This window comes from Streptomyces flavotricini (assembly GCF_020639365.1).
Lineage (GTDB): Bacteria > Actinomycetota > Actinomycetes > Streptomycetales > Streptomycetaceae > Streptomyces > Streptomyces flavotricini.
Genome location: NZ_JAINUL010000001.1, coordinates 6,764,910 through 6,821,892 on the forward strand (window position 1 = coordinate 6,764,910; position 56,983 = coordinate 6,821,892).

The 56,983-nt window shown below is 71.1% G+C and carries 52 protein-coding genes and 1 pseudogene (1 of these 53 running past the window's edge); 34 read left to right on the top strand and 19 right to left on the bottom strand.

Going from position 1 to position 56,983, the window contains the following annotated elements; all coding sequences use genetic code 11:
• Positions 1 to 636, bottom strand: a pseudogene (locus K7B10_RS41365) (DNA helicase RecD); the annotation flags it as partial.
• Entirely contained in the window at positions 633 to 1,628 is a 996-nt protein-coding gene (locus tag K7B10_RS30845) for an aldo/keto reductase (RefSeq protein ID WP_229341085.1), read from the bottom strand. The pseudogene K7B10_RS41365 and the gene K7B10_RS30845, both read right to left, overlap by 4 nt.
• A 109-nt stretch (positions 1,629 to 1,737) precedes the next feature.
• On the opposite strand from K7B10_RS30845, the gene K7B10_RS30850 reads away from it, so the two are divergent.
• The gene (locus tag K7B10_RS30850; RefSeq protein WP_030860312.1) at positions 1,738 to 2,787 is read left to right on the top strand and encodes an LLM class F420-dependent oxidoreductase; all 1,050 of its coding nucleotides are present in this window, start codon (positions 1,738 to 1,740) and stop codon (positions 2,785 to 2,787) included.
• Positions 2,788 to 2,973: 186 nt separating this feature from the next.
• The gene (locus K7B10_RS30855) at positions 2,974 to 3,762 is read left to right on the top strand and encodes a ferritin-like domain-containing protein (RefSeq protein ID WP_229341087.1); all 789 of its coding nucleotides are present in this window, start codon (positions 2,974 to 2,976) and stop codon (positions 3,760 to 3,762) included.
• 13 nt (positions 3,763 to 3,775) lie between these two features.
• On the opposite strand, the gene K7B10_RS30860 is transcribed toward K7B10_RS30855, so the two are convergent.
• On the bottom strand, positions 3,776 to 4,768 hold the full coding sequence (locus tag K7B10_RS30860) for a magnesium and cobalt transport protein CorA (protein WP_229341089.1): 993 nt from the start codon (positions 4,766 to 4,768) through the stop codon (positions 3,776 to 3,778).
• Between the two features lie 55 nt (positions 4,769 to 4,823).
• On the opposite strand from K7B10_RS30860, the gene K7B10_RS30865 reads away from it, so the two are divergent.
• From K7B10_RS30865 to mshC, 4 genes are all read left to right on the top strand, one after another.
• Positions 4,824 to 5,558 (top strand): histidine phosphatase family protein, encoded by a 735-nt coding sequence (locus K7B10_RS30865; protein WP_229341091.1) that lies wholly within the window; start codon positions 4,824 to 4,826, stop codon positions 5,556 to 5,558.
• An 85-nt stretch (positions 5,559 to 5,643) separates the two neighbouring features.
• Positions 5,644 to 6,234, top strand: coding sequence for a DUF3090 domain-containing protein (locus K7B10_RS30870; RefSeq protein ID WP_030157160.1), 591 nt, complete (start codon positions 5,644 to 5,646; stop codon positions 6,232 to 6,234).
• Positions 6,198 to 7,094 (top strand): SCO1664 family protein, encoded by an 897-nt coding sequence (locus tag K7B10_RS30875; protein WP_229345547.1) that lies wholly within the window; start codon positions 6,198 to 6,200, stop codon positions 7,092 to 7,094. Before K7B10_RS30870 ends, K7B10_RS30875 begins: the two co-directional genes overlap by 37 nt.
• A gap of 121 nt (positions 7,095 to 7,215) precedes the next feature.
• Positions 7,216 to 8,445: a cysteine--1-D-myo-inosityl 2-amino-2-deoxy-alpha-D-glucopyranoside ligase gene (gene mshC / locus K7B10_RS30880; protein WP_229341098.1), complete on the top strand. Its 1,230-nt coding sequence runs from the start codon at positions 7,216 to 7,218 to the stop codon at positions 8,443 to 8,445.
• 64 nt (positions 8,446 to 8,509) lie between these two features.
• Here the strand turns inward: mshC and K7B10_RS30885 are convergent, their stop codons facing one another.
• From K7B10_RS30885 to K7B10_RS30905, 5 genes are all read right to left on the bottom strand, one after another.
• On the bottom strand, positions 8,510 to 9,490 hold the full coding sequence (locus K7B10_RS30885; RefSeq protein ID WP_229341101.1) for a PAC2 family protein: 981 nt from the start codon (positions 9,488 to 9,490) through the stop codon (positions 8,510 to 8,512).
• A 127-nt stretch (positions 9,491 to 9,617) separates the two neighbouring features.
• Positions 9,618 to 11,225 (bottom strand): glycerol-3-phosphate dehydrogenase/oxidase, encoded by a 1,608-nt coding sequence (locus tag K7B10_RS30890; RefSeq protein WP_229341103.1) that lies wholly within the window; start codon positions 11,223 to 11,225, stop codon positions 9,618 to 9,620.
• A gap of 37 nt (positions 11,226 to 11,262) precedes the next feature.
• The gene (glpK, locus tag K7B10_RS30895; protein WP_229341114.1) at positions 11,263 to 12,789 is read right to left on the bottom strand and encodes a glycerol kinase GlpK; all 1,527 of its coding nucleotides are present in this window, start codon (positions 12,787 to 12,789) and stop codon (positions 11,263 to 11,265) included.
• Between the two features lie 73 nt (positions 12,790 to 12,862).
• Positions 12,863 to 13,645 carry an MIP/aquaporin family protein gene (locus K7B10_RS30900; RefSeq protein WP_229341116.1) on the bottom strand — a complete coding sequence of 261 codons (783 nt, stop codon included), beginning with the start codon at positions 13,643 to 13,645 and terminating at the stop codon, positions 12,863 to 12,865.
• A gap of 316 nt (positions 13,646 to 13,961) precedes the next feature.
• Positions 13,962 to 14,729, bottom strand: a complete 768-nt coding sequence (locus K7B10_RS30905) for an IclR family transcriptional regulator (RefSeq protein ID WP_229341117.1) — start codon at positions 14,727 to 14,729, stop codon at positions 13,962 to 13,964.
• Between the two features lie 252 nt (positions 14,730 to 14,981).
• On the opposite strand from K7B10_RS30905, the gene metH reads away from it, so the two are divergent.
• The 4 genes from metH to K7B10_RS30925 all read left to right on the top strand — a co-directional run bounded on the left by metH (position 14,982) and on the right by K7B10_RS30925 (position 23,092).
• Entirely contained in the window at positions 14,982 to 18,518 is a 3,537-nt protein-coding gene (gene metH, locus K7B10_RS30910; RefSeq protein WP_229341124.1) for a methionine synthase, read from the top strand.
• 114 nt (positions 18,519 to 18,632) lie between these two features.
• On the top strand, positions 18,633 to 19,334 hold the full coding sequence (locus K7B10_RS30915) for an HAD family hydrolase (protein WP_229341126.1): 702 nt from the start codon (positions 18,633 to 18,635) through the stop codon (positions 19,332 to 19,334).
• Positions 19,335 to 19,814: 480 nt separating this feature from the next.
• Entirely contained in the window at positions 19,815 to 21,419 is a 1,605-nt protein-coding gene (locus K7B10_RS30920) for an ABC transporter substrate-binding protein (protein WP_229341128.1), read from the top strand.
• An 83-nt stretch (positions 21,420 to 21,502) separates the two neighbouring features.
• A complete protein-coding gene (locus tag K7B10_RS30925; RefSeq protein ID WP_443735053.1) occupies positions 21,503 to 23,092 on the top strand; it encodes an ABC transporter substrate-binding protein in 1,590 nt (529 codons plus the stop codon).
• A 75-nt stretch (positions 23,093 to 23,167) separates the two neighbouring features.
• On the opposite strand, the gene K7B10_RS30930 is transcribed toward K7B10_RS30925, so the two are convergent.
• Together K7B10_RS30930 and K7B10_RS30935 are read right to left on the bottom strand one after the other, a co-directional pair.
• The gene (locus tag K7B10_RS30930; protein ID WP_229341132.1) at positions 23,168 to 23,842 is read right to left on the bottom strand and encodes a response regulator; all 675 of its coding nucleotides are present in this window, start codon (positions 23,840 to 23,842) and stop codon (positions 23,168 to 23,170) included.
• A gap of 66 nt (positions 23,843 to 23,908) precedes the next feature.
• On the bottom strand, positions 23,909 to 24,814 hold the full coding sequence (locus tag K7B10_RS30935) for a RecB family exonuclease (RefSeq protein ID WP_229341134.1): 906 nt from the start codon (positions 24,812 to 24,814) through the stop codon (positions 23,909 to 23,911).
• A gap of 187 nt (positions 24,815 to 25,001) precedes the next feature.
• Here K7B10_RS30935 and K7B10_RS30940 point away from each other — a divergent pair, with 187 nt between their 5' ends.
• From K7B10_RS30940 to K7B10_RS30950, 3 genes are all read left to right on the top strand, one after another.
• On the top strand, positions 25,002 to 26,201 hold the full coding sequence (locus K7B10_RS30940; RefSeq protein ID WP_372481490.1) for a site-2 protease family protein: 1,200 nt from the start codon (positions 25,002 to 25,004) through the stop codon (positions 26,199 to 26,201).
• Positions 26,202 to 26,219: 18 nt separating this feature from the next.
• Entirely contained in the window at positions 26,220 to 27,116 is an 897-nt protein-coding gene (locus tag K7B10_RS30945) for a tRNA (adenine-N1)-methyltransferase (protein ID WP_030157179.1), read from the top strand.
• 211 nt (positions 27,117 to 27,327) lie between these two features.
• Positions 27,328 to 27,930 (top strand): hypothetical protein, encoded by a 603-nt coding sequence (locus K7B10_RS30950; RefSeq protein WP_229341138.1) that lies wholly within the window; start codon positions 27,328 to 27,330, stop codon positions 27,928 to 27,930.
• A 4-nt stretch (positions 27,931 to 27,934) separates the two neighbouring features.
• Here K7B10_RS30950 and K7B10_RS30955 read toward each other — a convergent pair whose 3' ends face one another.
• The gene (locus tag K7B10_RS30955) at positions 27,935 to 28,255 is read right to left on the bottom strand and encodes a ferredoxin (protein ID WP_030860269.1); all 321 of its coding nucleotides are present in this window, start codon (positions 28,253 to 28,255) and stop codon (positions 27,935 to 27,937) included.
• Between the two features lie 264 nt (positions 28,256 to 28,519).
• Here K7B10_RS30955 and arc point away from each other — a divergent pair, with 264 nt between their 5' ends.
• The 6 genes from arc (at position 28,520) to prcA (ending at position 34,660) form a co-directional block, all read left to right on the top strand.
• The gene (gene arc, locus K7B10_RS30960; RefSeq protein WP_030860268.1) at positions 28,520 to 30,286 is read left to right on the top strand and encodes a proteasome ATPase; all 1,767 of its coding nucleotides are present in this window, start codon (positions 28,520 to 28,522) and stop codon (positions 30,284 to 30,286) included.
• A 248-nt stretch (positions 30,287 to 30,534) separates the two neighbouring features.
• Positions 30,535 to 32,046, top strand: a complete 1,512-nt coding sequence (gene dop / locus K7B10_RS30965; protein ID WP_229341147.1) for a depupylase/deamidase Dop — start codon at positions 30,535 to 30,537, stop codon at positions 32,044 to 32,046.
• Between the two features lie 173 nt (positions 32,047 to 32,219).
• Positions 32,220 to 32,432, top strand: a complete 213-nt coding sequence (locus K7B10_RS30970) for a ubiquitin-like protein Pup (protein ID WP_030233608.1) — start codon at positions 32,220 to 32,222, stop codon at positions 32,430 to 32,432.
• A 118-nt stretch (positions 32,433 to 32,550) separates the two neighbouring features.
• Entirely contained in the window at positions 32,551 to 33,063 is a 513-nt protein-coding gene (locus K7B10_RS30975; RefSeq protein ID WP_229341149.1) for an endonuclease VII domain-containing protein, read from the top strand.
• Positions 33,015 to 33,854: a proteasome subunit beta gene (prcB, locus tag K7B10_RS30980; protein WP_229341158.1), complete on the top strand. Its 840-nt coding sequence runs from the start codon at positions 33,015 to 33,017 to the stop codon at positions 33,852 to 33,854. The genes K7B10_RS30975 and prcB overlap by 49 nt, the downstream gene beginning before the upstream one ends.
• Before the next feature lie 41 nt (positions 33,855 to 33,895).
• Positions 33,896 to 34,660 carry a proteasome subunit alpha gene (gene prcA / locus K7B10_RS30985; protein ID WP_229341164.1) on the top strand — a complete coding sequence of 255 codons (765 nt, stop codon included), beginning with the start codon at positions 33,896 to 33,898 and terminating at the stop codon, positions 34,658 to 34,660.
• Positions 34,661 to 34,714: 54 nt separating this feature from the next.
• On the opposite strand, the gene K7B10_RS30990 is transcribed toward prcA, so the two are convergent.
• On the bottom strand, positions 34,715 to 35,710 hold the full coding sequence (locus K7B10_RS30990) for a LacI family DNA-binding transcriptional regulator (protein WP_229341166.1): 996 nt from the start codon (positions 35,708 to 35,710) through the stop codon (positions 34,715 to 34,717).
• Positions 35,711 to 35,857: 147 nt separating this feature from the next.
• On the opposite strand from K7B10_RS30990, the gene K7B10_RS30995 reads away from it, so the two are divergent.
• The 12 genes from K7B10_RS30995 to K7B10_RS31050 all read left to right on the top strand — a co-directional run bounded on the left by K7B10_RS30995 (position 35,858) and on the right by K7B10_RS31050 (position 48,260).
• On the top strand, positions 35,858 to 37,156 hold the full coding sequence (locus tag K7B10_RS30995) for an MFS transporter (RefSeq protein ID WP_229341168.1): 1,299 nt from the start codon (positions 35,858 to 35,860) through the stop codon (positions 37,154 to 37,156).
• A 58-nt stretch (positions 37,157 to 37,214) separates the two neighbouring features.
• Positions 37,215 to 38,576: a Pup--protein ligase gene (pafA, locus tag K7B10_RS31000; RefSeq protein ID WP_030157196.1), complete on the top strand. Its 1,362-nt coding sequence runs from the start codon at positions 37,215 to 37,217 to the stop codon at positions 38,574 to 38,576.
• A gap of 104 nt (positions 38,577 to 38,680) precedes the next feature.
• Positions 38,681 to 39,619: an FKBP-type peptidyl-prolyl cis-trans isomerase gene (locus tag K7B10_RS31005; RefSeq protein ID WP_229341170.1), complete on the top strand. Its 939-nt coding sequence runs from the start codon at positions 38,681 to 38,683 to the stop codon at positions 39,617 to 39,619.
• Positions 39,620 to 39,661: 42 nt separating this feature from the next.
• Positions 39,662 to 40,039, top strand: coding sequence for an FKBP-type peptidyl-prolyl cis-trans isomerase (locus K7B10_RS31010; RefSeq protein WP_229341172.1), 378 nt, complete (start codon positions 39,662 to 39,664; stop codon positions 40,037 to 40,039).
• Between the two features lie 182 nt (positions 40,040 to 40,221).
• The gene (locus tag K7B10_RS31015) at positions 40,222 to 41,178 is read left to right on the top strand and encodes a helix-turn-helix transcriptional regulator (protein ID WP_229341180.1); all 957 of its coding nucleotides are present in this window, start codon (positions 40,222 to 40,224) and stop codon (positions 41,176 to 41,178) included.
• Positions 41,179 to 41,305: 127 nt separating this feature from the next.
• Positions 41,306 to 42,274, top strand: coding sequence for a helix-turn-helix transcriptional regulator (locus K7B10_RS31020; protein WP_030860247.1), 969 nt, complete (start codon positions 41,306 to 41,308; stop codon positions 42,272 to 42,274).
• 124 nt (positions 42,275 to 42,398) lie between these two features.
• Entirely contained in the window at positions 42,399 to 42,647 is a 249-nt protein-coding gene (locus tag K7B10_RS31025) for a hypothetical protein (RefSeq protein ID WP_229341182.1), read from the top strand.
• 26 nt (positions 42,648 to 42,673) lie between these two features.
• Entirely contained in the window at positions 42,674 to 42,874 is a 201-nt protein-coding gene (locus K7B10_RS31030; RefSeq protein ID WP_229341184.1) for a hypothetical protein, read from the top strand.
• 215 nt (positions 42,875 to 43,089) lie between these two features.
• Positions 43,090 to 43,386 (top strand): Sec-independent protein translocase subunit TatA, encoded by a 297-nt coding sequence (gene tatA / locus K7B10_RS31035; protein ID WP_229341186.1) that lies wholly within the window; start codon positions 43,090 to 43,092, stop codon positions 43,384 to 43,386.
• A 73-nt stretch (positions 43,387 to 43,459) separates the two neighbouring features.
• Entirely contained in the window at positions 43,460 to 44,416 is a 957-nt protein-coding gene (tatC, locus tag K7B10_RS31040; protein WP_229341193.1) for a twin-arginine translocase subunit TatC, read from the top strand.
• Between the two features lie 16 nt (positions 44,417 to 44,432).
• The gene (locus K7B10_RS31045) at positions 44,433 to 45,338 is read left to right on the top strand and encodes a diacylglycerol kinase (RefSeq protein ID WP_229341195.1); all 906 of its coding nucleotides are present in this window, start codon (positions 44,433 to 44,435) and stop codon (positions 45,336 to 45,338) included.
• Between the two features lie 81 nt (positions 45,339 to 45,419).
• Entirely contained in the window at positions 45,420 to 48,260 is a 2,841-nt protein-coding gene (locus tag K7B10_RS31050; protein ID WP_229341203.1) for a DEAD/DEAH box helicase, read from the top strand.
• Positions 48,261 to 48,264: 4 nt separating this feature from the next.
• Here the strand turns inward: K7B10_RS31050 and K7B10_RS31055 are convergent, their stop codons facing one another.
• The 4 genes from K7B10_RS31055 to K7B10_RS31070 form a co-directional block, all read right to left on the bottom strand.
• Positions 48,265 to 49,248 carry an RluA family pseudouridine synthase gene (locus tag K7B10_RS31055; RefSeq protein ID WP_229341205.1) on the bottom strand — a complete coding sequence of 328 codons (984 nt, stop codon included), beginning with the start codon at positions 49,246 to 49,248 and terminating at the stop codon, positions 48,265 to 48,267.
• An 18-nt stretch (positions 49,249 to 49,266) separates the two neighbouring features.
• Positions 49,267 to 50,811, bottom strand: coding sequence for a serine hydrolase (locus K7B10_RS31060; protein WP_229341207.1), 1,545 nt, complete (start codon positions 50,809 to 50,811; stop codon positions 49,267 to 49,269).
• Between the two features lie 61 nt (positions 50,812 to 50,872).
• Positions 50,873 to 51,706, bottom strand: coding sequence for a siderophore-interacting protein (locus tag K7B10_RS31065; RefSeq protein ID WP_229341209.1), 834 nt, complete (start codon positions 51,704 to 51,706; stop codon positions 50,873 to 50,875).
• A 49-nt stretch (positions 51,707 to 51,755) separates the two neighbouring features.
• Positions 51,756 to 52,661, bottom strand: coding sequence for a 5'-3' exonuclease (locus tag K7B10_RS31070; RefSeq protein ID WP_229345549.1), 906 nt, complete (start codon positions 52,659 to 52,661; stop codon positions 51,756 to 51,758).
• Positions 52,662 to 52,920: 259 nt separating this feature from the next.
• Between K7B10_RS31070 and K7B10_RS31075 the strand changes: the two genes are divergently transcribed.
• Together K7B10_RS31075 and K7B10_RS31080 are read left to right on the top strand one after the other, a co-directional pair.
• Positions 52,921 to 53,532, top strand: a complete 612-nt coding sequence (locus tag K7B10_RS31075) for a helix-turn-helix domain-containing protein (RefSeq protein ID WP_229341211.1) — start codon at positions 52,921 to 52,923, stop codon at positions 53,530 to 53,532.
• Positions 53,529 to 54,266 (top strand): helical backbone metal receptor, encoded by a 738-nt coding sequence (locus K7B10_RS31080; protein WP_229341213.1) that lies wholly within the window; start codon positions 53,529 to 53,531, stop codon positions 54,264 to 54,266. The genes K7B10_RS31075 and K7B10_RS31080 overlap by 4 nt, the downstream gene beginning before the upstream one ends.
• 10 nt (positions 54,267 to 54,276) lie before the next feature.
• Here K7B10_RS31080 and K7B10_RS31085 read toward each other — a convergent pair whose 3' ends face one another.
• On the bottom strand, positions 54,277 to 55,398 hold the full coding sequence (locus tag K7B10_RS31085) for a TDT family transporter (protein WP_372481491.1): 1,122 nt from the start codon (positions 55,396 to 55,398) through the stop codon (positions 54,277 to 54,279).
• Positions 55,399 to 55,468: 70 nt separating this feature from the next.
• On the opposite strand from K7B10_RS31085, the gene K7B10_RS31090 reads away from it, so the two are divergent.
• Complete coding sequence (locus tag K7B10_RS31090) at positions 55,469 to 56,392, top strand: LysR family transcriptional regulator (RefSeq protein WP_229341215.1); 924 nt, start codon at positions 55,469 to 55,471, stop codon at positions 56,390 to 56,392.
• A gap of 40 nt (positions 56,393 to 56,432) precedes the next feature.
• On the opposite strand, the gene K7B10_RS31095 is transcribed toward K7B10_RS31090, so the two are convergent.
• Positions 56,433 to 56,633 (bottom strand): DUF5988 family protein, encoded by a 201-nt coding sequence (locus tag K7B10_RS31095; protein ID WP_229341217.1) that lies wholly within the window; start codon positions 56,631 to 56,633, stop codon positions 56,433 to 56,435.
• Positions 56,634 to 56,685: 52 nt separating this feature from the next.
• Positions 56,686 to 56,983: the end of a gamma-glutamyl-gamma-aminobutyrate hydrolase family protein gene (locus K7B10_RS31100; protein ID WP_229341219.1), read on the bottom strand. It continues 407 nt past the right edge of the window; 298 of the gene's 705 nt are visible here — the last part of the coding sequence; its start codon lies beyond the right edge, outside the window — the gene reads right to left on this strand; its stop codon occupies positions 56,686 to 56,688.

The window sequence follows — 56,983 nt, forward strand, 5'->3', positions numbered from 1 at the left end:
GGCGGTCGGGGCCGGGACCGTGGCCGCGGGCCGGGGGGCCCGGGGGGCGGCGGGAGCCTCCGGGGCCCGGCGGGGGGCGGTGGGGGCCTCGTCGAAGTACACGGGGGAGGGCTTCTCCCCGCTCTCCACGGCCCGTACGGCGGCCAGCAGATCGGCGGCCTTCCCGCTGAGCTTGGCCCCGGCCTCCACGGGCCCCTGCCGCTCCGCCTTGCGGCGCGCGATGCGCTCCCGCTCCACCTTCTGCGCGGCCAACTCGGCGGCGGCCTCGCTGACCACCGGCTGCGCCGGCTCCGCGGCCGCCGGCTCCGTACCGCCGCCGTCCTGCGGCCCGTCGGACCCGGCACCGGCTTCGGAGTCGCCCTCGCCCGCGGCGTCCTCGGCCCCGGGGGCGCCGTCCGGTTCGCCGGGTGCGGCCGCCTCGGCTTCGGCCGTGACGCCGGTCCGCGCGGGGCCGTCCCCGGCCCCGCCCGTTCCCGGAACCGGGGGCTCCGCCCCCGGAGCCCCGCTCCCGGCTCCGCCGGAGCGAGCCGCGCCTTCGGCGCCTTCCGCGGTCCCGGCGGGCTCCGCCGTATCCGGGTCGGGGGTGGGCGGGGTGGCCGCGGAAGCGGCTTGCGCGGCTTGGCGGTCCGTGCTCACAGAGTGCTCCAGTCGTGGTCGGGGTAGCGGTGCACGGGCGCCGACACATCGTCCAGCGCCCGGCAGATCTCCTCCGGAAGAGTAAGCGGCTCCACCGACAACGCCTCGCTGAGCTGCGCGGACGTCCTTGCGCCCACGATCGGCGCGACCACCCCGGGCCGGTCCCGGATCCACGCCAGCGCCACCTGCAGCGGGGTCACCGCCAGCCCCTGGGCGGCCGTCGCCACCGCGTCCACGATGCCGCCCGCCGCCCCGTCCAGGTACGGGTCCACGAAGCCGGCCATGGTCGGGGAGGCGGCCCGGGAGTCCGCCGGGGTCGTGCCGTCCCGGTACTTGCCCGTCAGGACGCCGCGGCCCAGAGGGGAGGAGGGAAGCAGCCCGACCCCCAGGTCCAGGGCCGCGGGCAGGACCTCGCGCTCCACGCCCCGCTGGAGCAGCGAGTACTCCATCTGCGCCGATGCCAGTCGAGTCCGTGGTCCCGGCGCCGCCAGCTGCCACGTCGCCGCCTTCGCCAGCTGCCAGCCCGAGAAGCCCGCCACCCCCGCGTACCGGGCCCGGCCGCTGCTCACCGCCAGGTCCAGCGCATGGAGGGTCTCCTCCAGCGGGGTCAGCGGGTCGAACGCGTGCACCTGCCACAGGTCGACGTGGTCCGTGCCGAGCCGGGACAGCGAATCGTCCAGGGCGGCCAGGAGGTGCCCGCGCGAGCCGTCGACCCGGCGGTCGGCGGCCCGGACCGAGCCCGACTTCGTCGCGATCACCAGGTCACGGCGCGGGACCAGTCCGTCGATCAATTGCCCCAGCAGGTACTCCGCCTCACCGCCCCCGTACACGTCGGCGGTGTCGACGAGCGTCCCGCCCGCCTCCCAGAACGTCTTCAACTGCTCGGCAGCTCCCGACTCGTCCGGGCCCTCCGCAGAACGGCCCCAGGTCAGGGTGCCGAGGCCGATCCGGGACACGCGCAGTCCGGTGCGGCCGAGATGCCTCTGCTCCATGACCGCTGAGACTACTGGGGCACTGCCGCGGGAGGCCTTGGCGCGCTACAGTCCCCCGCAGACGTACGTTACTGATCGGTAAACCGGCAAGACCGTAAGGGGACGACACATGCGGCTCGGCATCAATCTCGGCTACTGGGGCGCTGGCATGGACGCCGACAACCTGGCCGTGGCCCAGGAGGCGGACCGTCTCGGCTACGACGTCTGCTGGGCGGCGGAGGCCTACGGCTCCGACGCCCCGACCGTGCTCGCCTGGGTCGCCGCCCAGACCGAGCGCATCGACGTCGGCTCCGCGATCCTCCAGATCCCGGCCCGCCAGCCCGCGATGACCGCCATGACGGCCGCCACCCTCGACTCCCTCACCAAGGGCCGCTTCCGGCTCGGCCTCGGCGTCTCCGGCCCCCAGGTCTCCGAGGGCTGGTACGGCGTCAAGTTCGACAAGCCGCTCGCACGCACCCGCGAGTACGTGGAGATCGTCCGCAAGGCCATGACCCGCGAGCGCCTCAGCTACGAGGGGGAGCACTGGACCCTCCCGCTGCCCGGCGGCCCCGGCAAGCCGATCAAGCTCACCGTGCACCCGGAGCGCGAGCACATCCCGCTCTACATCGCCGCCATCGGGCCCAAGAACCTGGAGCAGACCGGCGAGATCGCCGACGGCGCCCTGCTCATCTTCCCCGCCGCCGAGCACCTGGAAGCCACCGCGCTCACCCACATCCGGGCGGGCCGCGAGAAGGCCGGGCTGACCATGGAGGGCTTCGACGTCTGCCCGACGGTCCCGCTGGCCGTCGGCGAGGACGTGACCGCCCTGGCCGACATGTTCCGCCCGTACACCGCCCTGTACGTCGGCGGCATGGGCAGCCGGAAGCAGAACTTCTACAACCAGCTCGCCCAGCGCATGGGCTACGAGAAGGAAGCCGCCGAGATCCAGGACAAGTACCTGGCGGGCGACAAGACGGGCGCGGCCGCGGCCGTCCCGCACTCGCTGATCGACTCGACCACCCTGCTCGGCTCCGTCGAGCGGATCGCGGACGGGATGCGGGCCTACGCCGAGGCCGGGGTCACCACCCTCACGCTCGCCCCGGCCGGTTTCACGCTGGACGAGCGGATCACCGCCCTGCGGGCCGGTACGGAGGCCATGGAGCGCGCCGGCCTGGCGTAAAGCCCGGGAAAGGCCCCTGCGGCCGTGGTGGGGGCTCGGGGGTCTTCCCCGCCACGGCCGACACAGGCACAACGCGTGCGGCGCCCTCCGGGTTACGCCCGCGCCCCGCGCCTTCGCTTCGTTCATTCGGCCGAGCGGCGCCACCCCTCGGTTGCCGGGCACCCGGATCGGCCGTTGACTCGATGCATGCTCTCTGCCCGCAGCCTGTTCCAGGAGATCGTCGACAACGACGACTCGTTCCAGCTGTTCTGCTCCATCGCCGCCAGCGGGGAGTCCCAGGGCGGCTGGGAGAACGCCCGGATCGCGGCGCTGGTGCCCGACGGCATGCGCGACCTCGCGCCGAAGATCACCCGGCACGGCGCCGACGAGGACAAGCACGGCCGGATCTTCAACGCCCTGCTCCGCAAGCGCGGCCTGCCGCCCGTCCCCGTGCCGCCGGAGACCGACTACACCATGCTGCTGGAGCGCCGCGGCATCGGCCTCGCGCACGAGAAGCTGCGCCGCGACGAGCCGCTGACCGAGGGGGACATCGTCGTCTACCTCGCCCACAGCCGGGTCACCGAGCAGCGCGCCGCCGACCAGATGACCATGCTCGTCCGTCAGTTCGGGGACCACCCCGAGGTCGGCAAGGCCGTGCGCATGATCAGCCACGACGAGGACAACCACCTCGCCTACTGCCACGAGGAGCTGCTCCGCCTCGTCCGCGAGGGGCACGGCCGGACCATCCAGCGGGTGCTGCGCGACAGCGCCCTCGCCGAGATCTCCATCTACCGGGACGTGAGCCTCGCCGTCATGGACCACATGGGCCGGCTGCTGCGCTGGCCCGCGCCCAAGGCGGCCGCGCTGGCCGCCGGGATCCGGGCGGCGTACGCGTACGAGCGGTTCGCCGGCTGGCACCGGATGATCAGCCTGCGCATGCCCGAGCGGCGCGACGCGCTGGGCGGCGTACCGCTGAGCACGCCCGAGTACGCGTAGCCGCCGCTGCCGGCTACAGCCAGCCGCGGGTCTTGAACAGGCGGTGCAGACCCAGACAGGCGCCCACCATCACCAGGATCACGGCCGGATAGCCCCAGGGCTGCCGCAGCTCCCACATGTGGTCGAAGTTCATCCCGTAGATGCCCGCCACCATCGTCGGGACCGCGGCCATCGCCGCCCAGGCCGAGATCTTGCGCATGTCGTCGTTCTGCCGGACGCCCATCTGGGCCAGGTGCGCGGCCAGCGCGTCCGACAGCAGCCGGTCCAGGCCCTCGATGTACTCGCTCGCCTTGGTCAGGTGATCGGCGACGTCGCGGAAGAACGGCTGCGCGTGCTCGTGGACGAAGGGCACGTTCCCGAAGGCCAGCCGGTCCATCGGCTGGAGCAGCGGGCTCGTCGCCCGGCGGAACTCCAGCACCTGCCGCTTGAAGCCGTAGATCCGGGCGGCGGTGTTCTTGGTGTCCGTGGCCTGCGGGGCGAAGACCTCGGCCTCCACCTCCTCCAGGTCGCCCTGCAGCTCGGCCGCGACCTCGATGTAGTGGTCGACCACCGCGTCGGACACCGCGTACAGCACCGCCGTCGGGCCGTGCCGCAGGACCTCCGGCTCGTGCTCCAGCCGGTGGCGCACCGCGCTCAGCGCGGCCCCCTCGCCGTGCCGGACCGTGACCACGAAGGAGTCGCCGATGAAGAGCATCAGCTCGCCCGTGGTCACCGTGTCGGTGTCGTCGTCGTACATGACCGGCTTGAGGACGACGAACAGCGAGTCGTCGTACACCTCCAGCTTGGGGCGCTGGTGCGCGGTCAGCGCGTCCTCCACCGCCAGCCTGTGCAGCCGGAACTCCTTGCTGACGTGCTCGAACTCCTCCTCCGTCGGCTCGTACATGCCGACCCAGAGGAAGGCGTCTCCACTGGCCCGCGCCTCGTCGAGGGCGTCCGAGAGGTCCTCGGGCGCAGGAGAGCGGCGGCCGTCCCGGTACATGGCGCAGTCGACTATCACGGACCGCATTCTCCCCCGCCCGCACCCGGCCCGCACGCAACGGCCACGCCTTAGGCTGGGCGCCATGGCCACGCTGATCCTCGTACGACACGGGCGGTCCACCGCCAACACCGCAGGGCTGCTCGCCGGATGGACCCCGGGAGTGGCCCTTGACGAGCGCGGCGCCGAGCAGGCGGCCGCGCTGCCCGGGCGGCTCGCCGCGGTCCCGCTCGCCGCCGCCGTCACCAGCCCGCTCCAGCGCTGCAAGGAGACCCTCGCCCCGCTGCTCGCCGCGCGCCCGGAGCTGGCGCTGCACACCGACGACCGGATCGGCGAATGCCACTACGGGGACTGGTCCAACCGCAAGCTCTCGGAGCTCTCCGACGAACCCCTGATGAAGATCGTCCAGCAGCACCCCTCGGCCGCCGCCTTCCCCGGCGGGGAGTCGATGCGCGCCATGCAGGCGCGCGCCGTGGACGCCGTACGGGAGTGGAACGCGCGCGTCGAGGAGGAGCACGGGAGCGACGCCGTCTTCCTGATGTGCTCCCACGGGGACATCATCAAATCCCTCGTCGCGGACGCCCTGGGCATGCACCTGGACCTCTTCCAGCGCATCCACGTGGACCCCTGCTCGGTCACGGCCGTCCGCTACACGCCGACGCGCCCCTTCCTGCTCCGGCTCGGCGACACCGGGGACTTCGGCTCCCTCGCCCCGCGTCCCGCCCCGGCACCGGACGCCGCGGCGGACACGCGGACCTTCGAGAGCGCGACCGAGGACGGCGGGAACGCCGTCGTGGGGGGCGGTGCGGGCGCGGCGTGATCGAACGGCGCAGTAGGGTGGACTGGCTCAAATAATCGCCGCCCCGTGCAGCACCGCCACCGCCACCGAGACTTGGAGACTGGACGTGCCCCGTCAGGTGTTCCTCTACGACCCGCCGGACCGCTTCGTGGCGGGCACGGTCGGCCTGCCGGGACGCCGTACGTTCTTCCTGCAGGCCTCCTCCGGCCCCCGCGTCACCAGCGTCTCCCTGGAGAAGACCCAGGTCGCGGCGCTGGCCGAGCGGATGGACGAGCTGCTGGACGAGGTCGTACGGCGCACCGGGGGCAACGCCCCGGTCCCGGCCGTCGCCCCCGCCGAGGCCGCCGACACCGCACCGCTGGACGTCCCGGTCGACGAGGAGTTCCGCGTCGGCACCATGGCCCTGGCCTGGGACGGTGAGGAACAGCGGATGATCGTCGAGGCGCAGGCGCTGGTGGAGCTCGACGCCGACTCGGAGGAGGACCTCGCCGAGGCGGAGGAGCGACTGCTCCAGGACGAGGAGAACGGCCCGCCGATGCTGCGGGTCCGCCTCACCGGCGCCCAGGCCCGGGCCTTCGCCAAGCGGGCCCTGGACGTGGTCAACGCGGGCCGGCCGCCGTGCCCGCTCTGCAGCCTGCCGCTGGACCCCGAGGGGCACGTCTGCCCGCGCCAGAACGGCTACCGGCGCCAGGCGTGAGCGCCACGGGGGAACTTGAGGAGCTGCTCGCCCGGGGCGAGCTCAGGGTCGTCGGCCGGATCCGCGAGGCGTCCAACGCCGTGCTGCTGTGCTCGGTGGCGTACGGGGGCGTGAGCGCCGACTGCGTCTACAAGCCCGTCAAGGGCGAGCGCCCGCTGTGGGACTTCCCGGACGGGAACCTGGCCCAGCGCGAGGTCGCCGCCTACCTGGTCTCCGAGGCCACGGGATGGGGCCTGGTGCCGCCGACCGTGCTGCGCGACGGGCCGTACGGCGAGGGCATGGTCCAGCTGTGGATCGAGTCCGGGGCCGAAGGGAGCGCGAGCGGGGACGGGGATTCCGGAGACGCCGGGCCCCCGGCCGGGGAGAGCGGCGACGGCAGCGGCCTCCTCGCCCTCGTGGAGGGCGAGGAGGCGGGGGAGGGCTGGAAGCCGGTCGCCCTCGCCGACGTCGGGGAGGGCCGCACCGCCCTGCTCGTCCACGCCGACGACCCGCGGCTGCGCCGGCTCGCCGTCCTCGACGCCGTGATCAACAACGGCGACCGCAAGGGCGGCCACCTGCTGCCCGCACCCGGCGGGCGGCTCTACGGCATCGACCACGGCGTGACCTTCCACCGTGAGGACAAGCTGCGCACCCTGCTCTGGGGCTGGGCGGGCGAACCGCTGACCGACGAGGCGCGCGAGGTGCTCACCGCCCTGGCGGCCCGGCTGGCCGACGGGGAGCCGCTCGCCACCCGGCTGGCCGAACTGATCACCCCGGTCGAGCTGGCCGCCGTACGGGACCGCGTGGCCGATCTGCTGCGCACCGGAGTGCACCCGCGGCCGTCCGGGCAGTGGCCGGCCATCCCCTGGCCGCCGGTCTGAGCAGGCCGGTCCGGGCGGACGCCGCTCTGGCACAGATCCAGCGAGACCGCAAGACCGCCGATCAAGCCAACAGTGCAGGTCCGGTTCGTTTTCGGAACACGCGTCCGGTTAGGCTCGACGCATGCATGCCTGGCCCGCTTCTGAGGTCCCCGCCCTTCCTGGCAAGGGCCGCGACCTCCAGATCCACGACACCGCGACCCAGGGGACGATCACCCTCGCCCCCGGTCCCGTCGCCCGTATCTACGTCTGCGGCATCACCCCGTACGACGCGACCCACATCGGTCACGCGGCGACCTACAACGCGTTCGACCTCGTACAGCGCGTGTGGCTCGACACCAAGAGGCAGGTCCACTACGTCCAGAACGTGACGGACGTCGACGATCCGCTGCTCGAGCGGGCGCTGCGCGACGGCCAGGACTGGACCGAGCTCGCGGAGCGCGAGACGGCACTCTTCCGCGAGGACATGACCGCCCTGCGGATGCTGCCGCCGCAGCACTACATCGGCGCCGTCGAGGCCATACCGGGCATCGTGCCGCTGGTGGAGCGGCTGCGCGACGCCGGCGCCGCGTACGACCTGGACGGCGACATCTACTTCTCGGTGGAGTCCGACGCCAATTTCGGCGCCGTCTCCCACCTCGACGCCGAGGCGATGCGGCTGCTGTCCGCGGAGCGCGGCGGCGACCCGGAGCGCCCGGGGAAGAAGAACCCGCTGGACCCGATGCTGTGGATGGCCGCCCGTCCGGGCGAGCCGAGCTGGGACGGCGGTTCCCTGGGCCGCGGGCGGCCCGGCTGGCACATCGAGTGCGTCGCCATCGCCCTGGACCACCTGGGCATGGGCTTCGACATCCAGGGCGGCGGCTCCGACCTGGTGTTCCCGCACCACGAGATGGGCGCCTCGCACGCCCAGGTGCTGACGGGCGAGTTCCCGATGGCCAAGGCGTACGTGCACGCGGGCATGGTCGCGCTGCACGGCGAGAAGATGTCGAAGTCGAAGGGCAACCTGGTCTTCGTCTCCGCACTGCGGCGTGCCGGGGTGGACCCGGCGGCGATCCGCCTCGCGCTGCTCTCGCACCACTACCGGGCCGACTGGGAGTGGACGGACGAGGTCCTGGAGCAGGCGGTGGCCCGCCTGGGGCGCTGGCGCGCGGCCGTGTCCCGCCCCGACGGCCTCCCGGCCGACGCCCTGGTCGAGGAGGTCCGCGAGGCCCTGGCGAACGATCTGGACGCCCCCGCCGCGCTGGCCGCCGTGGACCGCTGGGTGGACGCCCAGAACGCCTCCGACGGGGACGACGAGTCCGCGCCGGGCCTGGTCTCGCGCACGGTCGACGCCCTCCTGGGCGTGGCCCTGTAACCCGCCGCGGCCGAAACCGCCGATGCCCCCCGACCGTCCGGTCGGGGGGCATCGTGCTGTCGGGCTACGCCTCCGGGGCGTCATCCTCGCCGGGCTCGCCGTCGGCCCCCGGCTCGGGGTCCGCCTTGCGCCTCGGCGGGCGGGTCAGGCCGCTGCTCGTATCGCGCAGGTACGAGCCGTCGCCCGGCTCGGCCGAGGGGGCCGCCGGGTCACGGCGGCGCAGGTACCGCTCGAACTCCCGGGCGATGGCGTCGCCCGAGGCCTCCGGCAGGTCCGCCGTGTCCCGCGCTTCCTCCAGCGTCTGGACGTACTCCGCCACCTCGCTGTCCTCCGCGGCCAGTTGGTCCACGCCGAGCTGCCACGCCCGCGCGTCCTCCGGGAGTTCGCCGAGAGGGATCCGGATGTCGATCAGATCCTCCAGCCGGTTCAGCAGGGCCAGCGTCGCCTTCGGGTTCGGCGGCTGCGAGACGTAGTGCGGCACCGCCGCCCACAGCGAGACCGCGGGGACGCCCGCGTGGGTGCAGGCCTCCTGCAGGATGCCCACGATCCCCGTCGGTCCCTCGTACTTGGTCTCCTCCAGGTCCATCGTCCGTGCCAGGTCCGCGTCCGAGGTGACCCCGCTGACCGGCACCGGCCGGGTGTGCGGGGTGTCCCCGAGCAGCGCGCCCAGGATCACGACCATCTCCACGCCCAGTTCGTGCGCGAAGCCCAGGATCTCGTTGCAGAACGACCGCCACCGCATGGACGGTTCGATGCCCCGCACGAGCACGAGGTCTCGCGGCTTCGCGCCGCCGATCCGCACCACCGACAGCCTCGTCGTCGGCCACGTGATCTTCCGCACCCCGTTGTCCAGCCACACCGTCGGCCGGTTGACCTGGAAGTCGTAGTAGTCCTCGGCGTCCAGCGCCGCGAAGACCTCGCCCTTCCACTCCCGGTCCAGGTGCGCGACCGCACCGGAGGCCGCGTCACCCGCGTCGTTCCAGCCCTCGAACGCGGCCACCATGACCGGGTCGATCAGCTCGGGCACGCCCTCAAGCTCGATCACCCAGGTCTCCTTCCGAAGTTCCCTTGCGTACGTGGGCCAGCCTAAGCCTTGAGGGGACACCGGCCACAGCCCACGACAGAGGGGCGGTTCCCCTCGGAACCGCCCCTCTTCCCCACCTGCGTACGAGCTATGCCTTGCGGCTCAGCATCTCTTCGACCCGCGCGCGCACGGAGTCGTCGTCCAGGCCGCGGACCGTCACCGTGGTGCGGCGGCGCAGCACGTCGTCGACCGTCTCGGCCCACTCGTTGTCCCGGGCGTAGGCGACCTGCGCCCAGATCTCCGGGCCGTCCGGGTGGATCCGCTCGGCCAGCGCCGGGTCCTCGTTCGCCAGGCGCGCGATGTCGAAGGCCAGCGAGCCGTAGTGCGAGGCCAGGTGGCGGGCGGTGAGCGGGTCCATCCGCGTCCCGGGCTCGCGGTCCACCAGAAGGCGGTGGGCGACGGCGTTCGGGTTGGCGACACCGGGCAGCGGCACCCGGCGTACGAGCGACTTCACCGGCTCCATGTCGTCGGTGAGCGGGCTGCCGGGCAGCTTGGCCAGCTTGTCCATGACCACGCGGCCGATGTGCCGGTACGTGGTCCACTTGCCGCCGGCCACCGACAGCATGCCGCCGGCGCCCTCGGAGACGACGGTCTCGCGCTTGGCCTTCTCGACGCCGCCGGGGCCGCCGGGCAGCACCCGCAGGCCGGCGAAGGCGTACGTCATGAGCGAGCGGTCCAGGTCGGCGTCCTTCACCGAGAAGGCCGCCTCGTCCAGGATCTGCTGGATGTCGGCCTCGGTGGCGCGCACGTCCGCCGGGTCGCCCTCGTACACCTCGTCGGTGGTGCCGAGCAGCAGCTGGTCCTCCCACGGGAGGGCGAAGGTGATGCGGTACTTGTCGATCGGGGTGGCCATGGCGGCCTTCCACGGCGACTTGCGCTTCATGACGATGTGCGCGCCCTTGGAGAGGCGGATCGACGGCATCGAGTGCTTGTCTTCCATGCGCCGCAGGTGGTCCACCCACGGGCCGGTGGCGTTGAGCACGACGCGCGCGTCGACGCCGAACTCGGTGCCGTCGAGGCGGTCCTTGAGTTCGGCACCGGTGACCCGGCCGCGCGTCATGCGCAGGCCGGTGACCTCGGCGTGGTTGAGGACGACGGCGCCCGACTCGACGGCCGCGCGGACCGTCATGACGGCGACGCGGGAGTCGTTCATCTGGTGGTCGTAGTAGACCGCGACGGCCTTGAGGTTGTCCGTCTTCAGACCCGGGTTGTCGGCGGCGGCACGGGCCGGGGATATGACCTTGCCCATGCCGTCGCCGAAGGCCGAGAGGGCGGAGTAGGCGAAGACGCCCGCGCCCAGCTTGGCCGCACCGACCGGTCCGCCCTTGTAGACCGGCAGGTAGAAGGTGAGCGGGTTGACCAGGTGCGGGGCCACGTCCTTGGCCAGCACCCGGCGCTCGTGGTGGTTCTCGGCGACCAGCTTGACCGCGCCGGTCTGCAGGTAGCGCAAGCCGCCGTGGACGAGCTTGGAGGAGGCGGAGGAGGTGGCGCCGGCGAAGTCGCCGGCGTCCACCATGGCGACCCGCAGACCCGACTGCGCGGCGTGCCAGGCCACCGAGGTGCCCAGGATTCCACCGCCGATGACCAGCAGGTCGTACGTGGCCTTGGCCAGCTGCTCACGGGTCTCGGCGCGGCTCGGGTTCGAGCCGGCGGTCGGGTGCGACCCCAGGGTGGGGACGCTCTGCAGGGTGCTCATATCTCTTAGCTCCTCGTCGATTGACTCAGCTGGTGCGTCAGCTGGCGTCTTCGTCGTCGATCCAGCCCATGGACCGCTCGACGGCCTTGAGCCAGTTCTTGTACTCGCGGTCCCGCTGTTCGGCGGGCATCCGCGGGGTCCACTCCGCCGCGCGGCGCCAGTTGGCGCGCAGGGCGTCGGTGTCGGGCCAGAAGCCGACGGCCAGGCCGGCGGCGTAGGCGGCGCCGAGGCAGGTGGTCTCCGCGACCATCGGACGGACCACGGGGGCGTCCACGAAGTCGGAGAGGGTCTGCATCAGCAGGTTGTTGGAGGTCATGCCGCCGTCGACCTTGAGGGCCGCGAGCTCGACGCCCGAGTCCTTGGTCATGGCGTCGGTGATCTCGCGGGTCTGCCAGGCGGTGGCCTCCAGGACGGCACGGGCGATGTGCGCCTTGGTGACGTACCGGGTGAGGCCGGCGATCACACCGCGGGCGTCGGAGCGCCAGTACGGGGCGAACAGGCCGGAGAAGGCCGGCACGAAGTAGGCGCCGCCGTTGTCCTCGACCGAGAGCGCGAGCGTCTCGATCTCGGCCGCGGTCTTGATCATGCCCATCTGGTCGCGCATCCACTGGACGAGCGAGCCGGTGACGGCGATGGAGCCCTCCAGCGCGTAGACCGGCTTCTGGTCGCCGATCTTGTAGCCGACCGTGGTCAGCAGGCCGCTGTAGGAGTTGATGACCTTGTCGCCGGTGTTCATCAGCATGAACGTGCCGGTGCCGTACGTGGACTTGGCCTCGCCCTCGGCGAAGCAGGTCTGGCCGAAGAGGGCGGCCTGCTGGTCACCGAGCGCCGAGGCGACCGGGACACCGGCGAGGACGCCGTCCTTGACGTGGCCGTAGACCTCGGCGGAGGACTTGATCTCGGGGAGGATGTCGGTCGGGACCTCCATCGACTCCGCGATCTTCGGGTCCCACTCCAGGGTGTGCAGGTTCATCAGCATGGTGCGCGAGGCGTTGGTGACGTCGGTGACGTGCACACCGCCCTCGGCGCCACCGGTGAGGTTCCAGATGACCCAGGAGTCCATGGTGCCGAAGAGGATGTCGCCGGCCTCGGCACGCTCGCGCAGGCCCTCGACGTTGTCGAGCAGCCAGCGGGCCTTCGGGCCGGCGAAGTAGCTCGCCAGCGGCAGGCCGGTCTCGCGGCGGAAGCGGTCCTGGCCGACGTTGCGGCCGAGCTCCTTGCAGAGGGCGTCGGTGCGGGTGTCCTGCCAGACCAGCGCGTTGTGCACCGGCAGGCCGGTGTTCTTGTCCCACAGGACGGTGGTCTCGCGCTGGTTGGTGATGCCGACGGCCTTGACGTCGGCGGCGGTGATCTCGGCCTTGGCGATGGCGCCGGCGACGACCTCCTGGACGTTGGTCCAGATCTCGGTGGCGTCGTGCTCGACCCAGCCCGGCTTCGGGAAGATCTGCTCGTGCTCCTTCTGGTCGACGGCGACGATGCGGCCGTCGCGGTCGAAGACGATGCAGCGGGAGGAGGTGGTGCCCTGGTCGATCGCGGCGATGAAGGGGCCGGTGCTGCTGGTCATGTGGCTGCTCCTGGCAGGTCTAGGTAGGCGGAATCAGGGGCGGTGCGGATCTTTCGATACGTGCCGGGGCTGATCAGGCGAACGCGAGGTTGTACAGACCACCGGCGAGGGCGGCGCCGACGAGCGGGCCGACCACCGGGATCCAGGAGTATCCCCAGTCGGAGCCGCCCTTGTTGGGGAGCGGCAGCAGGGCGTGGACGATGCGCGGGCCGAGGTCGCGGACCGGGTTGATGGCGTAGCCGGTCGGACCGCCGAGCGAGAGGCCGATGCCGACGACGACGAAGGAAGTGATCAGGACGCCGATGACGCCGAGGCCCTTGCCGTTGTCCTGCAGACCCTGGGTCAGGATCGCCAGGACCAGGACGAACGTACCGATGATCTCGGTCGTGAGGTTCTGGACGACGTTGCGGATCTCGGGGCCGGTGGAGAAGACGCCGAGCACCGGGCCGGCCTGGTCGTGCGGGTGCGGGTCCTCGGGGCCGAGCGTGGCGTCACGGATGTGCTCGGGGTCCGAGAGGTGCACTCGGAACTGCCCGTAGTAGGTGATCCACATGAGGACCGCGCCGATCATGGCGCCGAGGAGCTGGCCGGCGAAGTAGACCGGTACGTCGCTCCAGTCGCTGTTCTTGATGGCAAGGCCGACGGTGACCGCCGGGTTGAGGTGCGCGCCGGAGAGCGGTGCGGAAACGTAGGCGGCGATGAGAACGGCGAAACCCCAGCCGAACGTGATCGCGAGCCAGCCTGCGTTCCGGGCCTTGGAGCTCTTGAGCGTCACGGCGGCGCAGACGCCACCACCGAGCAGTGTGAGCAGGGCGGTACCGATGGTCTCGCCGATGAAGATGTCGGAGCTGGACACCCGCGACTCCTTTGTCTTACGTCCAGGGGTGTGCGGACACCGGGTCCCGTCCGGTGGTCCGCGCACTCGGTGAGTGGTTCACCGGTCCATGGCCTTGCCACACCCTAACGCGTATTGCCGGTAGGTGTTCGACAATGCCGACCGATGAACGGCAGTTTTCATCCCAGGTGAAGAACGCGTCAAGGGTTGGCCAGGCCAAAGTGTCGGATCGTTACCACTAGGTACGATCAGCCAAACCCGGCCATCCGATGGCCGAGATATGGCGAAAAGAGGGCAGAAAGCGGCCAGGGCATGGCTGAAAACGCCCTGAAGGGGCCTAGAACCGGCCCGCGCCGAGATCGCGTGAAACAGCACGCGCACAGTCCCGTACGGCCGCCACGAGGCCCGCACGGGGCTCCCCGGACTCCCCGCACACCCGCTCCACGGCCCCCGCGACCGCCACCGCGCCCACCGGCATCCGGCGCCGGTCGTGGATCGGCGCCGCCACCGAGGCGATGCCCTCCCAGGTCTCCTCCACGTCCGAGGCCCAGCCGCGCGCCCGGGTCAGGTCGAGGGTCTCCTCGAATCCCGCGCCGTCGGTGACCGTCCGGGGCGTGAACGCCTCGCGTTCCGCCTCCATGACCTCCGTATGGGCGACCGGGTCGTACGCGGAGAGCACCTTGCCCAGCGCCGTGGAGTGCAGCGGCTGCATGGCCCCGACCTCCAGCACTTGGCGGCTGTCGTCCGGGCGGAACACGTGGTGCATGATCAGCACCCCGTTCTTGTGGAGCACGCCCACGTACACGCTCTCGCCGCTCGCCCGGGCCAGATCGTCCGTCCAGACCAGCGCGCGGGCGCGCAGCTCGTGCACGTCCAGATAGCTGTTGCCCAGGCGCAGCAGCTCCGCGCCCAGCTGGTAGCGGCCCGAGGCGGGGTCCTGCTCCACGAAGCCCTCGGCCTGCAGCGTGCGCAGGATCCCGTGGGCCGTGCCCTTGGCCAGGCCCAGGGAGCTGGCCACGTCCGAGAGGCCCAGCCGGCGCTCGCCGCCCGCCAGGAGTCGCAGCATCGCAGCGGCTCGTTCGAGCGACTGGATGTTCCGTGCCATCGCGCAGCCTCCTGCTGACGTAGTTCGACAATGCCGAACAGTACCGGCCCATGCCGACCTTCCGCATGGTTGGGCAACTGTTCAGGCCTCCGTCGGCCAGGACACCCCTGACAGACCCCCGCGCACAGAATGCAGTCCGCCACGTGGGACAGCCTCACCGGGGCAGGTGCCGCGCGGTTACCCTGACCGCGTGCACCCTTGACACAGCGAGGGTGCAAAGCCGACAGCCGTCGCATCCCAGGGAGCAGAACCATGGCCTCGTTGCCTAACCCGCCCGCTGACACCCAGACCCGGGCCGATGCCCTCCGAGAGGCGCTCGCGACCCGCGTGGTCGTCGCCGACGGAGCCATGGGAACGATGCTCCAGGCGCAGGACCCCTCCATGGAGGACTTCCAGCAGCTCGAAGGCTGCAACGAGGTGCTGAACGTCACCCGCCCCGACATCGTGCGCTCCGTCCACGACGCGTACTTCGCGGTGGGCGTGGACTGCGTGGAGACCAACACCTTCGGCGCCAACTTCGCCGCGCTCGCCGAGTACGACATTCCCGAACGCAATTTCGAGCTGTCGGAGTCCGGCGCCCGCATCGCCCGCGAGGTCGCCGACGAGTACACCGTCGCCACCGGGCAGCAGCGCTGGGTCCTCGGCTCGATGGGCCCGGGCACCAAGCTGCCCACCCTGGGCCACATCGACTACGCGACGATCCGCGACGCCTACCAGGTCAACGCCGAGGGCCTGATCTCCGGCGGGGCCGATGCCCTGCTCGTCGAGACCACCCAGGACCTCCTGCAGACCAAGTCCTCCATCATCGGCGCCCGCCGCGCCATGGAGGCCCTGGGCGTCTCCGTCCCGCTGATCTGCTCCGTCACCGTCGAGACCACCGGCACCATGCTGCTCGGCTCCGAGATCGGCGCCGCGCTCACCGCGCTGGAGCCGCTCGGCATCGACATGATCGGCCTGAACTGCGCCACCGGCCCCGCCGAGATGAGCGAGCACCTGCGCCACCTGGCCCGCAACGCGCGCATCCCCCTCTCCTGCATGCCCAACGCCGGCCTGCCCGTCCTCGGCAAGAACGGCGCGCACTACCCGCTGTCCGCCCCCGAGCTCGCCGACGCCCAGGAGACCTTCGTGCGCGAGTACGGGCTCTCCCTCGTCGGCGGCTGCTGCGGCACGACGCCGGAGCACCTGCGCCAGGTCGTCGAGCGGGTCCGCGGGCTCAGCCCGGCCGTCCGCGAGCCCCGCCCTGAGCCCGGCGCGTCCTCGCTCTACCAGACCGTCCCGTTCCGCCAGGACACCGCGTACATGGCGATCGGCGAGCGGACGAACGCGAACGGCTCGAAGAAGTTCCGCGAGGCCATGCTCGACGCCCGCTGGGACGACTGCGTCGAGATGGCCCGCGACCAGATCCGCGAGGGCGCGCACATGCTCGACCTCTGCGTGGACTACGTCGGCCGCGACGGCGTCGCCGACATGAAGGAGCTCGCGGGCCGCTTCGCCACGGCCTCGACGCTGCCGATCGTCCTGGACTCCACCGAGGTCCCCGTGATCCAGGCGGGCCTGGAGAAGCTGGGCGGCCGCGCCGTCATCAACTCGGTGAACTACGAGGACGGCGACGGCCCCGAGTCCCGCTTCGCGAAGGTCACCCGGCTGGCCCGCGAGCACGGCGCCGCGCTGATCGCGCTGACCATCGACGAGGAGGGCCAGGCCCGCACCGTAGAGCACAAGGTCGCCATCGCCGAGCGCCTGATCGAGGACCTGACCGGCAACTGGGGCATCAACGAGTCGGACATCCTCATCGACACGCTGACCTTCACCATCTGCACCGGCCAGGAGGAGTCCCGCAAGGACGGCATCGCGACGATCGAGTCGATCCGCGAGCTCAAGCGCCGCCACCCGGACGTCCAGACCACGCTCGGCCTGTCCAACATCTCCTTCGGCCTGAACCCGGCCGCCCGCGTCCTGCTGAACTCGGTCTTCCTCGACGAGTGCGTCAAGGCCGGCCTGGACTCGGCGATCGTCCACGCCTCCAAGATCCTGCCCATCGCGCGCTTCGACGAGGAGCAGGTCACCACCGCCCTCGACCTGATCTACGACCGGCGCGCCGAGGACTACGACCCGCTCCAGAAGCTGATGGCGCTCTTCGAGGGCGTCAACACCAAGTCCCTCAAGGCCGGCCGTGCCGAGGAGCTCATGGCGCTCCCGCTCGACGAGCGGCTCCAGCGCCGCATCATCGACGGCGAGAAGAACGGCCTGGAGGCCGACCTCGACGAGGCCCTGCAGACCCGCCCCGCCCTCGACATCGTCAACGACACCCTCCTGGAGGGCATGAAGGTCGTCGGCGAGCTGTTCGGCTCCGGCCAGATGCAGCTGCCGTTCGTCCTCCAGTCCGCCGAGGTCATGAAGACCGCGGTCGCCTACCTCGAACCGCACATGGAGAAGACCGACGACGAGGGCAAGGGCACCATCGTGCTCGCCACCGTCCGCGGCGACGTCCACGACATCGGCAAGAACCTCGTCGACATCATCCTCACCAACAACGGCTACAACGTCGTCAACATCGGCATCAAGCAGCCGGTCTCCGCGATCCTCGAAGCCGCGCAGGAGCACAAGGCCGACGTCATCGGCATGTCCGGCCTGCTCGTGAAGTCGACCGTGATCATGAAGGAGAACCTGGAGGAGCTCAACCAGCGCAAGCTGGCGGCCGACTACCCGGTGATCCTCGGCGGCGCCGCCCTCACCCGCGCCTACGTCGAACAGGACCTCCACGAGATCTACGAGGGCGAGGTCCGCTACGCCCGCGACGCGTTCGAGGGCCTGCGCCTGATGGACGCCCTGATCGCCGTCAAGCGCGGCGTCCCGGGCGCCACCCTGCCCGAGCTCAAGCAGCGCCGCGTCGCCAAGCGCACGGGAACATCAGCGGACGGCGCCGCGGGCACCGTCCTCCAGGTGGACGAGCCGGAGGAGAAGGGCGGCCGCTCCGACGTGGCCGTCGACAATCCCGTCCCCACCCCGCCGTTCTGGGGCACCCGCGTGGTCAAGGGCATCCCGCTGAAGGACTACGCCTCCTGGCTGGACGAGGGCGCGCTGTTCAAGGGCCAGTGGGGCCTCAAGCAGGCCCGCGCCGGCGGGGCGACGTACGAGGAGCTGGTGGAGAGCGAGGGCCGGCCGCGGCTGCGCGGCCTCCTCGACAAGCTGCACACCGAGAACCTGCTCGAGGCCGCGGTGGTCTACGGGTACTTCCCCTGCGTCGCCAAGGGCGAGGACCTGATCATCCTCGACGACGACGGCAACGAGCGGACCCGCTTCACCTTCCCGCGCCAGCGCCGCGGCCGGCGCCTGTGCCTGGCCGACTTCTTCCGCCCGGAGGAGTCCGGCGAGACCGACGTGGTCGGCCTCCAGGTGGTCACCGTCGGGTCCAGGATCGGCGAGGCCACGGCCAAGCTGTTCGAGTCCGACTCGTACCGCGAGTACCTGGAGCTGCACGGCCTGTCGGTCCAGCTCGCCGAGGCCATGGCCGAGTACTGGCACGCCCGCGTCCGCGCCGAGCTCGGCTTCGGCGGCGAGGACCCGGCCGCCGTGGAGGACATGTTCGACCTCAAGTACCGCGGCGCGCGCTTCTCGCTGGGCTACGGGGCCTGCCCCGACCTGGAGGACCGTGCCAAGATCGCCGAGCTCCTCCAGCCGGAGCGGATCGGCGTCCACCTCTCCGAGGAGTTCCAGCTCCACCCGGAGCAGTCCACCGACGCGATCGTCATCCACCACCCCGAAGCGAAGTATTTCAACGCACGCTGACGCGGACCGACGTACACTTGTCGGTCCCATACAGGCCGGTCGCCTGTTCCCCGGGGAATGCCCATGGGGAAGAGGCGGCCGGCCTTCTCGTCCCCTGAGAGAGGTGTGTGCCGGATGACCAGCACCGTTCCCGCGTCCGTCGCCCGTACGGCCGACGGGCATGCCCTGCAGGCGGTGCTGCTGGACATGGACGGCACCCTCGTCGACACCGAGGGCTTCTGGTGGGAGATCGAGGTGGACGTCTTCACCGAGCTCGGCCACCGGCTGGAGGAGTCCTGGCGCGACGTCGTCGTCGGCGGGCCGATGACGCGCAGCGCCGCCTTCCTCATCGAGTCCACCGGCGCCGCCATCACCCTTTCGGAGCTGAGCGTCCTGCTGAACGAGCGGTTCGAGGCACGGATCGCCGATCAGGTCCCGCTGATGCCCGGCGCCGAGCGGCTGCTGGCCGAGCTGGCCCGGCACAACGTGCCCACCGCCCTCGTCTCCGCCTCGCACCGCAGCGTCATCGACCGGGTGCTGCGCACCCTGGGCCGCGAGCGGTTCGCGCTGAGCGTGGCCGGCGACGAGGTGGTCCGTACGAAGCCGCACCCCGACCCGTACCTGCTCGCGGCCCACACCCTCGGCGCGCACCCCTCGCGCTGCGCGGTCATCGAGGACACCGCGACGGGCGTGGCCTCCGCCGAGGCCGCCGGCTGCCGGGTCGTGGCCGTGCCCTCCGTCGGCACCATCGCGCCCGCGCCCGGCCGCACCATCGTCCGCTCGCTGGAGGACGTGGACCTTCCGTTCCTGCGCTCCATCATCACTCCGATGAACTGATCGCATACGCTCAGTGCCGAACGGATTCGTGGTGTGACCCAGGTCCCACGGAAGGATCTTCCGTTCCATGGCCCGGAGGCTGAAATTCCATCCTTTCCGTGGCAGTTTTAGCGGGTGACCTTTGTCACCCGCCAAGCCCTCGACGGACCTGTCCGGGGGCTTGGAAACCTGCCCTTGTGTCCGGATTGATCAGCTCCTGACCGAATCTGTGATGACCGGTACATGGACAGGCAGTCCGCACCCATCACCGTGCGATTACGCCCCAAGTCCTGCCAGTTCAAGCCATCCCCTCCCAGACCACTAATGTCGACGCGGGCACTACGCCGCACCTCTGCTGTCCCGGACGCACACCCATGTGCCGGAACCGCGTGGACCGATCGTCACAACACCGGCCCGATCGTTCCGCCCTGAACGGGCGACCGCCGCGAAGTGCCCTTTACGCCGCTTTGAGCAAGTGCCGGTCAAGGGAGTACTTCCAGCATGAACCGCAAGACCCTGGTGCTGACGGCTGCGGCCGGACTGCTCACCCCCACGCTCGCCGCCTGCGGCAGCACGAGCGGAGGCGGAGCGGGATCCGGAGCGATCGTCGTCGGAACCACCGACCGGTTCGAGGCGGCCGACTACGCCCCCGCACCGTTCGACCCGGCCTACGCCTACGATGCCGGCGCCTGGAACGTCCTGCGGCAGACCGTCCAGACGCTGATGCACACCCCCCGCGGCGGCGGCCAGCCCGTCCCCGAAGCGGCCTCCGACTGCCGCTTCACCGACACGGGCAACGAGAGCTACCGGTGCACCCTGCGCCCCGGCCTCAAGTTCGCGAGCGGCGAGCCCCTCACGGCCAAGGACGTCAAGTTCTCCATCGACCGCGTCCTCGCCATCAAGGACGAGAACGGCCCCTCCTCGCTGCTCTCCACCCTCGACACCGTCGAGGTGAAGTCCGCCGACACCGTCGTCTTCCACCTGAAGACCCCGGACGCGACCTTCCCGTACAAGCTCTCCACCCCGGCCGCCGGCATCGTCAGCGAGAAGAGCTACGACGCGAAGAAGCTCCGCGAGGGCTTCGCCGTCGACGGCTCCGGCCCGTACACGATGAAGGCCGAGGTCAAGGACAACCACCTCGTCCGGGCCGTCTTCACCAAGAACCCCAACTACAAGGGCGACTTGAAGCTGCAGAACGACAAGGTCGAGCTGCGCACCTTCAATGACACGGCGGCCATGGGCAAGGCCCTCACCGCCGGAACCGTCCACGTGGTCTCGCGCACCCTGTCGCCCGCCCAGATCACCGAGTTCGCCGCCAAGCCGCCCAAGGGCGTCAAGCTGGTCCCGATGCCCGGCCTGGAGATCCGCTACATCGGCTTCAACACCGATGCCCCGGCCGTCAAGGACAAGGCCGTGCGCCAGGCCCTCGCCGCCGCCGTCGACCGCAACGCGATCATCGACAAGGTGTACGGCAAGTCCGCGCAGCCGCTGTACTCGCTGGTCCCCTCCTCCGTGCCCGGCCACGTCAACTCGTTCTTCAACAAGTACGGCGAGGCCAACACCGCGAAGGCCGCCGACCTGCTGAAGGCAGCCGGGATCAAGACCCCGGTCAAGCTGACGCTGAACTACACCAAGGACCACTACGGCGACGGCACGGCCACCGAGTTCGAGACCCTCAAGAACCAGCTGAACTCCACCCAGCTGTTCGACGTCACCGTCCAGGGCTCCGACTGGTCCGACTTCCGGCCCGCGCAGAAGAAGGGCGACTACGCCGCCTACGGGCTCGGCTGGTTCCCCGACTACCCGGACGCCGACAACTTCCTCGCCCCGTTCCTGGAGCAGGACAACTTCCTGGGCACGCCGTACGCCAACGCCGCGGTGCGCACCAGGCTCATCCCCGAATCCCGGCGCGCCGTCGACCGCAACGTCGCCGTCCCCGCGATCACGGAGATGCAGGACATCGTCGCCGAGGACGTGCCCGTCCTGCCCCTGTGGCAGGGCAAGCAGTACGTCGCCGCACGCGACGGGATCACCGGAGTGGAGTGGTCGGTCAACGCCATCTCCGACCTCCAGCTGTGGGAACTCGGCCGCGGCGTCAGCGGCTGAGACCTGCAGTACCGGCAGTACCGGCGGCGGGTGTCGCAGGCCGGCGCAACGAAACAGTTCGACTGACTGTGAAGGACGTTCGCGTGATGAGACGTAACCAGTGGCTTGCGGCCCCGCTCGGCGCGGCCACCGCCGCCGCACTGCTCAGCGGTTGCGGTTCGACCGGCAGCCCCACCGCCGACGGCGGCGGCAAGGGCGTGGTCATGGGCATATCCGACCGGGTACGGTCCACCGACCCCGCCTCCGGCTACGACGCCGGGTCCTGGCTGCTCTTCAACAACGTCTTCCAGTCCCTGCTGGCCTTCCCCAAGGGCGGCGGCACCACGCCGGAGCCCGACGCCGCGCAGAGCTGCAACTTCGAGGGCGGCGACAGCAAGCTCTACAAGTGCACCCTGCGCGCCGGCCTGAAGTTCAGCAACGGCCACCCGCTCACCTCCAAGGACGTCAAGTACTCCTTCGAGCGCACGCTGAAGATCAACGACGACAACGGCCCCGCCGTGATGCTCGCGTCGATCGCCGGCATCGACACCCCCGACGACAAGACCGTCCTCTTCCGCCTCAAGACCTCCGACGCGACCTTCCCCAGCAAGATCGCCTCGGGCGCCGGCTCGATCGTGGACCACAGCGAGTACCCGGCGGACAAGCTGCGCACCGACAACAAGGCCGTCGGCTCGGGCGTCTACAAGCTGGACTCCTTCAACGACAAGAGCGCCGGCTTCTCCGTCAACGAGAACTACAGCGGCAAGGCCAAGGCGAAGAACACCGGCGTCACGCTCAAGTTCTTCAACGGCGACCAGGCCGGCCTGAAGAAGGTCCTGGAAGGCGGCGACGTCGACTTCGCCTTCCGCGGCCTCGCCGCCAAGGACATCGCCGCCCTGTCCTCCACCAAGACCGGGGACAACAAGGTCGAGGTCGTCCAGGGCACCGGCGCCGAAGTCGAGCACCTCGTCTTCAACATGAACGACCCGGTCGCCGGCAAGCTCCCGATCCGCAAGGCCATCGCCTACCTCGTGGACCGCGAAGCGATCGTCAAGGAGGTCTACGACGGCACGACGACCTCCCTCTACTCGATCGTCCCGGCGGGCATCGCCTCCCACAACACCGCCTTCTTCGACCGCTACGGCGGCAGCCCGCAGCCGAAGAAGGCCGAGGCCGTCCTGCGCGCCGCCGGCATCAAGGACAAGGTGAAGATCACCCTGTACTCGACGACGACGCGCAACGGCCCCTCCACCGACCAGCAGTTCCAGCTCATCGCCAAGCAGCTCAACGAGAGCGGACTCTTCGAGGCCGACGTCAAGTCCGTCGAGTTCACGCAGTACGAGAAGGACGTCCAGGACGGCAAGTACGGCGTGTACGTCAAGGGCTGGGTCCCCGACTACCCCGACGCCGACAGCTTCACCCAGCCGTTCTTCGGCCCGGACAACGTCGTGCACAACAACTACGACAACAAGGAGATCAGCGGGACGATCATCCCGTCGACCGCCGCCAAGTCCGACCGCACCGCGGCCAACCCGGACTACAACCGGCTGCAGGACATCGTCGCCGACGAGATCCCGCTGCTCCCGCTCTGGCAGAGCAAGCAGTACGCCGTCACCCGCCAGAACGTGACCGGCCTGCAGTGGTCGCTGGACGCCTCCACCGTCTTCCGCTTCTGGGAGATCAGCAAGGGCTGACCCGACCCGGTACGGCGAAGGGGCCGGCAGCCGCGTGACGCGGCCGCCGGCCCCTTCGGCCGTTCCCGGGTGGTGCTACGCCCCGGCGCCCGGCCGCACCAGACCGCTCTCGTACGCGTACACCGCCGCCTGGACCCGGTCGCGCAGGCCCAGCTTCGTCAGCACGTGCCCCACGTGCGTCTTCACCGTCGTCTCGCTGACGAACAGGTCCGCCGCGATCTCCGCGTTCGACAGGCCGCGCGCCACCAGCTTCAGCACCTCGACCTCGCGCTCGGTCAGCGTGCCCAGCGTGTCCGGCACGCTCTCCTGGCCCGACGGCAGATGGCCCGCGTACTTGTCCAGCAGCCGCCGGGTGATGCTCGGCGCCAGCATCGCCTCGCCGCCCGCGACCACCCGGATCGCCTGCACCAGCTCGACGGCCGGCGCGTCCTTCAGCAGGAACCCGCTCGCCCCCGCCCGCAGCGCCTCCACCACGTACTCGTCCAGGTCGAAGGTGGTCAGCACGAGCACCTTCGCCGGGCCGTCCCGTCCCGGACCCGTGATCTGCCGGGTCGCCTCCACCCCGTCCATCCGGGGCATCCGGATGTCCATCAGCACCACGTCGGGCTGCAGCGCCCGTACCTGGTCCAGCGCCTGCAGACCGTCCCCGGCCTCCCCGACGACCGCCAGGTCCTGTTCGGCCTCCAGGATCATCCGGAAGCCGGTGCGCAGCAGCGGCTGGTCGTCGACCAGTAGGACGCGGATCGCCACGGTGGGGTACCTCGTATTCGTACGGCGGCATCGACGGACGCCGCCCATTCTGCCCTGAGCGACCCCTCAGGATTCCCCGGCCCCGGGCCCGGGTCCGGCCTCCGGCCTCGGGGCGATCACCAGCGGATAGACCGGGGGAGTCCCGCCGAACTCCGGACACACCGCCTGGTGATCGCACCAGCCGCACAGCTTCGTCGGCCGCGGCCGCCAGTCACCCGTCTCCGTCGCCTCCTTGATCGCGTCCCACAGCGCCAGGAGCTTGCGCTCCACCCGCTCCAGGTCCGCGATCACCGGGTCGTACGTCAGTACGTCCCCACTGCCCAGGTACACCAGCTGCAGCCGCCGCGGCACGACCTGCTTCAGCCGCCACACCACCAGCGCGTAGAACTTCATCTGGAACAGTGCGCCCTCGGCGTACTCCGGCCGCGGCGCCTTGCCCGTCTTGTAGTCGACGATCCGCACCTCGCCCGACGGCGCCACGTCCACCCGGTCGATGATCCCGCGCAGCCGCAGCCCCGACTCCAGCTCCGTCTCCACGAAGAACTCCCGCTCCACCGGCTCCAGCCGCGTCGGGTCCTCCAGCGTGAACCACCGCTCCACCAGCGCCTCGGCCTCCGTCAGCCAGCGCGCCAGCCCCGCCCCCTCGTCCGCCTCAGGGAACAGCTCCGACAGCTCCGGCTTCGACTCCAGCAGCCGGTCCCACTGCCCCGGGATCAGCGCCTTCGCCCGCGGAGCCGTCCGCTCCACCGCCGGGTGGTCGAAGAGCCGCTCCAGCACCGCGTGCACCAGCGTGCCCCGCGTCGCCGCCGCACTCGGCTTCTCCGGCAGCTTGTCGATCACCCGGAACCGGTACAGCAGCGGGCACTGCATGAAATCGCTCGCCCGCGAAGGGGAGAGCGAAGAGGGCGCCACAGCGCGCGGCGCTGCGTCGGCATCGGCTGCGCCAGGAACCGGACCGGGGCTCGTCGTCATGGACAAAACCCTACGACCCGCCGCCGACAGCGCGCGCATACCATCGACGACGAGCACCCTCGCACTGCATGATCGGAGCATCACACCGCGCTACCGGGAACCCCGCCCCGCACCGAACGTGCACCTGCACCACACTGAAAGCATCGCCGGCCGCAACCCGCCGGACAGCACCGAACGAAGGAAAGCCGTGGCAGACACCGACGAAACCGGCGAGCGCGCAGACAAGCGCTCCGGACCGGGCGGCGGCATCCTCATGGGCCGCCCCTTCGGCGTGCCCGTCTACGTCTCGCCCAGCTGGTTCCTCGTCGCCGCCCTCATCACCTGGGTCTTCGGCGACCAGCTCGACCGCGTCCTGCCCGACCTCGGCCCGGCCCGCTACCTCGTCTCCCTCTTCTTCGCCGTCGCCTTCTACGCCTCGGTCCTCGTCCACGAACTCGCCCACACCGTCGCCGCGCTGCGCTTCAAACTGCCCGTGCGCCGGATCCAGCTCCAGTTCTTCGGCGGCGTCTCCGAGATCGAGAAGGAGTCCGAGACCCCCGGCCGCGAATTCGTCCTCGCCTTCGTCGGCCCCCTCCTGTCGATCCTCCTCGCCGGCGCCTTCTACCTCGGCATGGAGCTCGTAGACCCGGCCACCGTCCCCGGCGTCCTGCTCGCCGGTCTGATGATCTCCAACCTGCTCGTCGCCGCGTTCAACCTGCTCCCCGGCCTCCCCCTCGACGGGGGCCGCATGCTGCGCGCCGTCATCTGGGGCATCACCGGCAAGCCCATGACCGGCACCGTCGCCGCCGCCTGGGTCGGCCGGGGCCTCGCGGTCGCCGTCCTCATCGGGCTCCCGATGATCACCCACACCGGTGTCCTGGGCGCCGGCACGGACGACATCGGCGGCATGAACACCGTCATGGACGCCCTGCTCGCCGCGATCCTCGCCGCCATCATCTGGACCGGCGCCGGCAACAGCCTGCGCATGGCCCGCCTGCGCGAACACCTCCCCGAACTGCGCGCCCGCACCCTCACCCGGCGCGCCGTCCCCGTCGAGAACGCCACCCCGCTCTCGGAGGCCCTGCGCCGGGCCAACGCCCACGGAGCCCGCGCCATCGTCGTCGTCGACGGCCACGGCGATCCGCTGTCCATCGTCCGCGAGAGCGCCATCGCCTCCGTCCCCGAACACCGCCGCCCCTGGGTCGCCGTGAGCACCCTCGCCCAGGAGCTCACCGACGGGATGAAGGTCTCGGCCGAACTCTCCGGCGAGGAGCTCCTCGACCACCTCCGGGCCACCCCCGCAACCGAGTACCTCGTCCTCGAACCCTCCGGCGAGATCTACGGCGTCCTGTCCACCCTCGACGTCGAGAAGGCCTTCGTGAAGGCCATGGCGCGGCCCCAGTCCTGAAGCCAATACACTGGTCACATGTCCGAACCGACCGGTGCCGCCCGCCGACGCGGGCCCTTCGAGGTCGGGGACCAGGTTCAGCTCACCGACCCCAAGGGCCGCCACTACACGTTCACGCTCGAAGCCGGGAAGAATTTCCACACCCACAAGGGTTCCTTCCCGCACGACGAGCTGATCGGCTCCCCCGAGGGAAGCGTCGTCCGTACCACGGGCAACGTCGCCTATCTCGCGCTGCGTCCCCTGCTCCCCGACTATGTCCTGTCCATGCCCCGCGGCGCCGCCGTGGTCTACCCCAAGGACGCGGGCCAGATCCTGGCCTTCGCCGACATCTTCCCCGGCGCCCGCGTCGTGGAGGCGGGGGTGGGCTCCGGCTCCCTGAGCAGCTTCCTGCTGCGCGCCATCGGCGACCAGGGCATGCTCCACAGCTACGAGCGCCGAGCGGACTTCGCCGAGATCGCCACCGCCAACGTGGAACGCTACTTCGGCGGCCCCCACCCGGCCTGGCAGCTGACCGTCGGCGACCTCCAGGACAACCTGTCCGACACGGACGTCGACCGCGTGATCCTCGACATGCTCGCCCCCTGGGAGTGCCTGGAGGCCGTCTCCAAGGCGCTGGTCCCCGGCGGCATCCTGTGCTGCTACGTGGCCACCACCACCCAGCTCTCCAAGACCGTCGAGTCCATCCGCGAGATCGGCTGCTTCGCCGAGCCGCAGCCGTGGGAATCGATGATCCGCAACTGGCACGTCGAGGGCCTGGCCGTCCGCCCGGACCACCGGATGATCGGCCACACCGGCTTCCTCGTCACCGCCCGCCGCCTCGCCGACGGCGTCGAGCCGCCCATGCGCCGGCGCCGCCCCGCCAAGGGCGCCTACGGCGAGGACTACGACGGACCCGGCAGCGACCGCTCCGCATAGCCGGAGGCGAGGCCGCCCGGCCCAGCCAACACCAAGGCGCTGTGGCGCAGTTCCCCGGACGATCCGGGAACTGCGCCACAGCGCCTTTTCGTTGTCCCACCAGTGGCCCCCCATACCGGCCCCAGCCGACACGGACCCGGCCGTTCCGCCCCGGTGTGAGGTGTGGCACGATGCTGGCTCCCCGTCACCCTTCGCACAGGAGACACCCCGCGTGCCGCACCGCCCCGCCGAGCTGACGCCGACACCGGACTTCCTGGCCCACAGCAGCGCCAGGCCCCTGCACTGGCTCGCCACGGCCACCGCCATGGCCGCCGTCGTAGCCGCCGCGGGACTCATCCAGCCGGACGCCTCCGCCACCGGCCACGCCGGCCCCTCGACGGCCCCCGCGAGCGGCCCGCGGGCCGCCGCCCCCGATCCGGCCGCGGTCACGTACCCGCTGGACTGCAAGGGCCTCCCGACGGCCGTCACGGCCACCGCCCAGGGCGACCTCGACGGCGACGGCCGCCCCGAGACCGTGGTCGCCGTGCGCTGCGACGCCGGATCCGGGACCCCGCCCCACACGATCTACGTACTCGCCCAGGACAAGGCGCCGGGCGCGACGCCCAGGGTCGTGGCCACCCTGCTGGAGGCCGGGAAGAGGCAGACCGCCACCGAGCTCACCGTGCGCGACGGAGTCATCACCGCCAGCCTCCTCGGCTACTCCTCGCCCCAGGTGCCCCGCTACAGCCCCGACGTGAAGCAGCTCGCCAAGTGGCGCTGGAGCGGCGGAAAATTCCGCCAGGAGCTGACGAACTCAGACGCCGGAAGTGTTTGAACCGTCACTCCGCGTCGGGACCGTAGACCTCGACCCTGTCCGAAACGCGCCTTACGTGGATGCAGTCGCCCGGGCACTCCTTCGCGGAGTCCACCACGTCCTGCAGGAGCGTGAGGGGGACCGGAGTCGTCGCCCCCGCGTCCACCAGAAGCTCGTCCTCGGGGCTCTTCACATACGCCAGACCGTCGATGTCCAGCTCGAACACCTCCGGCGCGTACTGCACACAGATGCCGTCACCGGTGCACAGGTCCTGGTCGATCCAGACCTCGAGCGGCTCGCCGGCCTGCCCGGCACCACCCGTGGGAGCCTCCTGCTGCACGGTCATATCTCCTGCCGTTCCCTGCGCTCAGTGATCCGTTTCCGCCACGAGCCGCGGCAAGTCGCGCGGGCCCTGACGGGTGTTGAACAGTTCGACCTTACAACCGGCCGCTTTCCGATGTTGATGGGTGGGTATTTCCTTGGCGTGAGGGAGTACGCAAGGGTGAAGATCGGACACACCTCTACCGTCTTTGTGATCTAGGGGTTTCAATCACCACCAGCCCAGGTAGGGTCAGGAAGCGTCCAGCTCCCCTTGGAGGAGGTGAGGACCGTGGCAGCCCACGACGACGACATCAACCGCGGCATCCGGCCCGGGCGAGGGTCTGAGGACCCCGCCGGTCAGGTTGCCTATCTCGAGCAGGAAATCGCCGTCCTGCGACGTAAGCTCGCCGACTCTCCGCGACACACGAGGATTCTCGAAGAGCGGATCGTCGAGCTCCAGACAAACCTGGCCGGCGTCTCCGCGCAAAACGAGCGACTGGCAAATACGCTCCGTGAGGCCCGCGACCAGATCATCGCGCTCAAGGAGGAAGTCGACCGGCTCGCGCAGCCGCCGGCCGGCTTCGGTGTCTTCCTTCAGGCGAACGAAGACGGCACCGTCGACATCTTCACCGGAGGCCGAAAGCTCCGCGTGAACGTCAGCCCCAGCGTCGAACCGGAAGACCTCCGGCGCGGCCAGGAGGTCATGCTCAACGAGGCCCTCAACGTGGTCGAGGCCATGGAGTTCGAACGGGCCGGGGACATCGTCACCCTCAAGGAGATCCTCGAGGACGGCGAGCGCGCCCTGGTGGTCGGGCACACCGACGAGGAAAGGGTGGTGAGGCTCGCCGAGCCGCTCCTGGACATCACCATCCGCCCCGGCGACGCCCTCCTGCTCGAGCCCCGCTCCGGCTACGTCTACGAGGTCGTCCCCAAGAGCGAGGTCGAGGACCTGGTCCTCGAAGAGGTCCCGGACATCGACTACGACAAGATCGGCGGCCTGGGCGACCAGATCGAGCTGATCCGCGACGCGGTCGAGCTCCCGTACCTCTACCCCGACCTCTTCAAGGAACACGAACTGCGGCCCCCGAAGGGCATCCTGCTCTACGGCCCTCCCGGGTGCGGCAAGACGCTCATCGCGAAGGCAGTGGCCAACTCCCTTGCCAAGAAGGTCGCCGAGGTGACCGGACAGGCCCAGGGCAAGTCCTACTTCCTGAACATCAAGGGCCCCGAACTCCTCAACAAGTACGTCGGCGAGACCGAGCGGCACATCCGCCTCGTCTTCCAGCGTGCTCGTGAGAAGGCCAGCGAGGGCACCCCCGTCATCGTCTTCTTCGACGAGATGGAGTCCCTCTTCCGCACCCGCGGATCCGGAGTCAGCTCGGACGTGGAGAACACCATCGTCCCGCAGCTGCTCGCCGAGATCGACGGTGTGGAGGGCCTGGAGAACGTCATCGTGATCGGCGCCTCCAACCGCGAGGACATGATCGACCCGGCCATCCTGCGCCCCGGCCGGCTCGACGTGAAGATCAAGATCGAGCGCCCCGACGCCGAAGCGGCGAAGGACATCTTCGCCAAGTACCTCAAGGCGTCCCTGCCGCTCCACACCGACGACCTCACCGAGCACTCCGGCTCGCCCGAGGTCGCCGTCCACAGCATGATCCAGACCGTCGTCGAGCAGATGTACGCCGAAACCGAGGAAAACCGCTTCCTCGAGGTCACGTACGCCAACGGCGACAAGGAAGTCCTGTACTTCAAGGACTTCAACTCCGGCGCCATGATCCAGAACATCGTGGACCGGGCCAAGAAGATGGCCATCAAGGCCTTCCTCGAACACAACCAGAAGGGCCTCAGGGTCTCCCACCTCCTCCAGGCTTGCGTGGACGAGTTCAAGGAGAACGAGGACCTTCCCAACACCACCAACCCCGACGACTGGGCCCGGATCTCCGGCAAGAAGGGCGAGCGGATCGTATTCATCCGCACCCTCGTCACCGGAAAGCAGGGCGCGGACACCGGACGCTCCATCGACACGGTGGCGAACACCGGTCAGTACCTCTGATCGAACAGGGCGGCTGCGGATGCCCTACCCGGGCACCCGCAGCCGACTGCTTTACCGACTGCTCTTTTCAGCCGGTGACGGGGTGAAGTCAATGACTGAAATGATCTCCCCACCAGCGTGGAGTGGTTCTAGGCTCTTCCGTACCGCCGGTCGCGCAGTGCGGGGACGGGCACCGCACACGCACCGGAGCACCAGCGGTACTTGAGCGCCGCTCCCGAACGGGAGCGCCGCCGGGCAAGGAGGGCCGCATGACCGTACGGCGAGTAATGGGAATCGAGACGGAGTACGGGATCTCCGTCCCGGGGCACCCGAACGCCAATGCCATGCTCACCTCGTCCCAGATCGTCAACGCCTACGCGGCGGCGATGCACCGGGCGCGCCGCGCCCGCTGGGACTTCGAGGAGGAGAACCCGCTGCGGGACGCCCGCGGCTTCGACCTCGCCCGCGAGGCCGCCGACAACAGCCAGCTCACCGACGAGGACATCGGCCTCGCCAACGTCATCCTCACCAACGGCGCGCGGCTCTACGTCGACCACGCGCACCCCGAGTACAGCTCCCCGGAGATCACCAACCCGCTCGACGCCGTCCTCTGGGACAAGGCCGGCGAGCGGATCATGGCCGAGGCCGCCGTCCGGGCCGCCCAGCTCCCCGGCGCCCAGCCCATCCACCTCTACAAGAACAACACCGACAACAAGGGCGCCTCCTACGGCACGCACGAGAACTACCTGATGAAGCGGGAGACCCCCTTCTCGGAGATCGTGCGCCACCTGACACCCTTCTTCGTCTCCCGCCAGGTCGTGACCGGTGCGGGGCGGGTCGGGATCGGCCAGGACGGCCGTGAGCACGGCTTCCAGATCAGCCAGCGCGCGGACTACTTCGAGGTCGAGGTCGGCCTGGAGACGACGCTCAAGCGGCCCATCATCAACACGCGCGACGAGCCGCACTCGGACGCCGAGAAGTACCGCCGGCTGCACGTGATCATCGGGGACGCCAACCTCTCCGAGATCTCGACGTACCTCAAGCTCGGCACCACCGCCCTCGTCCTCTCGATGATCGAGGACTCCTTCATCAACGTCGACCTGGCCGTGGACCAGCCCGTGCGGACCCTGCACCAGGTCTCCCACGACCCCGACCTGCAACACCTGATCACGCTGCGCAGCGGCCGAACCCTGACCGCCGTACAACTCCAGATGGAGTACTTCGAGCTGGCCAGGAAGTACGTGGACGAGCGTTTCGGCTCGGACGCGGACGAGCAGACCAAGGACGTGCTGGCCCGCTGGGAGGACGTGCTGGGCCGGCTGGAGAGCGACCCGATGAGCCTGTCGGGCGAGCTCGACTGGATCGCGAAGCGCGAGATCCTGGAGGGCTACCGGAGGCGGGACGGGCTCGGCTGGGACGCCGCCCGGCTCCACCTGGTGGACCTGCAGTACGCGGACGTACGGCCCGAGAAGGGCCTCTACAACCGCCTGGTGGCCCGCGGCAAGATGAAGCGGCTGGTGGAGGAGCCGGCGGTGGAGCGCGCGCAGGGCAAGCCGCCGGAGGACACCCGGGCGTACTTCCGGGGCCGGTGCCTGGAGCAGTACGCGGACGACGTGGCCGCGGCCTCCTGGGACTCGGTGATCTTCGACCTCCCCGGCCGCGACTCGCTCCAGCGAGTCCCGACGCTGGAACCCCTGCGGGGTACCCGCAAGCACGTGAAGGAGCTCCTGGACCGCTGCCGCACGGCGGAGGACCTGGTGCGGGTGCTTTCGGGGCAGTGAGGTGGCCTGAAAGGCCTCCGGTCCGGGAATCATGAAAGCAGCCGCACGTTATGAAAGTGCGGGGACGAATGCCGGACCCTCCTTGTAGGGTCCGACGTAGGGTCTGATCTTGAGAGATCCCGATCCCGGGGTCTCTCGACATGAGCGCGCGAACCGAGCGGGGTGAGGTAGACATGGCGACCAAGGACACCGGCGGCGGACAGCAGAAGGCGACTCGCTCGACCGAGGAGGTCGAGGAGGCGGCGGTCGAGGAATCGACCGACCTCAAGGAGCGCCAGGAAAAGCTCTCCGACGACGTCGACTCTGTACTCGACGAAATCGATGATGTGCTCGAGGAAAACGCCGAGGACTTCGTGCGCTCCTTCGTTCAGAAGGGCGGCGAGTGATTTTCCCTTCGAATCGAAGGTGAATTACTCGCTGGGGATAGTGAGTGTCGGGGCGGAGAAGCAGTGTCCGCGGTGTGGGTTACTCAAGCCGCTTGAGGCTTTTGCCTCGAACAGGGCCATGCGTGACGGCCTGCAGTGTTACTGCAGGCCGTGCGCGGCCGAGTATCACCAGCAGCGACAGAAAGCCAAGGGGAAGAATGTCCGCCCCCGCGTTGAAGTGCCAGAGGGGCACAAGTACTGCCGTCGGTGCGGGGAGACCAAGCCTCACTCCGAATGGGATCGGAACAAGACGGCATCGGACGGGTTGTCGACACGCTGCAAGGCGTGCCGGGCCGCTGAAGGCCGGGCAGCTCATCTGAAGCGTGCGTACGGCATGACGGAGGCTGAGCGAGACGAAATGATTGCAGCTCAGGGCGGTCTCTGTTGTATCTGCCTGAAGGCTCCGGCCGTGCATGTGGATCATTGCCATGAGACGGGTAGGGTCCGAGGCGTACTGTGCTTCAACTGCAACTCGGCCATCGGCAAGTTGGGAGACGATCCCGACACCCTGCGTCGGGCCATCTCGTATCTGGAGGGAAACGCGTGGAAGCCAACAATCGCGGCACAGGGCGTCTACCGGCAGCCTTCCTGACGCCGGGGTCCTCGTCCTTCATGGACTTCCTGGGGGCGCACTCGCCCGAGATGCTGCCGGGGAACCGGAAGCTGCCCGAGGGGGTCGTCGAGGCGCCGCACGGGACGACCATCGTCGCCACCACGTTCCCCGGCGGCGTCGTGCTCGCCGGTGACCGGCGGGCGACCATGGGGAACATGATCGCGCAGCGGGACATCGAGAAGGTGTTCCCCGCAGACGAGTACTCCGCGGTGGGCATCGCCGGTACCGCCGGCCTGGCCGTGGAGATGGTGAAGCTGTTCCAGCTGGAGCTGGAGCACTTCGAGAAGGTGGAGGGCACGACCCTCTCCCTGGAGGGCAAGGCCAACCGGCTCTCCACCATGATCCGGAGCAATCTGGGCATGGCGATGCAGGGGCTCGCCGTCGTCCCGCTGTTCGCCGGGTACGACGAGGCCAAGGAGAAGGGCCGGATCTTCTCCTACGACGTGACCGGCGGCCGCTCCGAGGAGCACGGCTACGCGGCCACCGGATCGGGCTCCATCTTCGCCCGGGGCTCCATGAAGAAGCTGTACCGCCCCGATCTGACGGAGGAGCAGGCCACCACGCTGGTCGTGCAGGCGCTGTACGACGCCGCCGACGACGACTCGGCGACCGGTGGGCCGGACCTGTACCGCCACATCTACCCCATCGTCACCGTCATCACCGACGAGGGATTCCGCAGGCTGACGGACGATCAGTCGCAGGAACTCGCCCGCAGCGTCACCAACCGGCGGCTCGAGCAGCCCGACGGGCCGCGCGCGGCCCTGCTCTGACCAGTCCTCCTCGTCGCCCAGAAGAAAGGGACGGATAACCGGTGTCGACTCCGTTCTACGTCTCACCCCAGCAGGCCATGGCCGACCGGGCGGAATACGCCCGGAAGGGCATCGCCCGCGGTCGCAGCCTCGTCGTGCTGCAGTACGCCGACGGCATCGTGTTCGTCGGCGAGAACCCGTCCCGCGCGCTGCACAAGTTCAGCGAGATCTACGACCGGATCGGCTTCGCGGCCGCCGGCAAGTACAACGAGTACGAGAACCTGCGGATCGGCGGCGTGCGCTACGCCGATCTGCGCGGATACACCTACGACCGCGACGATGTGACGGCCCGTGGGCTGGCCAACGTCTACGCGCAGACGCTGGGCACGATCTTCTCCAGCGCCGGCGAGAAGCCGTACGAGGTGGAGCTGGTGGTGGCCGAGGTCGGCGCGACGGCCGCGGGCGACCAGATCTACCGGCTGCCGCACGACGGTTCGATCGTGGACGAGCACGGCTCGGTCGCGGTCGGCGGCAATGCCGAGCAGATCAGTACGTACCTGGACCAGCGCCACCGGGACGGGATGACCCTGTCCGAGGCGCTGAAGCTCGCGGTGCAGGCGCTGTCGAGCCAGGCGAACGGTGCGGACAAGACGATTCCGGCCGAGCGGCTGGAGGTCGCGGTGCTGGACCGGACGCGGGCCCAGCAGCGGAAGTTCAAGCGGATCCGGGGCCGGCAGTTGTCGCGGCTGCTGGAGGCGGACGTCACGGCGGCCGTGCAGGCCGACGCCGTGTCGAACGACGAGGCTCCCGAGGACGATTCCGAGTAGGGATCCACGCGCGAACGGCGCCCCCGGCCTTCCGGCCGGGGGCGCCGTCGCGTCTCAGGCGGGGGCCAGGCCCGTGGAGGCGCGGACGATCAGGTCGACCGGGAGGTCGGGGGCGGTCCAGGGGGCGCCGTCCAGGACGGCGAGGAGGGCGCTCATGCCCTGTTCGCCGACGCGTTCGGCGGGCAGGTGGACGGTGGTGAGCTCGGGCTCGACGGCGGTGGCGAGGGCGAGGTCGTCGAAGCCGGTGACGGAGAGGTCCTCGGGGACGCGCAGGCCCAGGCGGCGGGCGGCCTTGCAGGCGCCGGCGGCCAGGATGTCGTCGTCGCAGACGACGGCGGTGGGCCGGGACCCGGGGGCCGCCAGGACCGCCTCCATGGCCGTGTGGGCGTCGGCGACGGTCAGCGGGGCCCGTACGGTGCGCAGCTCGGCGTGGGGGCCCAGCAGGGCGGCCAGGGCTTCGGCGCGGATGTCGAAGGTCCAGGAGTCGACGGCGGAGGCGAGGTGGAGGACGCGGCGGTGGCCGAGCGCGAGGAGGTGCTCGGTGACCTGGCGCATGCCGTCGGCCATGGCGAGGTTGACGTGGGCGGCGGCGCGCGTGGCGGTGGGGTCGCTGTCGAGCATGACGAGGGGGAGCTCGGCGTCGCCGATGGCGTCGAGGGCGTGGGCGGCCATGGAGGAGGCGATGACGCCGTCGAGGGCGGCGCGGGCGGAGGCGAAGGGGTCGCGGGCGGGGCCGGTGCCTTCGGGGGAGGGGTAGAGGACGACGCCGAAGCCGTGTTCGGCCGCGATGCGGGCGGCGCCGGTGTAGACGCGGGCGAAGAACTCGTTGGTGAGGGCGGGGACGACGAGGAGCGCGGTGCGGGTGGAGCCGAGCCGGAGGTTGCGGGCGGCGAGGTTGGGCCGGTAGCCGAGGGTGGTGGCGGCCTCGCGGACCAGGCCGGCGGTGCGTTCGGAGACGCGGCCGCGCCATTTGTCGCCGAGGACGAGGGAGACGGTGGCCTGCGAGACCCCGGCGGCGGTGGCCACGTCCCGGCTGGTGGGTCTCGTCACACCGTGCTCCTGTTGTACGAGGTCGGCGGGGGTGGGGGTGGTCGTCGGGTTGGACCCCCGTGGTGTGGCCATGGTACGTATGACGTCCGACGTTATACGTATTACTAGATGGGCTCCCGGCGGGACTCCGGGCAGAAGGGGGCGGACATGGCCGCGGGATACGCGGAGCTGCTCAGGACCCGGCACGCCGCGAGGCTGCTGGCGGGCACGCTCGTGGGCCGGCTGCCGAACGCCACCGCGGCGATCGCGATCGTGCTGTTCACGCGCGCGGAGGGGGGCAGCTACAGCCTCGCGGGCGCGCTCGCCGCGGTCTACGGGGTGGCGAACGCGGTGGGTCAGCCGCTGCTCGGGCGGGCCGTGGACCTCTTCGGTCAGCCGCGGGTGCAGCTGCCGGCCGCGGTGCTCTCGGCGCTGGGCATGGCGTGGCTCGCGTTCGCGGGCACCGGGGCGGCGGCGGCCGCGTACGGGGCCGTGGTCGTCGGCGGGTTCTTCGCGCCGCCGCTGGAGGGCGGGCTGCGGGCCCTGTGGCCCTCGGTGCTCGGGGGCAAGGAGGAGCGGGTGCACGCCGCGTACGCGATGGACGCGGTGGCGCAGGAGATCATGTACACGGTCGGGCCGCTGCTGGTGACGCTGTGCGTCTCGCTGTGGGATCCGGCCGGGGCCCTGCTGGTGATCCATGCGCTGGGTGTCCTGGGGGCGCTGTCCGTGGTGCTCAGCGAGCCGTCGCGCAGGTGGCGTTCGGAGCCGCGCGAGGCGCACTGGCTGGGCGCGCTGCGCTCGAAGGGGCTGCGGGCGCTGCTGGGCGCCTTCTTCTTCGTGGGCATGGCGCTGGGTTCGATCACGGTGGCCGGTGTGGCGTACGCCGATGACCACGGGGGCCAGTCGGTGTACGGCTGGCTGATGGCGGCGCTGGGTCTGGGCGCGCTGGCCGGCGGGGTGCTGTACGGGGCGCGGCAGTGGGCGGGTGCGCCGGAGCGGCGGCTGCGGGCGATCGTGGCGCTGTTGGCGGTGTGCTACCTGCCGCTGGTACTGGTTCCGGGGCCGGTGGCGATGACGGTGCTGGCGGCGCTGGCGGGTGTGTTCCTGGCGCCGGCGCTGGCGTGCGCGTTCATCGTCGTGGACCGTCACGCTCCGGTGGGGACGGTGACGGAGGCGTTCTCTTGGCTGGTGACGTTCTTCGGTGTGGGCGCGGCGATCGGTACGGCCGCGGCGGGGCCGGCGGTGGAACTGGGTGGTTCGGCGAGCGGGTTCGGCGTGGCGTGTGCCGCGGGCGCGTCGGCGCTGCTGGTGCTGATGCTCACTCAGCGCGTCATGGCCGCTCCGGGCCGGACCCGTACGGTGGCGGGTTCGCCGGCCGTGGCCGGGGAAGGCGTCGGCGGGGGCGCGATGGAGGGCCCGGCGGACGGTGCGGCGGGCGGTCCGGCGGAGCGGCTCGTCGGCAACTGATCGAAACGGCGTTCACGAACCCGGTTTCAGAACAGTGCTGAAGGCGTAATGTTCAGTCATGGACCGCCGCATTTTCGGGCTGGAGAACGAGTACGGCGTCACGTGCACGTTCAGGGGACAGCGCCGACTGTCTCCTGACGAAGTGGCGCGCTACCTCTTCCGCCGTGTTGTGTCATGGGGCCGCAGCAGCAATGTCTTCCTGCGGAACGGCGCCCGCCTGTACCTCGACGTGGGTTCGCATCCGGAATACGCAACTCCCGAATGCGACAACGTGACGGAACTCGTCACGCACGACAAGGCAGGCGAGCGCATTCTCGAAGGTCTGCTCGTCGACGCCGAACGCCGCCTGCACGAGGAGGGAATCGCGGGCGACGTCTATCTCTTCAAGAACAACACCGACTCGGCGGGCAACTCGTACGGCTGCCACGAGAACTATCTGGTGGCCCGGCACGGGGAATTCTCCCGCCTGGCGGACATCCTCATTCCGTTCCTCGTCACGCGCCAGCTGATCTGCGGCGCGGGCAAGGTGCTGCAGACCCCCCGGGGCGCGGTCTACTGCGTGAGCCAGCGGGCCGAGCACATCTGGGAGGGCGTCAGCTCCGCGACGACCCGGTCGCGGCCGATCATCAACACCCGCGACGAGCCGCACGCGGACGCCGAGCGCTACCGCCGCCTGCACGTGATCGTCGGGGACTCGAACATGTCCGAGACGACCATGCTGCTGAAGGTCGGGGCCACCGACCTGGTGCTGCGCATGATCGAGGCGGGCACGGTGATGCGGGACCTGACCCTGGAGAACCCGATCCGGGCGATCCGCGAGGTCAGCCACGACATCACGGGCCAGCGCAAGGTGCGCCTGGCGAGCGGCCGGGAGGCCTCGGCGCTGGAGATCCAGCGCGAGTACTACGACAAGGCCGTGGACTTCGCCGAGCGCCGGGGGATCCGTACCGGCACGGTGGACCAGGTGCTGGAGCTGTGGGGCCGCACCCTCGACGCGATCGACGCGGAGGACCTGGACCGGATCGGTACCGAGATCGACTGGGTCATGAAGTACCAGCTGATCGAGCGGTACCGGGCCAAGCACGGCATGACCATGTCGAACCCGCGCGTGGCCCAGATAGACCTCGCCTACCACGACATCCACCGCCGGCGCGGGCTGTACTACCTGCTGGAGCGCAAGGGGCAGGCGGCGCGGATCTGCAACGACCTCAAGATCTTCGAGGGCAAGTCGGTGCCCCCGCAGACCACACGGGCGCGGCTGCGCGGCGATTTCATCCGCCGGGCACAGGAGCAGCGGCGGGACTTCACGGTCGACTGGGTGCACCTCAAGCTGAACGACCAGGCGCAGCGGACCGTGCTGTGCAAGGACCCGTTCCGGTCGGTGGACGACCGGGTGGAGAAGCTGATCGCCGGGATGTGAGATCGCGCTGATCTCGTGCAGGGCCCCGTACGGATCTCGTACGGGGCCCTGCGCACGCCTTAGAGTGGCGTCGACCGCACCGCCGTCTGAGATCTGAGGAACACGTGCGCCGACTTGCCGGCCTGCTTGTCGTACCCCTTTTGCTGCTGTCGACAGCAGCCTGTGGCGACAGCGGCTCCGACTCCGCCGAGATGAAGAACGGGGCGCCCGCGATCACCAAGGGCGCCAAGTTCGGTGAGACCCCGACCCTGTCCAAGGGCAAGGGCGACCCGCCGAAGGAGCTGAAGGTGGTGACCGTCAGCGAGGGCAACGGCCCGGCGCTGAAGAAGGGCGATGTCGCCCAGGTCAATTACTACGGCCAGGTCTGGGACGGCAAGGAGCCGTTCGACCAGAGCTTCGGCAAGGGCAAGCCGTTCGAGGTGACCATCGGCGCGGGAATGGTCATCAAGGGCTGGGACCAGGGCCTCGAGGGCAAGAAGGTCGGCAGCCGCCTGGAGCTCGTGATCCCGCCGGACCTCGGTTACGGCGACAAGGGCTCCGGCGACAAGATCAAGCCGAACGCCACGCTGGTCTTCGTCGTGGACATCGTCAAGGGCACCTCGGTCCCGGCCTCGGCCAAGGGCAAGGAGGTCGCGCAGGACGACAAGGACCTGCCGAAGATCGGTACGAACACGGACGGCAAGGAAGTCTCCGTGACCGTCCCGAAGGACGTGACGCCGCCGGCGAAGCTGGTGTCGAACTACGTGCTGGAGGGTGACGGCCCGGCCGTCAAGGACACCGACAGCGTCGTGGTCAAGTTCAACGGCAAGACGTGGAAGGACGACAAGACCTTCGAAAGCACGTACGCCACGGACCAGACGGTCACCTGGCCGATGGACCAGCTGTCGGTCAAGGGACTCAAGGAAGGCCTGACCGGCAAGAAGGTCGGCAGCCGCATCCTGCTGGTCATCCCGCCGGACCAGGGCTTCGGCGACAAGGAGACGGGCACCATCCCGGCCAACTCGACGCTGGTCTTCAGCCTCGACATCCTCGCCGTGATGTAAGACTGTCCGAGTTGACCTGATTCAGTTTTGAGGAGCAGTACCGTGAGCAACCAGCTCGAGAAGCCCGAGATCGACTTCCCCGACTTCCCGGTTCCGGCCGACCTCGTCATCGAGGACGTCTGGGTGGGCGACGGCGCCGAGGCCACGGCCGGCAACAAGGTCTCCGTCCACTACGTGGGCGTGGCCTATTCCACCGGTGAGGAGTTCGACGCCTCCTGGGGCCGCGGCGCCCCGCTGCAGTTCATCCTGGGCATCGGCCAGGTCATCCCGGGCTGGGACAAGGGCATCGAGGGCATGAAGGTCGGCGGCCGCCGCAAGCTGGTCATCCCGGCGCACCTCGCGTACGGCGACCGCGGCGCCGGCGGTGCCATCAAGCCGGGCGAGACGCTGATCTTCGTCTGCGACCTGATGGGCGTCTGATCCGACGACCCGTGACCGGTAGAAGGGGCCCCCGCCGTCAGGCGGGGGCCCTCGCTTTTGCCGGGGCCCGCCGGGGCGGTACGGTCAACGGTCACGGAGGTGTGCGCCGTGCGCGCTCGCGCGTGTCGCGCCTGCCGGACGAGTGCTGCAACGTGTAAGCGGAGAAGGGCGGAAGGGCGTCGATGGCGATTGCCAAGGCCGAGCGGCTGATGAATCTGGCGCTGTGTCTGCTGGGGACCCGCCGGCCGCTCAGCAAGCGCGAACTGCGCGGTTCCATCGAGGCGTACATGGAAGCCGGCAACGACGAGTCGTTCAACCGGATGTTCGAGCGCGACAAGGACGACCTGCGCGAACTCGGCCTGGTCATCGAGACGGTGGAGAACCTGGAGGGTGAGACCGGCTACCTCGCCCGCCGCGACAGCAACCGGCTGCCGCCCGTCTCCCTCGATGCCGAAGAGGCCGCCGCCCTCGGGCTCGCGGCCAAGGTCTGGCAGCAGGCCCGCCTCGCCGGAGCCGCCAGCGGCGCCCTGCAGAAGCTGCGCGCCGGCGGGATGCCGGAGGCGGGGGACCCGTACGAGGGCCAGCACAGCGCCATCGAACCGCGCATCCCGGTCCACGAGGCGGCCTTCGAACCGCTGATGCTGGCCTGCCGAGACCGCCGGCCGGTCGTCTTCGACTACCGCAAGTCCACCGCCGCGCGGCCCGAGACCCGGCAGGTGGAGCCGTGGGCGCTGGAGTGCTGGCGCGGCCACTGGTACCTGGCCGGCTACGACCGCGACCGCGGGGCGGAGCGGGTGTTCCGGCTCTCCCGGATCACCGGCAAGGTCAAGTCCCGTGCGGCCAGGTACACCGCCGAGGTCCCGGACGTGGTGACCGTACGGGAGACCGTGGCGAGCTGGGCCGGGGAGAGCGCGGACCGCTCCGCGTTGATCCGGCTGCGGGCCGGGGCCGGGTACCCGCTGCGGGCCAAGGCCACCGCCGTGCGCGAGGGCGGGGACGGCTGGGACGAGCTGGAGATCCCCTACGGGCACGGGCTCGACGCCTGGCTGGTCGAGTTCGGGCCGGACGTGGTGGTCGTGGGCCCCGCCGATCTGCGGGCGGACGTCGTGGACCGGCTGCGCGCCGTGGCCGCGGGCTGAGGCCGCCCGGCGGACCGGACCGGCAGGACCGACCTGCCGGGCCCGGCGCGGCCGCCGCCCGATCCGCCGCACCGATCGCACCACCGCACCGTTCGCAAGACGTGCCCTGAGGGGGAGACGTACCAGCATGGCTGCCAACGCCATCGACCAGACCCGCCGGATGCTGTCCCTGGTGACCTACCTGCGCGAGCGCCCCGGGGCGCACGTCGCGGACGTCGCCCGCGCCTTCGGGATCACCGAGGACGAGCTGATCTCGGACCTCGACGTGCTGCCCATGTGCGGGACCAGCTTCCGCGGCGGGGACCTGCTCGACATCGACACCGACGGGGAGCGCATCTGGTGGCGCAACCCCGACGCCTCGGGGGAGTCCACCGCCGAGCCGCTGCGCCTGGCCGCCGACGAGGCGACCGCGCTGCTGGTCGCCGCCCGCGCCGTGGCCACGCTGCCGGGGCTGCGCGAGAGCGACCGGGACGCCCTGCTGCGGGCCACCGCGAAGCTGGAGGCCGCCGCGGGCGAGGCGGCCGGGGCCAGCTCCCGGCTGTCGGTGACCTTCGAGGCGGAGGGCGGGGTCTTCGCCGACGTCGACCGGGCCATCGCGGAACGCCGGCGGCTGTGGCTGCGCTACTACTCGCCCGCCCGTGACGAGCTGACCGAGCGCAAGGTCGACCCGATCCGCCTCTTCGCGGTGGGCCACACCTACATGGAGGGCTGGTGCCACCTCTCCGAGGCCCGGCGCACCTTCCGCCTCGACCGGGTCGCCGAGATCCGGCTCCTGGACGAGCGGGCCGAGCCGCCCGCCATCGAGCCGCGCGATCTGTCCGAGGGGCTCGTCCAGCCGGCCGCCGAGGACCCGGAGGTCGTGGTCGAGGTCGGACCGGGCGGCCGCTGGGTCGCCGAGTACTACCCGCACGACAGCGCCGAGGAGCTCTCCGACGGCGGCCTGCGGATCACGCTGCGCAGCCCCGACCCGGCCTCGCTGCGCCGGCTCGCGCTGCGGCTGGGCCGCGAGGGCCGGATCGTGGCGCCCGCGGAGCTGGCCGACAGCGCTCGGCAGGCGGCGCGGGAGGCGCTCGCCGGGTACGGGGAACAGGGCTGAAGAACCGGTACGAGCAGGGCTGGGCAAGGGGAAGCGGCGGGGCCGTGCGGTACGGGCCCGGCCGTACGGGAGCCGCGTCGTCCGCGAGCGGACGGCATGAGGGGAGCGCCGAGCGATGTCGCCAATGTCCGGGCCACGGGGTGTGCAGGCGGCCGCGGGGCCGCCGGTCTCCTTCAAAGCGGCCTGTTCCGCCTGCCGGGCCCGCTTCGAGCTGGACGCCGGAGCCCTGCGCCTGGTGATCGGCGGGAGCCGACGGACCACGTTCTACTCGTTCACCTGTCCCGCGTGTGGAGCCTGCGTCCGCAAACCGGCCGGTGAGCGCATCGTGGAACTGCTGACCGGCGGCGGCGTGAGCACCCTGCGCAGCGTCTGAGGCGACCGGTGGCCTAGGCTCGGAGCATGCTGTGGCCGATGCTCGCAATCGCCCTGGGTTTCCTCGGGCTCGCCGTCCTCGCCGTCCTCGCGGTGCGCGTCTTCGTGGAGGTGCGGCGACTGTCCGGCCAGGTCGAGCTGGCCAGCCGACGGATCGCGGACGCCTCGGCGGACCTGGAGCGGGCGGCGAACGACCTGGCACGTACAGGCGGCGCCGTCCGGCCGTGAAAACGGTACAAACCACAAGATCACGTCCCGCAGGTCTCTGGAAAGTGCGGGTCGGGACCCGTACCGTCGGTCCCAGCCGCACGCAAGGCGGGATACCCCGGGGGATTGCCGGGCGTTAACCCCCGGGGGTTACGATCCTTGCCTGAGCGGTCACGGATCACGGTCCGGGGCCGCCGACACCACAACCAGCCGTTTCGGTGAGAAGGAAGTCAGACATGATCGGCAATCTGAAGCCTCTTGAGATCCTCCTGATCATCGCCGTGATCTTCCTGCTGTTCGGTGCCAAGAAGCTCCCCGACATGGCGCGCTCCCTCGGCAAGTCGGCCCGCATCCTCAAGAGCGAGGCCAAGGCCATGAAGGCGGAGAGCGCCGCGGAGGACAACACCACCGCCGCGACCGTCGCCGACCAGACCCCGCAGCAGGCCGCCGCCCCGCGCACCATCAAGGCCGCTCCCGGCGACGTGACCAGCTCGCGTCCGGTCAACGAGCCGAACCACACCACCCAGGGCTGATCGCCCGGCCGCCGGGCTGCCAGCCCGCGGCCCTGATCACGCCGGTCATCTGCAACGAGACAAGGGACGTGGGTTGCTCAAGTCTGCCCGCAAGCAGGAGAAGCAGGACAAGGACGCCGAAGGGCGGATGCCCCTTGTCGAGCACCTGCGTGAGCTGAGAAACCGCCTGTTGAAGTCGGTCCTGGCGATCCTGGTGATCACCATCGTGGCGGCCTTCTACTACAAGGACCTCATCGACTTCATGCTGAAGCCGATGCTGGACTCCGTCGGCTGCACCAACGGGGTGGTCTCGCAGCGCAACGGCCGGCCCTGCGCCGACATGACGGTGAACGGCCTCATCGCCCCGTTCTCGATCGCCCTCAAGGTCTCGCTCACCGCCGGTGTGGTGCTTTCGGCGCCGGTCTGGCTCTACCAGCTCTGGGCCTTCGTCGCCCCGGGCCTGCACAACCACGAGAAGCGCTACGCGATCGGCTTCGTGGCCGTCGGCGCTCCGCTGTTCGCCGCCGGCGGGGTCCTCGCCTACAAGCTGCTGCCGCAAACCGCGACGATCCTCCTCGAGTTCACCCCGGACAACGCGCGCAACCTGCTCCCGGTCGACGACTACCTCGACCTGGTCACGCGCATGGTCATCGTCTTCGGCCTCGCCTTCGAGCTGCCGCTGCTGCTGATCCTCCTCAACTTCACCGGGGTCCTCACCGCGAAGCGGCTGGCGAGCTGGTGGCGGGCCATGGTGCTGGGCATCACGATCTTCGCCGCGTTCGCCACGCCCACCGGTGACCCGCTGACCATGATCTCGCTGGCCGCGCCGATCGTCGCCCTCTACTTCATCGCCCTCGGGATCTGCCTGATCAACGACCGCAGGCGGCGCCGCGGCAACCCCGACGCGCTGCTCGACGACGACGAGGCCTCCGAGCTGGACCTGACGCCCGCGCCGATCGGTGAGATGGAGCCCGTCCAGGCCCCGGCCGCGCTGCCCGAGCAGGCCGACGGCGGCCGCAGGCAGATCAACGGTTACGACGACGCGACCTGACAGGTACATTCCCCGGGTGAGCGCTGAGATCACCCTCCTCGTCAATCCCATCGCGGGACGCGGCCGGGGCGCGCACGCCGCGCAGCCGGCCGCTTCCGCGCTCCGGGCCGCCGGGTTCTCCGTGCGGACGGTCCTCGGCGCCGATGCCGCGGACGCGCTGTCCCGGCTGCGCACCGCCGTCCGGGAGGGCACGGGCGCGGTGATCGCCGTCGGCGGCGACGGCGTGGTCTCGCTGGCCCTGCAGGCCCTGGCCGGGACGCTGGTACCGCTCGGGGTGGTCGCCGTGGGGACCGGGAACGACTTCGCGCGGGCCACGGGGCTGCCCGTGGGGGAGCCCGCGCAGGCGGGGCGGCTGGCCGCAGGGGCGCTCAAGGAGGGCCGGATCCGCGAGATCGACCTCGGGCGGGTGGCGGGGACCGGACGCCGGGGGGAGACCTGGTACGGGACCGTGCTGTGCTCCGGCTTCGATTCACGGGTCAACGACCGCGGCAACCGGATGCGGATCCCGGCGGGCCGGTTCAAGTACGATCTCGCGATCCTCGCGGAGCTGGCCGCCTTCCGGCCGTTCCCGTACCGGATCACCCTCGACGACGGTCCGGTGATCGAGACCGAGGCCGCGCTGGTCGCCGTCGGCAACGGGTCCTCGTACGGCGGCGGCATGCGCATCTGCGCGGACGCCGTCCCGGACGACGGGCTCTTCGACGTCACGGTGGTCGGGGACTGCAGCCGGACCACCTTGCTGAAGGTCTTTCCGCAGGTCTACAAGGGGAAGCACCTGAGCCACCCGAAGGTGACCGTCCACCGGGCCGCGAAGATCACCCTGGAGGCCGCCGGGATCACCGCGTACGCCGACGGCGAGCCGCTCGGACCGCTGCCGGTGACCGCCCACTGCGTACCCGGGGCCCTGCGGCTGCTGGCGTAGCGCCGCCGCCGCGGCGGCCCGCGCGGTCCGTATAAATGATCGCGACTGTTGTCAGGGGCGGCGGGTAGGCTCGAAGACAAGATGACCGAAGAACTCTCACCGGCGGAGCGGTACGCCGCTGCCCGGATCCGCGCCGCCGAAGAGGCCTCCGCCCTGGCCCCCTTCCGCGAGATGTACGAATTCGACCTGGACGCGTACCAGGTCGAAGCCTGCAAGGCACTGGAGGCCGGCAAGGGCGTCCTCGTCGCAGCCCCGACCGGCTCGGGCAAGACGATCGTCGGCGAGTTCGCCGTGCACCTCGCCCTCGGCCAGGGGCGCAAGTGCTTCTACACGACGCCCATCAAGGCGCTGTCGAACCAGAAGTACGCCGACCTCGTCAAGCGCTACGGCGCCGACAAGGTGGGCCTGCTGACCGGTGACAACAGCGTCAACTCCGAGGCGCCCGTGGTCGTGATGACCACCGAGGTGCTCCGCAACATGCTGTACGCCGGCTCGCAGTCGCTGCGCGGCCTCGGCTACGTGGTGATGGACGAGGTGCACTACCTCTCCGACCGGTTCCGCGGAGCCGTCTGGGAGGAAGTGATCATCCACCTCCCCGAGTCGGTCACGCTGGTGTCCCTGTCGGCCACCGTGTCCAACGCCGAGGAGTTCGGCGACTGGCTGGACACCGTGCGCGGCGACACCGAGGTGATCGTCTCCGAGGAGCGGCCCGTCCCGCTGTGGCAGCACGTCATGGCCGGCCGCAAGATCTACGACCTCTTCGAGGAGGAGTCCGACCACGGCGGCCGCGGCTCCGCGCGCCGCGAGGTCAACCCCGACCTGCTGCGCATGGCGCGCGAGGAGAACACCCGTACGTACAGTCCGAAGGACCGGCGGCGCGGCAAGATGGTCCGCGAGGCCGACCGCGAGCGCGAGCGGCGCTCCCGCGGCCGGATCTGGACGCCGAGCCGGCCCGAGGTCATCGCCCGCCTCGACGGCGACGGGCTGCTGCCCGCCATCAACTTCATCTTCAGCCGGGCCGGCTGCGAGGCCGCCGTCCAGCAGTGCCTGTTCGCGGGCCTGCGGCTCAACGACGACACGGCCCGGCTGCGGGTCCGCGAGATCGTCGAGGAGCGGACCGCCTCCATCCCCACCGAGGACCTGCACGTCCTCGGGTACTACGAGTGGCTCGAAGGCCTGGAGCGGGGCATCGCCGCGCACCACGCCGGCATGCTGCCGACCTTCAAGGAGGTCGTGGAGGAGCTCTTCGTCCGCGGCCTGGTCAAGGCCGTCTTCGCCACCGAGACCCTGGCGCTGGGCATCAACATGCCCGCGCGCACGGTGATCCTGGAGAAGCTGGTCAAGTGGAACGGCGAGCAGCACGCCGACATCACCCCCGGCGAGTACACGCAGCTCACCGGCCGGGCCGGGCGGCGCGGCATCGACGTCGAGGGCCACGCCGTGGTGCTGTGGCAGCGGGGGATGGACCCGGCGGGGCTCGCCGGGCTCGCGGGCACCCGTACGTATCCGCTGCGCTCCAGCTTCAAGCCCTCGTACAACATGGCCGTGAACCTGGTCAGCCAGTTCGGGCGGCACCGCTCGCGCGAGCTGCTGGAGACCTCGTTCGCGCAGTTCCAGGCCGACCGCTCGGTCGTCGGGATCTCCCGGCAGGTGCAGCGCAACGAGGAGGGCCTGGAGGGCTACCGGGAGGGCATGACCTGCCACCTCGGGAACTTCGAGGAGTACGCGCAGCTGCGCCGCGACCTGAAGGACCGCGAGACGGACCTGGCCAAGCAGGGCGCGGCCCAGCGCCGGGTGCAGGCGGCCGGTTCGCTGGAGAAGCTCAAGCCGGGCGACATCATCCACGTGCCGACCGGCAAGTTCGCCGGGCTCGCGCTGGTGCTGGACCCGGGCGTGCCGGCCGGCCGGGTCAACGGGCACCGGGGGTACGAGTACGCCGAGGGGCCGCGGCCGCTGGTGCTGACCGCGGAGCGGCAGGTCAAGCGGCTCGCCGCGATCGACTTCCCGGTCCCGGTCGAGGCGATCGAGCGGATGCGGATCCCCAAGACCTTCAACGCGCGCTCGCCGCAGTCGCGTCGGGACCTGGCGTCCCAACTGCGGGCCAAGGCCGGGCACATCGCGCCGGAGCGGCGCGGGCGCGGCCGGGCCGCGGCCGCCGACGACCGCGAGATCACGCGGCTGCGCGCCGCGCTGCGGGCGCACCCCTGCCACGGGTGCGACGAGCGCGAGGACCACGCCCGCTGGGCGGAGCGCTACCACCGCCTGCGCCGGGACACCCAGCAGCTGGAGCGGCGCATCGAGGGCCGTACGAACACGATCGCCCGCACCTTCGACCGCATCCACGCGCTGCTCACCGAGCTGGACTACCTGCGCGAGGACGAGGTCACCGTGCACGGCAAGCGGCTCGCCCGGCTGTACGGGGAGCTCGACCTGCTGGCCTCGGAGTGCCTGCGCGAGGGCGTCTGGGAGGGGCTGTCCCCGGCGGAACTGGCGGCCTGTGTCTCGGCGTTGGTGTTCGAGGCGCGGCAGTCCGACGACGCGGTGGCGCCGAAGGTGCCGGGCGGCGCGGCGAAGGCGGCGCTGGGCGAGATGGTCCGCATCTGGGGCCGGCTCGACGCGCTGGAGGAGGAGCACCGCATCAACCAGGCGGAGGGCGTGGGTCAGCGCGAGCCGGACCTGGGCTTCGCGTGGGCGGCGTACCAGTGGGCCTCCGACAAGAGCCTGGACGAGGTGCTGCGGGAGGCGGAGATGCCGGCCGGCGACTTCGTCCGCTGGTGCAAGCAGGTCATCGACGTGCTGGGGCAGATCGCGGCCGCGGCCCCCTCGGCGTCGGGTGACAGCGGGAGCACGGTGGCCCGCAATGCCCGCAAGGCCGTCGACGCCTTGCTGCGCGGCGTGGTGGCCTACAGCTCGGTCGGCTAGGCGGCTAGGCGGCCTGGAAGTCCTCGGGGCTGTCGGGACCTCGCCAGGCGGCGAGGTCCTGCCAGGCCCGCAGGCTCAGGCCGCTCTCGAAGCGGTGCGGGGTGCCGGTGATCGGGTCGGTGAACGCCACCGTACGGGCCAGGAGTTGGAGCGGTCTGCGGTAGTCGTCCGGAGCCGGGTCGGTGACCTGCGGGTACACCGGGTCGCCGAGGATCGGCAGGCCGAGTCCGTTCATGTGCACCCGCAGCTGGTGGGTGCGCCCGGTGTGCGGGGTCAGCCGGTAGCGGCCCAGCTCCCCCTTGGTGTCGATGAGCTCGACCAGGCTCTCGGCGTTCGGCTCCGCGCCGGGGACCTCGGTCGCCGCCATCACCCCGCGGGTCTTCTCGATGTGGCTGCGGACCGTGCGGGGGAGGGCGACCGCCGGATCGTGGCGCGCGAGCGCCTCGTACCGCTTGAGGACCCGCCGCTCCTGGAAGAGCAGCTGGTACGCGCCGCGGTCCTCGGGGCGGATGCTGAACATCACCAGTCCGGCCGTCAGCCGGTCCAGCCGGTGCGCCGGGCTGAGCTCGGGCAGGTCGAGCTCGGTGCGCAGCCGGGCCAGGGCGGTCTGCGTGACGTGGCTGCCGCGCGGGGTGGTCGCCAGGAAGTGCGGCTTGTCCACGACCAGCAGGTGCGCGTCCCGGTGGACGACGGAGATCGGGAACGGCACCACGGGCTCCGGCTCCATGTCCCGGTGGAACCAGAGGTAGGCGCCCGGCTCGTACGGGTCCTGCGGGCTCAGGGGCCGCCCGCCGGGGCCGAAGACGCGCCCGGCGCGCAGCAGGTGCGCGATGGACTGCGCGCCGCGGGTGCCGGCGTACCGCTCGGCGAGGTAGCCGCCGAGGTCGGGCCAGCGCCCGTCGGGGTCGGCGGGCAGCCGCAGCCGGACCGGGTCGATGCCGGCGACCTGGGGGAGGGGCGAGGGGGGTGCCTGGGCTCTGCGTCTCATCGGGTCCAGGCTATGCCGCTACTGCTTGGTGAAGGTGCCCAGGTGGGTGGCGTCCAGGTACTCGACGCGGACCGTGCCGTCCTTGAAGACCACCCCGGTGCGGCCGACGGCGTTCTCGCCGGCGGTCACGTAGCTGAAGGTGTCCCCGTCGTAGTGGGTGAGAGGGAAGCGCATCGGCTTCGGGCCGAGGGAGAGGGTGAGGCCGCCGCCGGGATCCGCCGTCACGGTCAGTTTTCCGTAGTACGGGCTGACGTAGGTCCCGGTGTACGCGCTGTCGGCGCGGGCCGGCTTCGCCCCCGCGGGCGGGTGCGCGTAGTCGGTGGCGGAGGGGCCGGGGCCGAGCTGCTGGGCGTACAGCTCGGCGAAGAGGGGCAGCCAGTCGGTGGTCGGCGCGCCGTGCTCGGCGGTGTCGAAGAAGTCCATCGCGATGGCGTCGGCCATGCCGACCGGGGCGCCGTTGGTGAGGACGACGATGCCGAGCTTCTCCAGGGGCAGCATGGTGACGTTGGTGTTGGCGCCGAGTTCGAAGGCGCCGGAGTGGCTCAGGCGCAGCCGGCCCGCGTCGTCGTACGAGACGTTCCAGCCGAGCCCGTAGAAGCCGGTGTGGTCCAGGGGCGGGGTCGGCGCCTGCGACACGATGTGCGGCAGGCGCGTGGCCGCCAGGGTGTCGGCGGGAACGATCCGCTTCCCGTCGAGGGTGCCGCCGGCCAGCTGGAGGCGCAGCCAGCGGGCCATGTCGGTGGCGGTGGAGCTCACGCCGCCGGCCGGTGCCTGGGCGTCGGGGTCGCGCACGTAGCGGGGCGACCAGGTGCCGTTCGGGTTCTTGACGTGGGTGGCGGCGTGGTCGGGGGCGTTGACGAAGGCCGAGAACTCGGTGCTGGTGTGCGTCATCCCGGCGGGCTTGAACAGGGTGTCCTGGCTGAGCTTCTCCCAGGTCGTGCCCTTCTGCCGGGCGACGGCCTCGGCGGCCGCGGTGAGGCCGAAGTTGGTGTAGGCGTAGCTCGCGCGGAACGGGGAGAGGGGTTCCAGGCGCAGGTGGTCGAGGATGTACGCCTGGTCGTAGCCGAGGTCTTCGAGGAGGTCCCCGGCGTGGTCGGGGAGGCCGCTGCGGTGCGAGAACAGGTCGGCGGTGGTGACGTGGTCGGTGACCCAGGGGTCCTTCAGCGCGAACCCGGGGAGTTCGGTGCGGCGGTCCCAGTCGGCGGCGTTCTTGAGGGTGCCGGCCACCACCGTGGAGGAGATCGGCTTGGAGAGGGAGGCGATCTGGAAGACGGTGTCGGGGCCGATGGCGCCGGGTGCGTCGGTGCGCCGGACGCCGAAGCCCTTGAGGTAGACGACCTCGTCGTCGTGGACGACGGCGACGGCGACCCCGGGGACCCCGGTGCTGCGCATGGCGTCGGTGACGAAGCCGGGCAGGCGCGCGAGCGCCTTGTCCACTTCCGCGTCGGTGATCTGCGGCTCGGGCGCGGGCGGCGGGCTGGGCGCGGCGGCGGCGCCGGTCGCGGCCGTCGCGGCGAACACGACGGCGGCTCCGGCCGCAACGAGCATGCGGAGCGTGCGCATGGGGACATTGTCACGCCGAACGGGTGACCTCGCCCCGCGAGGCGGGGCGGCCCCGGTGCGGTCAGGCCGCGGACTCCTGCTCGGCGATGACCCGGGCGTTCCAGTCGCGCTTGATCGCCCGCCAGCCCTCGTCCGTCTCGCCCTGGCGCCAGTAGCCGGAGATCGACAGGCGCTCCTTGGGGACGCCGCGCTCCAGGCGCAGGTGGCTGCGGAGGTCCTTCACGAAGCCGGCTTCGCCGTGCACGAAGGCGTGGACGTCGCGGGAGGGGAACTCCAGGGCCTTGACCGCCTCGACGAGGCGCTGGCCGACCGGGCCGGAGCCTCGGTGCAGCCAGACCGGGACGATGCCGTCGGGGGTGGCGATCTTCTGCTCGTCGTCCGGGCCCTCGACCTCGACGAACGCGTGCACCCGCGCGCCCGCCGGCATCCGCTCCATCGCGGCCGCGATGGCCGGCAGGGCGCTCTCGTCGCCCACCAGCAGGTGCCAGTCGGCCGTCGTGTCCGGGGCGTACGCGCCGCCCGGGCCGAGGAAGCGGACGAGTTCACCCGGCTGGACGCGGGCCGCCCAGGGACCGGCCAGTCCCTCGTCGCCGTGGACGACGAAGTCGAGCGTCAGCTCCAGGTGCCCCGGATCCCACGAACGGACCGTGTACGCCCGCTGGCGCGGCCAGGCGTCCCGCGCGTACTCGGCGCGGATGCGGTCCAGGTCCCACGGCGAGGGGTAGGTGACGCCTTCGGGGGCGAACAGCAGCTTGATGTAATGGTCCGTGAACTCGCCCGCACTGAACCGGACCAGTCCGGCGCCGCCCAGCACCACGCGCACCATGTGCGGCGTCAGCCGCTCTGTGCGCACGACGACTGCGGTGCCGATCTTGCGGGCGCGTCCTTCTGCCACGGCGTCTCCCCTTGCTCCCCTGAAACTTAGGATTACCTAAGTTAGCACCTCAAGGGCGCAGCGCGCTGCCCAGGCGGGACACGGCTCCGCCCAGACCCCACCGGCGCGCCAGCGCGTCGACGAGTTCCGGCTGCGCGGGAACCGCGGGCAGAGCCGGGTCGAACTCCGGAAGAGGGACGTCCGCGGCCACCCGGACCACCTTCGGAGCCACCGCCAGGTACGGCCGGGATTCGTCCAGCCGCTTGCGCTGCGTGGGCGTCAGCTTCGACTTCGGGTCCTCGATCGCCGCGATGATCCCGGCCAGCGAGCCGTACGCGTCCAGCAGCTTCGCCGCCGTCTTCTCGCCGATCCCCGGGACCCCCGGCAGCCCGTCGCTCGGGTCCCCGCGCAGCAGCGCCAGGTCCGCGTACCCCGCACCGTCCACCCCGTACTTCTCGCGCAGCCACGCCTCGTCCGTCACCTGGAGGGTGCCGACCCCCTTCAGCGGGTACAGCACGCGCCGCTGCCGGGCGTCGTCCACCAGCTGGTACAGGTCCCGGTCGCCGGTGACGATGTCCACCGGGCCCGTGGCGCGCGCCGTGAGCGTGCCGATCACGTCGTCGGCCTCGTACCCGGCGACCCCCACCCGGGCGATCCCGAACGCGTCCAGCGCCGCCTCGATGATCGGGACCTGCGGGGACAGGGTGTCGGGGGTCTCCTCCACGTCCGGACCGCTCTCGGTCTCCTCGGCGACCCGGTGCGCCTTGTACGAGGGGATCAGCTCCACCCGCCAGTGGGGCCGCCAGTCGGCGTCCATGCAGGCCACCAGATCGTCGGGGCGGTGGTCCTGGACGAGCCGCCCGATGAAGTCGAGCAGCCCGCGCACCGCGTTGACCGGAGTGCCGTCGGGGGCCTTCACGGAATCCGGCACGCCGAAGTACGCGCGGTAGTAGAGGGAGGCGGTGTCCAGCAGCATCAGGCGTCGAGTCGTCGTCACGGTGACGATGATGCCGCAACCCGCACGTGCTCCCGCAGCCGACGGTTACGCCCGGGGGCACGGAAAGTGGCCGTGAGTGCGCTCGAAAATGGCACGGGAGTTTCACCCGGGGCGTACCCTTGTCGGCTCTTGCACGCGAAACCGGTGGCGGTTGCTGCGTAAGGTGCTTACAGCACACCGATGTGAGACGGACGCCGACGTACGCCGACGGACCAGACAAGGGGAGGGCAGCCCCGCCATGGACGACAGGGACGGCTCGGACGACAAGGAACGGGACAAGGACGCCAAGGAACCGCTCCGGGTGGGCGTGGCCGTGCGCAAGCGGCGCCGGGCACTGCACCTGACCCTCGCCGCCGTATCGGCGCGCAGCGGCCTGTCGGTGCCCTTCCTCAGCCAGATAGAGAACGAGCGGGCCCGGCCCAGCATGCGGTCCCTGGAACGGGTCGCGGACGCGCTGGAGACCACGGCCGTCGAGCTGCTGGCCGCCTCGGACACCGCGCGCACGGTGGACCTCGTACGGGCCGGGGACGACTCCGGGCTCACGCCGGTCCCGGGTGTGCGCCCCCTCGTACGCGGACACCACCAGCTGCACGCGCTGGAGTTCACCGGGGACCAGGACGCCGGCCGCGAGTACCAGCACCGCAACGACGAGTTGATGTACGTGGTCTCGGGCGCCTGCCAGGTGGAGGCCGAGGGGCGGGCGTACCGGCTGGAGAGCGGGGACGCGCTGTTCCTGTCCGGCGGCGTACGGCACCGCTGGCGGGCCGTCTCCGAGGACACCCGGCTCCTGGTCGTGGCGGTCGGCGAGCACATCCACGCGACCTCCGAGCCCCCCTCGCCCGGGCGGTGAGCCGCAGCCGGACGCGGGTCGTCTCGCTCGTGCCCTCGCTGACCGAGGCGGTGGCGGTCAGCGCCCCCGGGCTGCTCGTCGGGGTCACCGACTGGTGCACGCACCCCGCGGACCTCGAAGGGCGGGGCGCGGTGCGCATCGGGGGTACGAAGAACCCGGACGTGGAGCGGATCACGGCGCTGCGCCCGGACCTGGTGATCGCCAACGAGGAGGAGAACCGGGCCCCGGACCTGGCGGCGCTGCGCGGGGCCGGGGTCGAGGTGCTGGTCACCGAGGTACGGGAGCTGCCGCAGGCGCTGACGGAGCTGTCCCGGGTGCTGGTGGGGGCCCTGGGGCTGGCGCGGCCGCAGTGGCTGGACGAGGCCGAGGCGGCCTGGACGCGGGTGGAGCCGGCCGGCCCGCTGCGCGCCTTCGTACCGGTGTGGCGGCGCCCCTGGATGGTGCTCGGCCGGGACACGTTCGCGGGCGATCTGCTCGCCCGGCTGGGCGTGGACAACGTCTACGCCGGGAACGCCGAGCGGTATCCGCGGGTGCCGGTGGAGGAGCTGGCCGCCGCCGACTGCGATCTGGTGGTGCTCCCCGACGAGCCGTACCGCTTCACGCGCGAGGACGGCCCGGAGGCCTTCCCGGACCGTCCCTCCGCCCTGGTCAGCGGCCGCCACCTCACCTGGTACGGGCCCTCGCTGGCCGAGGCCCCGGCCGTACTGGCGGCGGCGCTGCGGGCCGCCCGCTGACGGCGGTGCGTCAGCGGGGCAGCAGCGTGCCGGCGAACAGGCCCCGCAGCGTGTGGGCCGCGGCCAGCAGCCAGGCGGTCAGCAGGGCCAGGAACAGGGCGGCCGCGAGCCAGGCGAAGGCGGTCAGGCCCGTGTGGCGGGCCAGGCCCGCGGCGCCGGTGACGCAGGTGCCGACGGGGAAGGTCAGCGCCCACCAGGTCATCGCGAATCCCATGCCGCCCCGGGCGGCCCGCACCAGCATCGCGGCCGCCAGGGCCAGCCACAGCAGGGCGAAGCCCATCACGGGCACCCCGTAGACCACCGCGAAGGCGCCGAGCGCTCCGGCGTAGGGGGCGCCGATCGCCTCGGGGGCCACGTCGGCGAGCTGGTTGACGGCGGTGGCGGACTGGCCGAGGGGGCCCAGGACCAGGAACAGGGTGGGGGTCAGCAGCAGGGGCAGGGGGCCCCCCACGATGAGCCGGCCGAAGACCAGGGGCAGCATCAGCAGGGTCGCCAGCAGGCTGATGCCGAACATGGCGTAGCAGGCCAGCAGCAGCGCCTCGCGGGGCTGGCCGGCGGGCAGGTGGGGTATCAGCAGGGGGCCCAGGGCGGCGGAGACCATCGGGGCGACCAGGGGCAGCAGCCACACGGGGGTGGCCTGGGCCGCCTCGACCTTGTGCCGGACCACCATCAGGTAGGGCACCACCACGGCCATGAGCAGGCCGATCGCGGTTCCGGCGGTGAAGAGCACGGCGTCGACGGCGACGGCGGCGGGCGCGCCGATGAGGTCCTTGCCGACGATCAGGGTGCCACCGCCGACGGCCAGCAGGGCCATCGCGAGACACCCGTAGAAGGGGGCCACCGCGGGGTCGAGGAGGTGGGCGCGGGCCTGGTCGCGATGGTGGAGCCAGTGGCCGGCGCGGGCGGTGAGCAGCAGGGCGAGGGCCGCCGCGGACAGGGCCCAGACGATCTGGCAGGCCACGCGCTGGCCGGGCACCTGGTACGGCAGGGTCGCGCCGGCGTTGGCGACGATCGCCGTGCCCATGACGGACGCGTACCAGTTGGGGCCGAGGTGGCGGAGCGCCGCGAAGGCCTTGTGGGCCTCGGGGTTCCGGGAGGTGTGGGCGCGGGGTCGCGCGAGGGTGGTGGCCATGGATCCAGCCTCGCGGCGGAGCCGGGCGGACGGCAGAGTCCATCTCTCTATAAGGCCATAAACTGACTTTATGGGTAACGGAGAGTGGGTTCCGCTGGCGCACCGGGTACCGGACCTGGGGGCGCTGGAGCTGCTGCTCGCGGTCGCCCGGATCGGCAGCCTGAGCGGCGCCGCCAAGCGCATGGGGATCACCCAGCCCGCTGCGAGCAGCCGGATCCGGGCCATGGAGACGCGGCTGGGCGTGGCGCTGGTGGACCGCTCGCCGCGGGGGTCGACCCTGACGGCCGAGGGGGCGCTCGTCACCGACTGGGCGCGGCGCGTGGTGGAGGCGGCCGAGGCCTTCGACGCCGGGGCACAGGCGCTGCGCGGGCGGCGGGACTCGCGGCTGCGGGTGGCCGCCAGCATGACCATCGCGGAGTACCTGCTGCCGGGGTGGCTGATCGCGCTGCGCGGGCAGCGGCCGGGGACGGCGGTGTCCCTGCACGCGGGGAACTCGGCCGTGGTCGCGGAGCGGGTGCTGGCCCATGAGGCGGACCTGGGGTTCGTGGAGGGGCTGTCAGTGCCGGAGGGCCTGGACTCGGCGGTCATCGCGCAGGACCGGCTGGTGGTGGCGGTGGCTCCGGGGCACGCGTGGGCGCGGCGCACAAAGGGGGTGGCGGCGGCGGAGCTGGCGGCGACCCCGCTCATCCTGCGGGAGTGGGGATCGGGGACCCGGCAGGTGCTGGACGCCGCGCTGGCGCAGAGCGGCGGGCTCGCGGCCCCGCTGCTGGAGCTGGCGTCGACGACGGCGGTGAAGGCGGCGGCGCTGAGCGGTGCGGGGCCGTGCGTGCTGTCGGAGCTGGCGCTGGGGGAGGAGCTGGCGGCGCGGCGCCTCGTCGAGGTCCCGGTGACGGGGGCCGCCCTGGGGCGGGCCCTGCGGGCGGTGTGGCCGGTGGGGAACAGGCCGGCGGGCCCGGCCCGCGACCTGCTGTCGCTGACCCGGGCCCGCCCTTGATCGCCGCCCCTGGGCGGGGGCGGTCAGGGCGGCGGCGCCGTCATTCGGCGATCTCGGTGCGCTCCCACCACTGGAAGACCTCCAGCGGGCCCTGCGGGCCGTCCTGCCGCCGCTGCGTGGCACGGAAGTGCTCGTAACCCCCGCGGTGCCTGATCTTCACGTCCTCGCCGGAGGGTGGGGCGTCGACGACCCGCTCGGTGAGGTCGGCCGGTCCGCCCTCCAGCACTGCCTTGTTCGTCATACCCCCAGTCTTGCGAGCGGGCGCACGGCGCGCACGTCGGCGCCGTCAGCCGTCAGGCCGGGACCGCCGCGGTGCGGGAGGCCGCTTCGACCAGCGCGGACATCACGCGGGTGTCCTTGTCGCGTTCCGGGTGCCACTGGACGCCGAGGACCCAGCGCCCCGGGTCGCCGAGCTCGATGGCCTCCACCGTTCCGTCGACCGCGTGCGCCGAGGCGATCAGGCCCTCGCCCAGCCGCTCGACGGCCTGGTGGTGGTAGGTGGGCACCTCGGCCTCCTCCGGGACCAGCGCCGCGTACCGGCTGCCCTCGACCGGACGGACCGGGTGCCAGGACATGACGCCCGGGGCCGCC

Bases quoted from the DNA above. Each gene is read 5' to 3' on its own strand.
- K7B10_RS31095 (WP_229341217.1), bottom strand. From the start codon at position 56,633: ATGACGAACAAGGCAGTGCTGGAGGGCGGACCGGCCGACCTCACCGAG.
- K7B10_RS31030 (WP_229341184.1), top strand. From the start codon at position 42,674: ATGCTGTGGCCGATGCTCGCAATCGCCCTGGGTTTCCTCGGGCTCGCC.
- mshC (WP_229341098.1), top strand. From the start codon at position 7,216: ATGCATGCCTGGCCCGCTTCTGAGGTCCCCGCCCTTCCTGGCAAGGGC.
- K7B10_RS31075 (WP_229341211.1), top strand. From the start codon at position 52,921: ATGGACGACAGGGACGGCTCGGACGACAAGGAACGGGACAAGGACGCC.
- K7B10_RS30920 (WP_229341128.1), top strand. From the start codon at position 19,815: ATGAACCGCAAGACCCTGGTGCTGACGGCTGCGGCCGGACTGCTCACC.
- K7B10_RS30995 (WP_229341168.1), top strand. From the start codon at position 35,858: ATGGCCGCGGGATACGCGGAGCTGCTCAGGACCCGGCACGCCGCGAGG.
- K7B10_RS30935 (WP_229341134.1), bottom strand. From the start codon at position 24,814: ATGACGACGAGCCCCGGTCCGGTTCCTGGCGCAGCCGATGCCGACGCA.
- K7B10_RS30905 (WP_229341117.1), bottom strand. From the start codon at position 14,729: ATGGCACGGAACATCCAGTCGCTCGAACGAGCCGCTGCGATGCTGCGA.
- K7B10_RS31015 (WP_229341180.1), top strand. From the start codon at position 40,222: ATGGCGATTGCCAAGGCCGAGCGGCTGATGAATCTGGCGCTGTGTCTG.
- K7B10_RS30865 (WP_229341091.1), top strand. From the start codon at position 4,824: ATGGCCACGCTGATCCTCGTACGACACGGGCGGTCCACCGCCAACACC.
- K7B10_RS30955 (WP_030860269.1), bottom strand. From the start codon at position 28,255: ATGACCGTGCAGCAGGAGGCTCCCACGGGTGGTGCCGGGCAGGCCGGC.
- K7B10_RS30915 (WP_229341126.1), top strand. From the start codon at position 18,633: ATGACCAGCACCGTTCCCGCGTCCGTCGCCCGTACGGCCGACGGGCAT.
- pafA (WP_030157196.1), top strand. From the start codon at position 37,215: ATGGACCGCCGCATTTTCGGGCTGGAGAACGAGTACGGCGTCACGTGC.
- K7B10_RS31055 (WP_229341205.1), bottom strand. From the start codon at position 49,248: ATGAGACGCAGAGCCCAGGCACCCCCCTCGCCCCTCCCCCAGGTCGCC.
- K7B10_RS30860 (WP_229341089.1), bottom strand. From the start codon at position 4,768: ATGCGGTCCGTGATAGTCGACTGCGCCATGTACCGGGACGGCCGCCGC.
- K7B10_RS31025 (WP_229341182.1), top strand. From the start codon at position 42,399: ATGTCCGGGCCACGGGGTGTGCAGGCGGCCGCGGGGCCGCCGGTCTCC.
- K7B10_RS30855 (WP_229341087.1), top strand. From the start codon at position 2,974: ATGCTCTCTGCCCGCAGCCTGTTCCAGGAGATCGTCGACAACGACGAC.
- dop (WP_229341147.1), top strand. From the start codon at position 30,535: ATGACCGTACGGCGAGTAATGGGAATCGAGACGGAGTACGGGATCTCC.
- K7B10_RS30850 (WP_030860312.1), top strand. From the start codon at position 1,738: ATGCGGCTCGGCATCAATCTCGGCTACTGGGGCGCTGGCATGGACGCC.
- K7B10_RS30975 (WP_229341149.1), top strand. From the start codon at position 32,551: ATGCGTGACGGCCTGCAGTGTTACTGCAGGCCGTGCGCGGCCGAGTAT.
- K7B10_RS30890 (WP_229341103.1), bottom strand. From the start codon at position 11,225: ATGAGCACCCTGCAGAGCGTCCCCACCCTGGGGTCGCACCCGACCGCC.
- K7B10_RS31050 (WP_229341203.1), top strand. From the start codon at position 45,420: ATGACCGAAGAACTCTCACCGGCGGAGCGGTACGCCGCTGCCCGGATC.
- K7B10_RS31090 (WP_229341215.1), top strand. From the start codon at position 55,469: ATGGGTAACGGAGAGTGGGTTCCGCTGGCGCACCGGGTACCGGACCTG.
- K7B10_RS30845 (WP_229341085.1), bottom strand. From the start codon at position 1,628: ATGGAGCAGAGGCATCTCGGCCGCACCGGACTGCGCGTGTCCCGGATC.
- K7B10_RS31070 (WP_229345549.1), bottom strand. From the start codon at position 52,661: ATGCTGCTGGACACCGCCTCCCTCTACTACCGCGCGTACTTCGGCGTG.
- tatA (WP_229341186.1), top strand. From the start codon at position 43,090: ATGATCGGCAATCTGAAGCCTCTTGAGATCCTCCTGATCATCGCCGTG.
- K7B10_RS31060 (WP_229341207.1), bottom strand. From the start codon at position 50,811: ATGCGCACGCTCCGCATGCTCGTTGCGGCCGGAGCCGCCGTCGTGTTC.
- glpK (WP_229341114.1), bottom strand. From the start codon at position 12,789: ATGACCAGCAGCACCGGCCCCTTCATCGCCGCGATCGACCAGGGCACC.
- K7B10_RS30970 (WP_030233608.1), top strand. From the start codon at position 32,220: ATGGCGACCAAGGACACCGGCGGCGGACAGCAGAAGGCGACTCGCTCG.
- K7B10_RS30945 (WP_030157179.1), top strand. From the start codon at position 26,220: ATGTCCGAACCGACCGGTGCCGCCCGCCGACGCGGGCCCTTCGAGGTC.
- metH (WP_229341124.1), top strand. From the start codon at position 14,982: ATGGCCTCGTTGCCTAACCCGCCCGCTGACACCCAGACCCGGGCCGAT.
- K7B10_RS31085 (WP_372481491.1), bottom strand. From the start codon at position 55,398: ATGGCCACCACCCTCGCGCGACCCCGCGCCCACACCTCCCGGAACCCC.
- K7B10_RS31020 (WP_030860247.1), top strand. From the start codon at position 41,306: ATGGCTGCCAACGCCATCGACCAGACCCGCCGGATGCTGTCCCTGGTG.